At 58.7% G+C, this 43,531-nt stretch carries 33 protein-coding genes, 1 tRNA gene and 1 rRNA gene (1 of these 35 only partly in view); 4 read left to right on the forward strand and 31 right to left on the reverse strand.

Annotation, left to right across the window (positions count from 1 at the left end; genetic code table 11):
* The 27 genes from AAAX34_RS06240 to uvrA all read right to left on the reverse strand — a co-directional run.
* On the reverse strand, positions 1 to 1,080 hold the 5' portion of the coding sequence (locus AAAX34_RS06240; RefSeq protein WP_349110453.1) for a SpoIIE family protein phosphatase. Its footprint begins 1,266 nt before the window's first position; the window shows 1,080 of its 2,346 coding nt (coding positions 1–1,080); it begins with the start codon at positions 1,078 to 1,080; its stop codon lies beyond the left edge, outside the window.
* Between the two features lie 59 nt (positions 1,081 to 1,139).
* Positions 1,140 to 1,229: transfer RNA gene (locus AAAX34_RS06245), tRNA-Leu, on the reverse strand.
* Between the two features lie 590 nt (positions 1,230 to 1,819).
* The gene (locus AAAX34_RS06250) at positions 1,820 to 2,848 is read right to left on the reverse strand and encodes a dipeptide ABC transporter ATP-binding protein (protein ID WP_022094888.1); all 1,029 of its coding nucleotides are present in this window, start codon (positions 2,846 to 2,848) and stop codon (positions 1,820 to 1,822) included.
* Positions 2,848 to 3,939, reverse strand: a complete 1,092-nt coding sequence (locus AAAX34_RS06255) for an ABC transporter ATP-binding protein (protein WP_055310514.1) — start codon at positions 3,937 to 3,939, stop codon at positions 2,848 to 2,850. The genes AAAX34_RS06250 and AAAX34_RS06255 overlap by 1 nt, the downstream gene beginning before the upstream one ends.
* 2 nt (positions 3,940 to 3,941) lie before the next feature.
* On the reverse strand, positions 3,942 to 4,877 hold the full coding sequence (locus AAAX34_RS06260; protein ID WP_055310513.1) for an ABC transporter permease: 936 nt from the start codon (positions 4,875 to 4,877) through the stop codon (positions 3,942 to 3,944).
* Between the two features lie 14 nt (positions 4,878 to 4,891).
* A complete protein-coding gene (locus tag AAAX34_RS06265; RefSeq protein WP_349110454.1) occupies positions 4,892 to 5,929 on the reverse strand; it encodes an ABC transporter permease in 1,038 nt (345 codons plus the stop codon).
* Between the two features lie 156 nt (positions 5,930 to 6,085).
* Complete coding sequence (locus tag AAAX34_RS06270) at positions 6,086 to 7,762, reverse strand: ABC transporter substrate-binding protein (RefSeq protein WP_349110455.1); 1,677 nt, start codon at positions 7,760 to 7,762, stop codon at positions 6,086 to 6,088.
* Positions 7,763 to 8,055: 293 nt separating this feature from the next.
* Complete coding sequence (gene secG, locus AAAX34_RS06275) at positions 8,056 to 8,310, reverse strand: preprotein translocase subunit SecG (protein WP_006236144.1); 255 nt, start codon at positions 8,308 to 8,310, stop codon at positions 8,056 to 8,058.
* A 164-nt stretch (positions 8,311 to 8,474) separates the two neighbouring features.
* Positions 8,475 to 10,028, reverse strand: coding sequence for a 2,3-bisphosphoglycerate-independent phosphoglycerate mutase (gene gpmI / locus AAAX34_RS06280; RefSeq protein WP_148332797.1), 1,554 nt, complete (start codon positions 10,026 to 10,028; stop codon positions 8,475 to 8,477).
* Between the two features lie 5 nt (positions 10,029 to 10,033).
* Positions 10,034 to 10,801, reverse strand: coding sequence for a triose-phosphate isomerase (tpiA, locus tag AAAX34_RS06285; protein WP_022094882.1), 768 nt, complete (start codon positions 10,799 to 10,801; stop codon positions 10,034 to 10,036).
* The gene (locus AAAX34_RS06290) at positions 10,794 to 11,984 is read right to left on the reverse strand and encodes a phosphoglycerate kinase (RefSeq protein WP_349110457.1); all 1,191 of its coding nucleotides are present in this window, start codon (positions 11,982 to 11,984) and stop codon (positions 10,794 to 10,796) included. Before AAAX34_RS06290 ends, tpiA begins: the two co-directional genes overlap by 8 nt.
* A 140-nt stretch (positions 11,985 to 12,124) precedes the next feature.
* Positions 12,125 to 13,150, reverse strand: coding sequence for a type I glyceraldehyde-3-phosphate dehydrogenase (gene gap, locus AAAX34_RS06295; protein ID WP_055310510.1), 1,026 nt, complete (start codon positions 13,148 to 13,150; stop codon positions 12,125 to 12,127).
* Positions 13,151 to 13,343: 193 nt separating this feature from the next.
* Positions 13,344 to 14,273: a DNA-binding protein WhiA gene (gene whiA, locus AAAX34_RS06300; RefSeq protein ID WP_022094879.1), complete on the reverse strand. Its 930-nt coding sequence runs from the start codon at positions 14,271 to 14,273 to the stop codon at positions 13,344 to 13,346.
* Positions 14,274 to 14,279: 6 nt separating this feature from the next.
* On the reverse strand, positions 14,280 to 15,200 hold the full coding sequence (rapZ, locus tag AAAX34_RS06305; protein WP_022094878.1) for an RNase adapter RapZ: 921 nt from the start codon (positions 15,198 to 15,200) through the stop codon (positions 14,280 to 14,282).
* Between the two features lie 101 nt (positions 15,201 to 15,301).
* A complete protein-coding gene (locus AAAX34_RS06310) occupies positions 15,302 to 15,988 on the reverse strand; it encodes an N-acetylmannosamine-6-phosphate 2-epimerase (RefSeq protein ID WP_022094877.1) in 687 nt (228 codons plus the stop codon).
* A gap of 70 nt (positions 15,989 to 16,058) precedes the next feature.
* Entirely contained in the window at positions 16,059 to 17,024 is a 966-nt protein-coding gene (locus AAAX34_RS06315; RefSeq protein WP_349110459.1) for an ROK family protein, read from the reverse strand.
* 170 nt (positions 17,025 to 17,194) lie between these two features.
* Positions 17,195 to 18,115, reverse strand: coding sequence for a dihydrodipicolinate synthase family protein (locus AAAX34_RS06320; RefSeq protein ID WP_349110461.1), 921 nt, complete (start codon positions 18,113 to 18,115; stop codon positions 17,195 to 17,197).
* Between the two features lie 68 nt (positions 18,116 to 18,183).
* Positions 18,184 to 19,035 carry an acetylxylan esterase gene (locus AAAX34_RS06325; protein WP_349110462.1) on the reverse strand — a complete coding sequence of 284 codons (852 nt, stop codon included), beginning with the start codon at positions 19,033 to 19,035 and terminating at the stop codon, positions 18,184 to 18,186.
* Positions 19,028 to 20,005 carry an acetylxylan esterase gene (locus AAAX34_RS06330; RefSeq protein ID WP_195246822.1) on the reverse strand — a complete coding sequence of 326 codons (978 nt, stop codon included), beginning with the start codon at positions 20,003 to 20,005 and terminating at the stop codon, positions 19,028 to 19,030. The genes AAAX34_RS06325 and AAAX34_RS06330 overlap by 8 nt, the downstream gene beginning before the upstream one ends.
* Before the next feature lie 80 nt (positions 20,006 to 20,085).
* The gene (locus AAAX34_RS06335) at positions 20,086 to 20,913 is read right to left on the reverse strand and encodes an ATP-binding cassette domain-containing protein (RefSeq protein WP_349110464.1); all 828 of its coding nucleotides are present in this window, start codon (positions 20,911 to 20,913) and stop codon (positions 20,086 to 20,088) included.
* Positions 20,914 to 22,929, reverse strand: a complete 2,016-nt coding sequence (locus tag AAAX34_RS06340) for a dipeptide/oligopeptide/nickel ABC transporter permease/ATP-binding protein (protein WP_035138893.1) — start codon at positions 22,927 to 22,929, stop codon at positions 20,914 to 20,916. It lies immediately after the preceding gene.
* A 3-nt stretch (positions 22,930 to 22,932) separates the two neighbouring features.
* Complete coding sequence (locus AAAX34_RS06345) at positions 22,933 to 23,889, reverse strand: ABC transporter permease (protein ID WP_035138896.1); 957 nt, start codon at positions 23,887 to 23,889, stop codon at positions 22,933 to 22,935.
* A 157-nt stretch (positions 23,890 to 24,046) separates the two neighbouring features.
* Positions 24,047 to 25,660: an ABC transporter substrate-binding protein gene (locus AAAX34_RS06350; protein WP_349110465.1), complete on the reverse strand. Its 1,614-nt coding sequence runs from the start codon at positions 25,658 to 25,660 to the stop codon at positions 24,047 to 24,049.
* 364 nt (positions 25,661 to 26,024) lie between these two features.
* Positions 26,025 to 27,965, reverse strand: a complete 1,941-nt coding sequence (uvrC, locus tag AAAX34_RS06355) for an excinuclease ABC subunit UvrC (RefSeq protein WP_349110466.1) — start codon at positions 27,963 to 27,965, stop codon at positions 26,025 to 26,027.
* A 6-nt stretch (positions 27,966 to 27,971) separates the two neighbouring features.
* Positions 27,972 to 29,552, reverse strand: a complete 1,581-nt coding sequence (gene murJ / locus AAAX34_RS06360) for a murein biosynthesis integral membrane protein MurJ (RefSeq protein WP_349110467.1) — start codon at positions 29,550 to 29,552, stop codon at positions 27,972 to 27,974.
* Between the two features lie 105 nt (positions 29,553 to 29,657).
* Positions 29,658 to 30,158, reverse strand: coding sequence for a Cys-tRNA(Pro) deacylase (ybaK, locus tag AAAX34_RS06365; RefSeq protein WP_349110469.1), 501 nt, complete (start codon positions 30,156 to 30,158; stop codon positions 29,658 to 29,660).
* A gap of 132 nt (positions 30,159 to 30,290) precedes the next feature.
* The gene (gene uvrA, locus AAAX34_RS06370) at positions 30,291 to 33,170 is read right to left on the reverse strand and encodes an excinuclease ABC subunit UvrA (RefSeq protein WP_349110470.1); all 2,880 of its coding nucleotides are present in this window, start codon (positions 33,168 to 33,170) and stop codon (positions 30,291 to 30,293) included.
* Positions 33,171 to 33,363: 193 nt separating this feature from the next.
* Between uvrA and AAAX34_RS06375 the strand changes: the two genes are divergently transcribed.
* From AAAX34_RS06375 to AAAX34_RS06390, 4 genes are all read left to right on the forward strand, one after another.
* Complete coding sequence (locus AAAX34_RS06375; protein WP_349110471.1) at positions 33,364 to 35,517, forward strand: LTA synthase family protein; 2,154 nt, start codon at positions 33,364 to 33,366, stop codon at positions 35,515 to 35,517.
* A 145-nt stretch (positions 35,518 to 35,662) separates the two neighbouring features.
* Positions 35,663 to 36,493 (forward strand): Mrp/NBP35 family ATP-binding protein, encoded by an 831-nt coding sequence (locus tag AAAX34_RS06380; RefSeq protein ID WP_349110473.1) that lies wholly within the window; start codon positions 35,663 to 35,665, stop codon positions 36,491 to 36,493.
* Positions 36,494 to 37,765, forward strand: coding sequence for an NAD(P)/FAD-dependent oxidoreductase (locus AAAX34_RS06385; protein ID WP_349110474.1), 1,272 nt, complete (start codon positions 36,494 to 36,496; stop codon positions 37,763 to 37,765).
* Positions 37,766 to 37,845: 80 nt separating this feature from the next.
* Positions 37,846 to 39,486: an FAD-dependent protein gene (locus tag AAAX34_RS06390; RefSeq protein ID WP_349110475.1), complete on the forward strand. Its 1,641-nt coding sequence runs from the start codon at positions 37,846 to 37,848 to the stop codon at positions 39,484 to 39,486.
* A 65-nt stretch (positions 39,487 to 39,551) separates the two neighbouring features.
* Here the strand turns inward: AAAX34_RS06390 and uvrB are convergent, their stop codons facing one another.
* The 4 genes from uvrB to rrf form a co-directional block, all read right to left on the reverse strand.
* Positions 39,552 to 41,792 carry an excinuclease ABC subunit UvrB gene (gene uvrB / locus AAAX34_RS06395; RefSeq protein WP_349110477.1) on the reverse strand — a complete coding sequence of 747 codons (2,241 nt, stop codon included), beginning with the start codon at positions 41,790 to 41,792 and terminating at the stop codon, positions 39,552 to 39,554.
* Between the two features lie 51 nt (positions 41,793 to 41,843).
* Positions 41,844 to 42,425 (reverse strand): lytic transglycosylase domain-containing protein, encoded by a 582-nt coding sequence (locus AAAX34_RS06400; protein ID WP_349110478.1) that lies wholly within the window; start codon positions 42,423 to 42,425, stop codon positions 41,844 to 41,846.
* Positions 42,418 to 43,059 (reverse strand): dephospho-CoA kinase, encoded by a 642-nt coding sequence (gene coaE, locus AAAX34_RS06405; protein ID WP_349110479.1) that lies wholly within the window; start codon positions 43,057 to 43,059, stop codon positions 42,418 to 42,420. The genes AAAX34_RS06400 and coaE overlap by 8 nt, the downstream gene beginning before the upstream one ends.
* Before the next feature lie 189 nt (positions 43,060 to 43,248).
* A 5S ribosomal RNA gene (gene rrf, locus AAAX34_RS06410) occupies positions 43,249 to 43,364 on the reverse strand.
* Positions 43,365 to 43,531: the final 167 nt, after the last annotated feature.

Here is a 43,531-nt window from a genome sequence, read left to right on the forward strand (position 1 = left end):
GTTAAGCATATTGCAGATCTCGGACGATACCGCCTGGGTAGCCGCGGCGGAATCGTCTAGAAAGGTAAACAACTCATCACGCAAGACATTGAGCGAGCGGCCAAGCTCGGCCGTGCGACGGGAGCGAAGGCTCGATGCCATGCCGACCAGCTGGATAGACAGGTAATCGCAAATGACCTCGAGCACATTAACGTCATAGGCGAGCGGTGCCTGAGGGCGTTTCCAACCAACTTCCAGCACGCCAAGGATCTGCGTACCGTAAAAAACAGGAAGACAGATCTCGCTGCGGTACGGAGGCATATCCTGCATGCGCAACAGGTGCTTAGAACGATTGTCCAGGTCCATGAACATACCGGAGGCGGCCTTATCACCCTCAAGGTCCTGTTGAATCGACAAGCGACAGGCACGCGACTCACGAAGAACATACGTCGGAATGCCAGCGCCATACGGCAAAAACTCAGGCAGGTAGCTGTCGTACAGTTCCTTGGAAACACCGCGAAGTTTAAAACCGCCGCTCTCAGAAAAATAGATAGCGGCACCCGAAGCATCGAGCGTTCCTACAAGCTGGTTCAAAACGGTATCAAGTAGGCTGGGCAGCTCATCGGAGCCCACGGTACTCATAATGACCGAGAGCGTGCCAGAGAGGCGCTTGTTAGCCACTCTAAGCTCCGAAAGAGCACGCTTGAGCTGACGGTCGTGAGAATACTGTTCCTCGATACTATGAAGCGCCACAAGGACACGTGGTGCGCGGCGCCCAAAGATGCGTGGAGGCGTTACGGAGCCCGCACGAACCAAGACGGGGATAAAGGAGCCGTCACTCAGCTTGAGCATCAATTCGTTCTCGGAGCCATCAGTTTCAAATGGCAGACGATGTTCCGTCGCACGTTCAAAAGCGGATGAGTACAGGACGTCTTTAACATCTCCACCGATGACGTCGGCGCGTTCCTCGCACATCAAACCAAGTAAGCGATTATTCACATGCAGAATTGTTCCGTCAAGCTCGCAGATGATGACAGCATCGCTCGTGATCTCGACTAGTTGGGCAACGTCTGCCCACTCGTTGCGTTCAAGCGTTTCCATCGTGGACCCCACCGTCTATCGGTAACAAAAAAGCCTCCGAAGAGGCTTCTCAAATGCGATGGTGTCGGAGGCGGGACTTGAACCCGCATGACCAAAAAGCGGTCACTAGCACCTCAAGCTAGCGCGTCTGCCAATTCCGCCACTCCGACATGCTATGTTGTTTCGCGGTTCATTTTGTTGGACCCGCGCGTTCAACGAGGAAGATAATAACCTATGATTCGAGAACTGTGCAAGCACTTTTTTCAAAAAAGTTTACGAATTTGTAAATACGCAGGTAGACGGACCTGTTCGGGCCGGAATGAGGTTGCTTTCCAACGCGTCCTCGGGCATGCGGCATTATTTTGCTCCGCGCTTCGCGCTACAAAATAATGCCACCCCATGCGGAATGCGTTGGAAAGCAACCTCATTCCGGCCCTAGGAGTATGTACTCCGGACACAGTTCTCAAACATGTTCTGGGGGCTGATGCAAATTTGGTGGCTCGGCTTTGCCGAGCCCTTATATAAGGAGGCCGGAGCTAAAGCTCCGGCCTCACTAACTTTCCTATTAGATAAAGTGAGCGATCGAGGAATCGCACTCCCCCTGCCGAGTTGCCGCAGGGCCCGCCCTGAAGTTATTTTTCAGAACACTCCGCAGGACGCAAGAAACCCCCGCCGCACGAAGTGCGCAGCGGGGGTTTCTTGCATGTCCGAGGACGTTCTGAAAAGTAACTTCAGGGCGGGCCCGGACGAGAACAACCGACTACAGGTCGATGTGCGATTCCTTGATCGGGAACGGCTCCGCGAAGTGGCAGGCGCAGCAGTGACCCGGTGCGACTTCCTTAAACTCGGGAAGCTTCTCAGAGCAGATACCCTGCGCGATCGGGCAGCGAGTGTGGAAACGGCAGCCGGTCGGCGGATCCAGCGGTGACGGCGGATCGCCGGCGAGGATGATGCGCTTACGGGTCTTCTGGATATCCGGATCGGGAACCGGCACGGCAGACAGCAGCGACTGCGTGTACGGATGGTGAGGCTCGCTATAGAGCGTCTTCCAGTCCGAAACCTCGACCATCTTACCCAGATACATAACGGCAACGCGATCGGAAATGTGCTGCACGACGGACAGGTCGTGAGCGATAAACAGATACGCGGTACCGAACTTGTCCTGCAGTTCCTTGAGCAGGTTCAGAACCTGGGCCTGAATGGACACATCCAGAGCGGAAACCGGCTCGTCGCAGATAATCAGCTTGGGCTTCAGAGCAAACGCGCGGGCAATGCCGACACGCTGACGCTGACCGCCGGAGAACTCATGAGGATAGCGGTTGATGTGCTCGGGGTTCAGTCCGACAACGTCGAGAAGCTCGCGGACACGCTCAATGCGCTCCTCCTTGGTGCCCACGCCGTGAATGGTCATGGGTTCGGAGACGATCTCGCCGATGGTCATGCGGGGATTCAGCGAAGCATAAGGATCCTGGAAGATAAACTGCATCTCGCGACGCATGTCCTTGATCTCGTGTTTGCTCATCTCGGCAACATCTTTGCCCTGGAAGAACACCTTACCGGCGGTCGGCTTGGTCAGACGCATGATGGTGCGGCCCGTGGTGGACTTACCGCAACCAGACTCGCCAACCAGACCAAAGGTCTCGCCCGGATAAATCTCAAAAGAGATGTCGTTTACAGCAGAGACGACACGCTTGGAGAAGCGCTTGGCGAACATGCCGGACTCAGCGGGGAACTCCTTAGAGAGGTGCTCGACCTTCAGCAGCGGAGTACGCTCGTTGGTATCTGCCATTACGCCTCGCCTCCCTTCTTGGAATCCTTGCGCGTACGGGACGTCACAGGAGCGTTCTTGAGGAACTCGGGGTCGCCAGCGTAGTGGCACGCAGAATAGTGACCAGACTCGGTAACAAAACGCTCGGGGCGCTGCTTGCGGCACTTATCCGTCGCATAGGGGCAGCGAGGAGAGAAGACACAGCCCTCGGGCAGGTTCATGAGCGAAGGCGGGTTGCCATGAATCGGCGTAAGCGGCTTCTTCTCATCGATGGCCTGCTCCGGGATGGAGCGGATAAGGCCCCAGGTGTAGGGGTGGCGGCTCTCGTAGAAGATTTCCTCAGCAGTACCGAACTCGACGGGACGGCCGGCGTACATAACCATGATCTTGTCGGCCATATCAGCGACAACGCCCAGGTCATGGGTGATCATGATGATGGCGTTGCCGTTCTTCTCCTGCATTTCCTGCATAAGCTCAATAATCTGAGCCTGAATGGTAACATCCAGGGCAGTCGTGGGCTCGTCGGCAATTAGGATATCGGGATCGCAGGCAAGAGCCATAGCGATCATGACACGCTGACGCATACCGCCGGAGAACTGGTGCGGATACTCATTGACGCGCTTCTCGGGCTCGGGGATACCCACGAGGTCCAAAAGCTCGGTAGCGCGCTTGAGCGCCTCCTGCTTGGAGTAGCCACGGTGCAGACGAAGGCCCTCGCCTACCTGCTTGCCGATCTTATAGACCGGGTTCAAGGAGGTCATAGGATCCTGGAAGATCATCGCGATATCGTTACCGCGAATGTGCTGCATCTCTTCCTCGGTCATCTCGAGGATAGAACGACCGCGATAGCGAACGTCGCCGCCCTCAATCTTTCCCGGAGGCATCGAGATAAGGCCCATGATGGTCATGGCGGTCACGGACTTACCGGAGCCGGACTCGCCGACGACACCGAGGGTCTCGCCGCGATCGAGCGTGTAGGAGACACCGTCGACAGCGCGAACGACGCCATCCTCGGTGTGGAAATACATCTTTAGGTCATCGACCTCGAGCAGATGCTGGCCCTCGGGAACCGGCTGGTCCTTCAGGTCCACATAGTTCTTGTTCTTCTTCATCCTTATGCGTCCTTCATCTTGACGTCGAGGGCGTCGCGCAGACCGTCACCCAGCAGGGTGAAGGCGAGCACCGTCGAGAGAATTGCCAGACCGGGCATGATCATCATCCAGGGAGCAGTCAGAAGATACTGCTGACCGTCCTGAATCATGGAGCCCCACGAAGGCGTAGGCGGAATAACGCCCATGCCGAGGAAGGACAGAGCGGACTCGGTCAGGATGGCGCCACCAATGTTCATGGTCGCGTAGACCACGATGGAGGCGACGGAGTTCGGGAAGATGTGACGCACGACGATACGAGCATCAGATGCACCCATCGCGCGCGCAGCATCAACATAGTCGTTTTCCTTGACCGTCAAGATTGCAGAGCGGAAGACGCGCGCAATCGAAGGCCATCCGAGAATGCCGATGGCGATAAAGACGTTCTGAAGACCACGACCGATAACGGCGATCATGGCGACAACGAACAGCACGTACGGGAACGCTAGGAAGATATCCGCACAGCGCATGATGATCGTATCCCAGATCCCGCCGTAGAAACCTGCCAGAGCGCCCATGACCAGACCGATCACCGTGGAGATCGCGGTGGCCATAATGCCGACGGACAGCGAAACGCGTGCACCGTAGATAACGCGGACGAGAATGTCGCGACCAAGGGCGTCGGTGCCAAACGGGTGCTCTGCACACGGAGCCAACAGCGACGTCTCGGCCATGGTGGTCGAGTCGGAAGCCGTCGGCGAACCGAGCCAGGGCTTAGCCCACAGATCTGCGGTCAGGGCAACCAAAACGACGATAATGATCCAGCAGACACCGATAACGGCGAGCTTGTTCTTGCGAAGACGCTTAAAAGCGTCGCCCCACAGCGTGCGGGACTTGGCGGGAGCAGATGCGGCCTTGGTGGCGGTAGCCTGCTCCTGAGACTGAGAATCAGTTTCCTGCATGAGACGTACCTCCCTTAGGCCTTATCCGACGGACCGCCAAGGCGGATGCGCGGGTCGAGGAATGCATAGCTAATGTCGACGAGCAGGTTAATCACCATGACGACGACGACGATGAGCGTAACGCCGCCCATAACGATGGGCCAGTCACGCATGCTAATGGCGCGATAGACCTCATAGCCGATACCGGGCCAGTTAAAAACCGTCTCGGTCAGGATGGCGCCCGAAAGCATGCCACCAAAGTCGACACCAATATAGGTAACGACGGGGATGAGTGCATTCTTAAGCGCATGCTTGACGATGATCGCGCGATTGGAGAGACCCTTGGCCTTTGCCGTACGGATGTAATCCTGGTTCATGACGTCAAGCAGCTGCGAGCGCATAATGCGGGCGGCATAAGCGGTCGAAACCGAAGCCAGCGTAATGGTCGGAAGCACATAGTGCATCCAATCCTGATACTGAGAGCTGGAACCGCCGGCACCCGAGATCGGCATGGAGATTGCACCGCCCGTAGCGTCCTTGAGGATGACGCCAAAGAACAACTGCAGCAACATACCGAGCCAGAAGGCCGGGACCGCAACGAGGATCGACGTGGTGAGCGTTACCAAAATATCCCAGAAGGAATAACGCTTTACCGCCGAAATGATACCCGCACCGATACCCATGATTGCCTCGAGCACGATGGCGCACGCGGCAAGTTTGACCGTATACGGATACTTCTGGGCAAAGATTTCCGTAACCGGCAGCTTGCGCTGATACGAATTGCCCAGATCGCCATGAAGCAGGCCGTTCATGTAATACAAGTAACGGTCCACGAGCGACGTTTGAACGGGGTCGCCGTTCTCGTCAAGGATCGCGTTGCCGTCCTCGTCCGACTGGACCAGGTGATAGCGGACGCGAAGCTGAAGCTCCACCTCGGGGGACAGAGCTTTGTCTCCACCGATCAGCTTGATCGGATCTCCCGGCACGATATTCTGGAGGGCGAACAGAATCAGCGTAACGCCCAAAAATACCGGGATGAACTGAAGCACACGTTTAATGATGTACTTACCCATAGCACTCCCCTATCTAGGTATTAACCTAAATGGGATGCCGATCGCCAGACCGGCATCCCAAAATTACCATCAGCCAGTTTACCCCAGGTTAGGGAGAACTGTATGTTTCCCATGAGGTCTACGTAAATACTTGACCCTCACGGAAGCTGCAAACTCTTAGGCGAGCTCAGCAGTACCCAGCTCGGCGTGCTTCTGCGGATCGACATAGAGGTGCTTGATGCGATCGGAGCCGACGATGGTGTGCGTGTAGAACATCACCGGGATGACCGGGCAGTCGGCAGCGACCATTGCGTCGGCCTCCTGCATCTTAGCGACGCGCTCGTCGTCGTCAACCGTGGTACGAGCCTCGTCGACCTTGGCGTCGAACTCGGGGTTGTTGTAACCGGAACGGTTGTCGCCACCGAGGGAGTCGGAGTGGAACAGCGGATACAGGAAGTTGTCCATGATCGGGTAGTCGGCAATCCAACCCAGACGACCGAACTGATAGTTAAAGTTCTGATACTGCTCGAGCAGGGCAGACCACTCAGGGGTATCGGAGACAGCAGTAACGCCAACCTTGGCGAGGTCGCCGATGATGGACTCCATGATCTCCTTGTGGCCACCGTCCTGGTTGTAGGAAAGGGTCACGTTAATGCCACGATCGCCGTTAGCGTCAGCGGGAGCAACCTTGTCGAGGTACTCGTTAGCCTTGTCGACGTCGTAGGCGCAGAACTCCCATGCGCCCTCCTTGTAGCCATCGATGCCCGGAGGAACAATGCCGTCGGCGGGGGTACGGGTACCCTTGAAGATAGTCTTGCAGATGGCCTCACGGTTGATGGCCAGGGAGATACCCCTGCGCAGGTCGGCGTTGTTGAACGGCTCGGCCGTGTTGTTGCAGGTCAGGTAGTAGGTGGAAGGCTCGGAGCCGAGCAGCATGCGCTCGCCGTCACCCATGGTGTAGCCGTCCTTGGACACGCCGCGATCCTTCTTGGCGGCGTCGATCTGAGCAACGGGAACGTCGCAGACATCGAGGTTACCGGCCTGGAACTCCTTGTAAGCGGTCTCCATGTCCTTGATGACCTGGAAGTGGATGCCATCGATCTTGGCCTTGTCGCCATAGTAATCGTCGAACTTCTTGAGGTTGATCTCCTGACCATCCTCCCACTTGCCGTCCATCATGAACGGGCCGTTACCGACCGGTGCAAGGTAGAAGCTCTTGGCATCGGACTCGGCGCACTCGGGAACCGGGGCCAGAGCCGGGTGAGAGGCGACGAAGGGGAAGTCGGCGTAAGCGGAAGACAGCTTGACGACGAGGGTCTCATCGTCGGGGCAGGTAACACCGCTGAGTTCAGTAGCGTTACCGGCAAGCAGATCGTCATAGCCCTCGACCATGGAAAGGTGATAGGAGACCTCGGAAGGGCCATACTCGGTAGCGATGGCCGACTTGGTGTTGACCAGACGCTCCCAACCGAGCTTGAAGGACTTGGAGGTAACGTCGTCACCGTTGTGGAACTTGGCCTTCTTGATCTTGAAGGTGAACTCGGTGGCGTCGTCGTTGGCCTCGAAGGACTCGCAAGCCAGCGGAACGATCTCGCCCTTCTCGGCGTCATAAGAGGTCAGAGCGTCAAAGAGCTGGTACTCGACCTGAGTGCCCTGGTCCTCCTGGACATTGTAGGGGTCGATGCAGACCGGGTTGTTGATGTAGAAGTTCAGCGTCGAACCGGACTCAGAACTGGAAGTGTCGCCGCCCTTCTTGCCGCATGCGGCAAGAAAAGCCATGGAGCTCGCAGCGAGGGTGCCGCCAACAAAGGCGCGACGACCCATAACGGGCTGGTGGAACATAGAATCAGCCATGCCATCCTCCTTATGATATAGGACAAAGAAATGTTCAGTCGGACATATGTCGAGACAATCCGATCCGAACCATCAAAACGCCGCCCGCTGCTATGGCTGGTTATGCACAACGAACCAACGTTTCGTAATACAGTAGCGCATTTTATGCACGATTTGGGGCTAATTCCGGTTAACGGTCGAGAATTTCTTTAGTTGGGCGAAGTATGTGGGGATATTTTGACTCTGTTACAAATATGTAAACAAAAAGGGTCCCGCACATGCGAGACCCATTGCAAACGTATATACGCCGATGCTTAGTAGCCCACGATGCCCTGCGGGAAGAAGAACATGCACAGGACGACGCACACGGCAAAAACAACGGCCATAATTACCGTCAGGCGATCGAGGTTCTGCTCCATGACGCCCGTGGCAGAGCTGGAGTTATACAGCGAGCTAGCGATCATATCCGAAACGCCGGTGCCCTTACCGGAATGCATCAGGACGAGAATCGTCAGCGCCACGGCAGAGACAGCCCAAACGACAAACAGAAGAATCTGGAACGGACCCATAGATAAGCTCCTTAATAGAACAGTTCAAACTCCAGTACTGTACCACAATCCCCCGCTCTCCCCTACCTGCCACTCAAGGACGGGGTGGAAATGGCAGAAATACCAAAAAGGGGGTTGTCCGGTTGTGGACAACCCCCTTACTAGAAAACGGTATTTGTTTTCTCTTAGGCCTCGGTGGCGAGCACGCGGCCCGTCATCTCGGCGGAAGGCTCAATACCAGCCATGGTGAGCATGGTCGGAGCGATATCGGAAAGACGGCCGTCCTCGATACCGGTGAGCTGTGCCTTCTCATCAACGATGATGAACGGCACGCGGTTGGTGGTGTGAGCCGTAAACGGATGCTTGGAACCGTCGGAAGCAACGTCAAACATGTGATCGGCGTTGCCGTGGTCGGCGGTAATCAGTGCAAAGCCGCCCTTGGCGAGAATCGCCGGGACAACCTTGGACAGGGCATCGTCAACAGCCTCGACAGCCTTAACGGCAGCGTCGAAGACACCGGTGTGACCAACCATGTCGCAGTTCGCGAAGTTCACGATGTAGAAATCAGCGCGATCCTCGTTGATGGCGGCGACGAGCTTCTCGGTAACCTCGGGAGCGCTCATCTCGGGCTGCAGATCGTAGGTAGCAACCTTTGGGGAAGCGACGAGCACGCGCTCCTCGCCCTCCTTGGGCTCCTCGATGCCACCGTTGAGGAAGAACGTCACGTGGGCGTACTTCTCGGTCTCGGCAGTGTGCAGCTGCTTCAGGCCATTGGCGGCGATAACGTCGGCCAGGACGTTCTCGGGGAACGTCTTGGGGAAGGCGACCTCGACGTCAAACGTCGGATCGTACTCGGTCATCGTCACAAAGTGCGAAAGCTTGATCTGCTCGCGCTCAAAGCCGTCGAACTCCTTGTCCGTGAACACGCGGGTCATCTGACGAGCGCGGTCGGGACGGAAGTTGAAGAAGATGGCCGCGTCGCCCTCGTGAATGCCCTCGTTGTGGGCAGCGAAGGGCTCGACGAACTCGTCGCCGCGCGGGTCCTTCTCGTAGTAGGCCTTGATACCGGCAACGGGGTCGACATCGGCATCGGACGCGTTGACCATGACGTCGTAGGCGCGCTGGATGCGCTCCCAACGGTTGTCGCGGTCCATCGCCCAATAACGACCCGAGACGGTGGCAACGCGAGCGTCGCAACCGGTCTCCTCGGAAATCTTGGCCAGGAAGGCGCAGAACTCGCTCATGTAGCCAGCACCGGACTGCGGGTCGACGTCGCGGCCATCCATGAAGGCGTGGACACGAACGGTCTTGACGCCATGCTCGGCAGCCATCTTGACCAGAGCCTCAACGTGGTTCATATGAGAATGAACACCGCCAGGGCTCATAAGGCCCATGAGGTGGAGAGTCTTGCCGTCAGCCTTGACATCGTCCATAGCCTTGACAAAAACCTCGTTCTTGGCGATGGAGCCGTCCTTGATGGCATTGTTGATGCGCGAAAGCTCCTGGAACACGATGCGGCCGGCACCGATGTTGAGGTGACCCACCTCGGAGTTGCCCATCTGGCCGTCGGGAAGGCCCACGTCCTCGCCCGAAGCGCCGAGCGTGGTGTGGGGGTACTTCTCGTACAGGCTATCAAGGAAGGGCGTCTTGGCAGCGGCGACGGCGTTCTCGCCATCGGCCGGAGCAAGGCCGCAACCATCCATGATGATCAGGAGTGCAGGAAGATGACGTTGTGCCATATGTCCTACTCGCCTGCCTTGACGACCATAGAGGCGAAGTCGGCAGCCTTGAGCGAAGCGCCGCCCACGAGGGCGCCGTCAACGTCGGGCTTGGCGACGAGCTCGGCGATGTTGCCGGGCTTGGCGGAACCGCCATACAGCACGCGGATGCCGTTGGCGAGCTCCTCGCCGAACATCTCCTTGAGGGTCTCACGGATAGCGCCGCAGACCTCCTGAGCGTCCTCGGCGGTAGCGGTCTTGCCTGTGCCGATGGCCCAGATGGGCTCGTAGGCGACGACGACCTGCTTGGGGCAGGTGATCTCAAGACCAGCAAGGCCAGCCTTGACCTGGTTCACGACGTGCTCGACATAGGTGCCAGCCTCGCGGACCTCGAGGGACTCGCCGCAGCAGAAGACGGGAACAAGGCCGGCGGCAACGAGAGCCTTAGCCTTCTTGTTCTGGTCCTCGTCGGTCTCGTGGAAGTAGTCGCGACGCTCGGAGTGACCGATGATGCAGTAGGTGCAGCCAGCGGACTTGAGCATGTCGCAAGAGGACTCACCGGTGAAGGCACCCTTGGCCTCCCAGTACACGTTCTGTGCACCGAGGGCGATGGGGGCAGCCTGAATGCGGTCATGAACCGTGGTGATGTCGATGGTCGGAGGGCAGACGAGCACCTCGACGCCAGCCGGAACCTCGGGCAGAGCCTGAGCCAGCTCGTCGGCGAGCTTGGCGGCCTCGGCAACGTCGTTGTTCATCTTCCAGTTACCAGCGATAAGAAGGGTGCGATTAGGCATCGAGAAGCGCCTCCACTCCGGGCAGGGCCTTACCCTCGACGAGTTCCATGGAAGCGCCACCACCGGTGGAGATCCAGCTCATCTTGTCGGCCAGGTTGAACTTGTTGACAGCTGCGACAGAGTCGCCACCGCCGATGATCGAGGTGCAGTCGGCCTCGGCGACAGCCTCGGCGATAGCCTGGGTGCCGTGAGCGAAGTTGTCGAACTCGAAGACGCCCATGGGGCCGTTCCAGAACACGGTCTTGGCGCCCTTGACAGCCTCGGCGTAAAGCTCCTCGGTCTTGGGGCCGATATCCATACCCTCACGATCGTCGGGGATAGCGTCGGAAGCGACAACCTCGGCGACAGCGTCCTCGCCAAAGTGATCGGCAACGCGGTTGTCGATGGGGAGCAGGATCTTGACGCCCTTCTCCTCGGCCTTCTTGAGCATCTCGCCGGCGCGCTCGACCCAGTCCTCTTCCTTGAGGGACTGACCAACGGACAGGCCCTGAGCCAGGAAGAAGGTGTAGGCCATGCCGCCACCGATGATCAGGGTGTCAGCGGAGTCGATGAGGTGATCGAGAACGCCGATCTTGGAGGAAACCTTGGAACCGCCGACGATGGCGACGAAGGGGCGCTCGGGCTCGGCGAAGATGCCGGTCAGCGTGTCGACCTCCTTCTCGAGCAAGAAGCCGGCGACGGCAGGCAGGTAAGCGGCGGGACCCACGACGGAACCCTGGGCGCGGTGAGCGGTGCCGAAGGCATCGAGAACGAAGACGTCACCATAGGAAGCGAGCTTCTTGGCGATCTCGGGATCGTTCTTCTTCTCACGCTTGTCAAAACGGACGTTCTCGAGAACGAGGACCTTACCCGGCTCGACGGCGGCGACAGCCTCAGCAGCCTTCTCGCCGTAGGTGTCAGCGACAAAGGCAACGTCGAGACCAGAGAGCTCAGCGAGCTTCTTGGCGACGGGCTCGAGGGACAGCTCGGGCTGGAAGCCGGTGCCCTCGGGACGGCCGAGGTGGCTCATGAGGATGACGCGAGCGTTGTGCTCAACGAGGTAGTTGATGGTGGGCAGGGCAGCCTTGATACGGGTGGTGTCGCCAACGACGCCATCCTTGATAGGCACGTTAAAGTCAACGCGGACGAGAACGCGCTTTCCGTCGACATCGATGTCGCGGACGGTCTTCTTGGTAAAGGCCATGTTTGCTTCTACCTTTCGTACGTGTCTGCCTCCCATTACGGCAGACGATTTCTTATAAAAAGGGCGCGACCCTAGGGTGTAAGCCCTATAAGGCCGCGCCCTTCTTTAGACGCTCAACGAGCTATTCGCTAAAAGCTAAATTAAGCAACGAACTTCTCGAAGTACTTGATGGTGCGGACCATCTGAGAGGTGTAGGAGTTCTCGTTGTCGTACCAAGAGGTGACCTGAACGAGGGTCTGGCCGTTGCCGAGGTCAGAGCACATGGTCTGAGTGGCGTCGAAGATGGAGCCGTGGGTCTCGCCGACGATGTCGCGGGAGACGATCTGGTCCTCGTTGTAGGCGAAGGTCTCGGAGATGGTCTCGGCGTAGGCCTTCATGGCAGCGTTGACCTCGTCGACGGTGACCTTCTTGTCAACGACGGCGTAGAGGTTGGTCAGCGAGCCGGTCGGCGTCGGGACGCGCTGGGCGGCACCGATGAGCTTGCCGTTGAGCTCGGGGAGAACCAGGCCGATGGCCTTGGCAGCGCCCGTGGTGTTCGGGACGATGTTCTCGGAGCAGGCGCGGGAGCGACGGAAGTTGCCCTTGCGCTGCGGGCCGTCGAGCGGCATCTGGTCGCCGGTGAAGGCGTGGATGGTGGTCATGATGCCGGACACGATGGGAGCGAAGTCGTTCAGACCCTTGGCCATCGGGGCGAGGCAGTTGGTGGTGCAGGAAGCAGCGGAGATGATGTTGTCCTCAGCGGTCAGCGTCTCATGGTTGACGTTGTACACGATGGTGGGCAGATCGCTGCCGGCCGGAGCGGAGATGACGACCTTCTTGGCGCCAGCGTTGATGTGGGCCTGAGCCTTAGCCTTGCTGGTGTAGAAGCCGGTGCACTCGAGAACGACGTCGACGTCAAGGTCGCCCCAAGGCAGGTTGTTAGCGTCGGCCTCCTTGTAGATCTTGATCTCCTTGCCGTCAACGGTGATGGAATCCTCGCCAGCAACGACCTCGTGATCGCGAGCGTAGTTGCCCTGCGTGGAGTCGTACTTCAGCAGGTAAGCGAGCATATCGGGAGAGGTGAGGTCGTTGATAGCGACGATCTCGGAGCCCTCATGACCGAACATCTGACGGAAAGCCAGACGACCGATGCGACCGAAGCCGTTAATAGCAACCTTTACTGCCATTGTGTCTCCTTTCGTAAGGCCCCCGCGAGCTACAGCGCCCGCCGTTGAGGCCCACAAACTAACCACTCGCCTAATATACCTTTTTTTTGACTTGAATTTCACGAGAATGCTCGAAATTGAAAATCAAATTTACGTTAAAACGTTTTAAAGACTAAAATAGCAGCTAAATCCATATATAAGTCGTTACTTCAAACTACCTGTTTGCTTCAATGAGCTTTTCAAGCCGTAAAACACGATGGTAGAGGGCTGACTTCGACAAGGGAGGGTCAGCCATCTCCCCCAAATCACGCAGCGAAAGATCGGGATAGCGCTCGCGCAGGTCGCAAAAGACCGCCAAGGCATCCGGAAGCGCATCGCGAAGGCCACGCTGCTCGAGCTCATCGATAAGCGCAAGCTGATGTTGGGCAGCACCGGCGCTTCTGGTCTGGTTGGCGAGCTCGGCATTCACGCGACGGTTCACATCGTTCTTAACCAACTTGACCGCGCGCGCCTCCTCAATCTCGGCAACGCTGCGCTTGGCACCAATCAGCTTTAATAGATGCTCGATTTCCTCGGCGCTCTTAATGTACACGGCATATGACCCCCGCCGTGCATTAACACGAGCATGGACCCCAATCTGCTCCAACAAATCGCAGAGCCCCTTGGCATATTGCTCGCCCTGCACAGCGATCTCCAAATGAAAATCGCCGCGTGGATCGGCAACGAAGCCGCCCGCGATGAGCGCGCCGCGGATATAGGCAAGTCTACAGCAAGGACGGGCAACGATATGTCGGGGTACGCCGGCGACAAGTCCTCCCCTACGGTCGAGGATACCCAGCAGAACCAAGGCCTTATCCAGGTCTGGCTGATCAGGCAAGGTGATGAGGTAGTTTCGAACCTTATGCAAGACAGATTTGCGGACGGTGAACTCCGTTTTGAGCTTAAGGATACGATGCGTCAGCGTGATCATCGTGCGCGCGACGGCTCCCGTCTCAGTCGCAACCGTCAAACGATACCGCCCAGAGCCGGCAAGCGAGAGCGTACCGCTCACACGCGTGAGGGCGGCAAGCGTCGACAAGTCGCAGTATTCACATTCGGGTTCGCAGCGCGCAAGCTCGTCGCGCACCTCAGCGGTAAACGACATGCAGGCCTATGCCTTCGTGTTGGCGCGCGACAGGTCGCGGTGGGAGATGCTCACGTGGTACTGAGCGCCTTCCAGGTAACGGGCCGTGGCCTCGGCAATGGCAACGCTGCGGTGCTGGCCGCCCGTGCAGCCGATGGCGATAGAAAGCTGCGGCTTACCCTCCGCGATATAGCCCGGCATCACCGTATCGAGCAGCTGTGTCCAAGCCTTCCAAAACTCCTGCGTCTTGGGATGGTCCAGAACAAAATCGGAGACCTTTTTATCGAGACCGGTCATCGTGCGCATCTCGGGATCGTAGAACGGATTAGGCAGGAAGCGGACGTCGATCATAATGTCCGCCTCGACGGGCATGCCGTGCTTAAAGCCAAACGAGAACACGTGGACGTCCATGAGCTGCTGGTCGGACAGCTCGGAAAATGCCATACGTAGCTTGTTGCGCAGCGCAGAGGTGCGCAGACGGCTCGTGTCGATAATCATATCGGCTCGGTCGCGCACGCCCTGCAGCTGAAGGCGCTCGCGCTGAATGGCATCGGCCGTAGTCTCCCCCGGCTTGGCAATGGGATGACGGCGGCGATTTTCGCTGTAGCGACGAATCAGCACCTCGTCAGACGCCTCCAGGAACACAATGTCGCAGCTCATCTCGCGCTCCTCGAGTGCGGCAACGGCATCGAGCAGCTCGTCAAACAGTCCCTGGCTACGCAAATCGCAGGTGACGGCAAGATGCCTGCCCACGCCCGTATTGATGCCGACGAGCTCGGCAAGCTGGGCGATGAGACGCGGAGGCAGGTTATCGATGCAAAAATAGCCCATGTCCTCGAACACGTGCATGGCCTGTGTGCGGCCCGATCCGGACATTCCGGTGATGATGACGATATCGGGTATGCGCTCCGAGCGCTCCGCCGCATCCATGGCATCTCCCTTTTGCATGTGCTGCCTCCCGAAAACAAGCGCGGGACCCAGCAACCCGGATCCCGCGCGGTCAATTGCCTATATTGAGTATACCGCCCCGAGCGGATACGAGGCCTGTCTTACGCCTCAAGCGCAGCCTTGAACCAACTCGTAATACTCGTGGGGTGCGTGATGGCGGTGCCGACGACAACGGCCCAGGCGCCAGCATCGATCGCGGCGCGAGCCTCCTCGGGCGTGTGCACGCGGCCCTCGCAGATGATGGGAAGACCGGGGAATTCCTCGGTCGCCTGACGCAGGAGCGGCAGATCGGGGCCATCGGCCATGGTACAGTCGATGGCGGCGACGCCGTGAGAAAGCGTGGTGGATACCAGGTCGAAGCCCATATCAACCGCACGGCGAATGTCCTCGATGGTGGCGCAATCCGCCATCAGGAGCACACCCTCCTCGTGCAGCGGGCGGAAGGTATCCTCGACCGTCTTGCCATCGGGGCGCGGACGATCGGTGGCGTCGATCGCCACGATATCGGCACCGGCAGCAACGCAGGCGCGAGCGTGACGCAGCGTCGGCGTGATGTAAACGCCCTCGTGCCCATCCTTCCACAGGCCGATGACGGGAACCTCACAGCGACCCTTAATGGCGGCAATGTCGGCAAGGCCCTGGCAGCGAATGGCGGCGGCGCCGCCGAGCTCGCAAGCACGCGACATTTGAGCCATGGTCTCGGGCGTACGAAGCGGCTCGCCCATATACGCCTGAACGCTCACGACGAGCTTGCCCTTCAGGGATTGAATCAAAGGATCGACGGTCATAAGGCTGTAACCTTTCTCAGAACAGCCTCCCGAGGCGTGTTGTCTCGGGAGGCTCCTACAGAAGATACGTTTACTTCAACGAGGCAAGAAAATGCTCAGCGGCACCGATGAGCGGAGCATCGCCCTCCAGAGAACCGATGAGGATCGGCGTGTCCTGAAGCGGATCGAGCGCCTGGCTGGCATAGCCCTCGTGCACCGAATCCTTCCACGTCTGTGAACGCCAATCGGGGCCTTGGTGAATCACGCCACCCGAAAGCACGATGACCTCAGGGTCCAGGATGTTAGCGAGCGAGCCCAAGCTGGCACCCAGCGCAAAACCGGCGTCATGGATGACCTCGGTCGCCTTTGCGTCGCCCGCACGGCACAGGTCGTTCACATCGCGACCGACCGAAGGACGGCTGGGGTCGACGCGACCAAAGCGCTCATCGTACATACGACCAATGGAAGTGCCCGAAGCAACCGACTCAAGATGACCGGAACGCCCGCAGGCGCAGGGAATGCCGGCGGCAGCCGAGCACTCGATGTGGCCCATATGACCGGCAGCACCATGGAAGCCCTGCATCACGCGGCCGTTCTCGACATATGCGCCGCCGATGCCCGTGCCGATGCCCAGGCACAAGACGGAGAACTTGCCCTTGCCGACGCCCCAGTGGGCCTCGCCCAGAGCATGAGCCTGCACGTCGCCCACAACGGCAACGGGGAGACCAAGGTCCTCGCGCAGACGCGGCCCCAACTGAACGCCGGACCAGCCGGGCATAATCTCGTTGGCATACGCGATGGCGCCCGTCTTGGGATCGACGACGCCTGCGGCACCGATACCGACACCGAGGACCTCGACATCGGGATTCGCCTCAAGGGCAGCCTTGATGGACGCCTCGATACGTTGGAAGACGGCCTCGCCGCCCTCCTGGGCCTCGGTAGGAACCTCGGCCTCAAAAACGGGATGGGGCACGCTGCCGTCAGCCGGGTACTCCATAATGGCGGTCGCGATCTTAGTTCCGCCGATATCGACAGAGCAGACGTACTTGTTCTCCATGTCGTTCTCCTTAGGAGATAAAAACAACTACAGGAAATGAAGGCGGTGTTATCGCCGCAGCATGATAAAGGTTTCCCAGGTGCCCGAGGTTGGGGTGAAAGTGGTCGGGCGTTGACCTAATGGGTCACGCCCGGCCACTTGAGCCCCAAGATCGGGTGCCTGGGGAAGCTTTACAGGAGACCGTTGTCCTGGAGGACCTTCTTAATAGCCTCGACGTTCTCGCCGGTCATGGCCTTCACCGGGCGCGGCATGGTCGGGCTGTCGAAGATGCCCATGAGGTTCATAGCGGTCTTGAAGGCGCCGACACCACCGGCATAGCCCTGGACGCCCGAGGTGACATCCCAAATGTGGGAGATCTCGTTGAGGCGATCCTGCTCGGCCTTGACGGTAGCCCAGTCGCCGGCCTGAGCGGCCTTCCACTGGCGCACGTAGCCCTCGGGCTCAACGTTGGCGAGGCCCGGAACGGAGCCGTCGGCGCCGCCAAGGTAAGCACCGTCGACGACGACCTCGTGACCGGTGAGGATGCTCATCGGATGGCCATTCTTCTCGTTCTCCTGAACGAGGTAGCGGAACGAGATGTCATCGCCCGAGGAATCCTTGACGCCGGCAAGGACGCCCTCGGCGCCGAGCTTGGCAAGGAGCTTCCAGGGGAGCTTGGTGTGGACGCACACGGGGATGTCGTAGGCGAAGATGGGAAGGTCGAGTTCCTCGTGCAGGATGCGGAAGTGCTCCTCGACCTCGGTCATGCCCTGCAGGGCATAGAACGGGCAGGTGGCGACAAGCGCATCGGCGCCCAGCTCCTGGGCGACCTTACCATGCTCGATCATGCGCTCGGTCTCGGTGTCGATGATGCCAACCAGAACGGGAACGCGGTGGTCGACGATGCGCACGGCCTCGGCGACAATCTGGCGACGGCGCTCGTCGGTGGAGAAGACGACCTCGCCCGAGGAGCCCAGGAAGAACAGGCCATCGACGCCGGCATCGATCATGCGGTTGATGCTGCGGTCAAAGGATGCAACGTCGAGCTGGTGGTCTTCGGTATCGGGAACAACGACGGGAGGGATAACGCCGGTGAATTTCTGAGTTGCCACAAGAATCTCCTTAGTTGTCTGGCGGGCGGCCCTATGCCACCCACTCTTGTTGGCAGTGTCCAAGCCGTCTAGGCCAAAGAACACGGGTAGAACGTTTGGTTAAAGAAGTCGACGACTTCGTTTTCGAACGCATTGATGCGCTCGTGAGCGTATTTGGCATAAATGATATGCCTTCGGTCACACTCAAGACCGTTGAATACAGCAAACTGACCCTTGGGATCGCTCACGGCGTCCATAAGCGATGTGCCCATGAGCACCGATCCGCGCACCCGAGACGACAGCGCCTCGAGGCCACCGGGAATTGGATTGGCAACCGCCGTGCAGGCAAGACCCTGCTCGTCCAGAGCAGAAACCGCCAGCGCGACTCCGCCGCCAAGGCCCTCGCCCCATGCAAAGATGCGGTCGGGGTCCATGCCATCAAGATTGCGCGCGACCTTCGCCAACGCGCAGCCCCAACGGACGCGCTCGACAAAAGCGGGCGAAGCAATTCCCCGCTGCAGGTCGTCCGCACCAGCAACATCGTCATCCAGTGCAAGCACGGCATATCCCATGGCGGCAAATCTCGTCATGTGATGCCAGCCGCGCACAGGCCGATCGATGTCGTGGAACATCAGGCACAGCGGCACGCGCTCAGATACTCGGGCACGACCAACAGGCTCAATCAAACGAGCGTGGACCGCATGGTCACCGAGCTCAAAGGAAACCTCCGAGTAACGGGCGCAGGGGTTAACAAAGTCAATCGCCGTAATGGCCAGGCCTTGAATCTCAAGATTCGAAGCGCATGTCTCTAAATCAGAAACATCTGCTTGGACATCACCGCGCCAGTCCCGATATTCTGCGAGCCTTGACGAAACCGTTCCAGGAATTCCCACGAGCCCGGGGACAATCAGCTCGTCAACATTGCTCTCGCACTTAGACATGAGCCTCCCCTCCCTTGCAGAAAAACGGAATGATCAGATCGTCAAAATCCTGAATCTCCTCGTGGCCAAAGCCTTCAAAGAACTCATGACGCTTTTCGCAGGTCAGGTTGTTATAGACCGCAAACTGCGTCGCTGGCGGACAGACGATATCGGCTGTGCCGGTGCCAAACAGCACGGGGCATTTGACCATAGGGGCAAAGTTCTTGGAATCGAAGTACGCCAGCTTGGCATAGGCTTCGTCAATACGAGTCGAGTCCTCGTCAAACCAGCGAGACCAATAGCGCAGGCCCTCGTAGGCAATGTCGTCGGCATCCAAATCCCAGACCAGGCGGAAATCTGACAGGAAGGGATAGAGGATGGCAGCGCGATTGATAAGCTCGCTGTTAAGCGCACAGGTCGCAATGCCCAAACCGCCGCCCTGCGACGCGCCGTTCACAAACACACGCGCAAGATCGATGCCCTCGAGCTCGCGAACGATGCGGCACAGGATGCGAATATCTTGGTGCAAGCGGACATAGTAGAGGTTGGCAGGGTCGCCGTCGATACCGGCGACGATATGCCCGGCAACCGTTGTGCCCTCAAATCCACCAATGTCCTCGGAGGGACCTCCTTGGCCGGGGCAGTCGAGGGCGATGAGTGCCATGCCCATGCCCGCAAACGACGCCTGCTCAAACCAGCTGCGGCTTGCACCCGGATACCCATGGAACTGAAGTACCAATGGCACGGGCTCGTCCGAGACGGGTTTAAGGTACTTGGCATGCAGGCGCGCGCCACACATGCCGGTATACCAGAGGTCGAAAAGCTGGCAGGTCGCGGCATCGGTGACCGATGCCGTCTCGATCGCATAGTCAAGCCCGACGGCGTCGGCCTCGGCCATGCGATCCTTCCAAAAGAGATCGAAATCTGATGGACGGGGCATGGCGCCTCGATATTCACCAAATTGATGTTGTAGCTCCTGAGCACTTGGCATGGCTCGTGAACCCAACCTTTCGAAATCGCAACGGAGGTGCGCCCGGCAAGAGAACCGGGCGCACGGGAGGGAAAGCGAGGCTACTCGCCGAGCTTGGGATGCAGCAGCGACGGCGCAGCGCCGAGCAGCATCTTGGTGTAGGGGTCCTGGGGGTGCTGGAAGACCTGCTTGGCCTCGCCCTGCTCGACGATCCTGCCGCCATTCATAACGATGATGTCGTCAGAGATATAGCGGACCGTCTGGATGTCATGGCTGATGAACACCATGGCCAGGCCGAGCTCCTTCTTAAGGTCGGTCAACAGGTTCAGAATCTGTGCGCGGACCGAAACGTCCAGAGCCGAGGTGGGCTCGTCGGCGATGATGGCATCGGGGTTCAGCGACAGGGCACGGGCAATTGCGACGCGCTGACGCTGGCCGCCCGAAAGCTGACCGGGAAGAACCTCGGCGGCGGAGCTGGGCAGACCGGTGAGCTCCAGGAGCTCCTTGACGCGCTTCTCCTGCTCGGCCTCGGTACCCAGGCTGTGGACGCGCATGGGGTCGAGCAGCTGCTCGCGAACGACCATGCGGGGATTGAGCGCCGTGGCCGGGTTCTGGAACACGACCGAGATGACGCGACCCATGTGGCGACGGTCCTCGGCGGTACGTTTGGTAACGTCCTTGCCCTTAAAGTAGACCTTGCCGCTCGTGGGGGCCTGCAGGCCGCACATGACGTTGGCGGTGGTGGACTTACCGCAACCGGACTCGCCGACGATGCCGATCGTCTGACCGGGCATGAGCTTAATCGTTACACCCTGGACGGCGTGAACCAGGTTGGGGTGCAGAATCGAGCCGGTACGGGTCCTAAAGGTGACGTGGACGTCATCAAGGAAGATGATCGGCTCGACGCCGTTTACTGCGGTCTCGCTCATCTACATCACCTCCGCGTGAGGGGTCAAACCATTTGCCTTGAGCACCTCGTCGGGGAGCTCGGAATAGAAGTGCTCGGTGCCGGGCACGCGCTTGAAGACCGGACGGGTGTCCAGGCCAATACGCGGGTGGCTCGAGCGGGGCGCGAAGCGATCGCCCTTGGGGAAATCGCGCGGGCTCGGAACGGCACCGGGCACCTGGTGCAGGCGGCCCGAACCGCTCTCGATGGACAGAACGGAACCCAGAAGACCGCGGGTGTACTCGTGGATCGGGTTAGTGAGCAGCTCCTTGGTGGGCGCCTGCTCGATAACCTGGCCAGCGTACATAACCGTGATGTTATGGGCAACCTCGGCGACCAGAGCCAGGTCATGCGAAACGAAGATCATGGCAAAGCCGAGCTTGGCCTGAAGATCGTTGAGCAGCTTGATGACCTGCTTCTGGACGGTAACGTCCAGAGCGGTCGTGGGCTCGTCGCAGATGACCAGCTTGGGATCGCGGGTAAGGGCCATAGCGATCAGGACACGCTGACGCTGGCCGCCGGAAAGCTCGTGCGGATAGCTCTCGAGCGTGCGCTTGGGATCGAGGCCGACGAGCTCCAGGAGCTCCTCGGCGCTGCGGGTTCCGCCGCGCTTGGTGAGCTGCTTCATCTGGGCAGAGATGAGCATGGAGGGATTAAGCGAGGACAGGGCGTCCTGATAGACCATAGCGATATCGGTACCGCGCAGGCCGAACCACTCCTTCTTGCTCATCTTGAGCAGGTCGCGACCCTCCCAGAGAACCTCGCCGGAAAGATGCTCGTCATCGTCGGTCAGGCCCATGATGGCCAGCGTGGTGATGGACTTACCGCAACCGGACTCGCCCACCAGGCCCATGGTCTGACCAGGACGAACGTCAAAGTTGACATGGTCGACGACGTTGATATCACCGTGATGCTCAAACTGGATGCAGAAGTCACGGACCGAGAGAATCGGCTCAACGGACTCGTCGGGCACGTGGCGATCGTCACGCTTGAGCTCGACATCGCGCAGGGCGCCAAGGCGAGCGGAGAGGGACTGGGCCTGCTCCTTGTAGGCGCGAACGGGGTCGGAGACCAGCAGGTCGGCCTCGCGACGCTTGGAGGAATCGGTCGGATCCAGGGCGGCGGAGGGGGCAGCGGCCATAGCGTCGGTAATGCCCTCGGAGAGGATGTTGAGCGCCAGGCAGGTGATCATGATGGCCAGGCCCGGGAACAGCGCCTGCCACCAACGGCCAGCGAGCACGCCGCCGCGGGCGTCGGCGAGGATGTTGCCCCAGGTAGCAGTGGGCTCCTGGATACCAGCGCCGATGAAGGTCAGCGAGGCCTCGAAGATGATGGCGTCGGCGACCAGGGTAACGGTGAAGACCATGATCGGGGCGATGCAGTTACGCAGAACATGCTTGATCAAAATCCACGGAGCCTTGGCACCGGAAACGATGACCGCGCGAACATAGTCCTCGCCGTACTCGGACACGATGTTGGCGCGCACGATACGGGCAATCTGCGGAGTGTACATAAAGCCGATGGCGAAGATGATCGACGGCACGGAGTTGCCCAGGATGGAGACGAAGACGGCCGCGAGGGCGATGCCCGGGATGGACATGATGATGTCCAAGATACGCATGATCGTCTCGGAGACGGCCTTGCGCGAAACCGCTGCAAGGGCGCCCACGACCGAGCCGCAGACCAGAGCCATGGCGGTGGCACCAAAGCCGATGATCAGCGAGTAACGACCACCGTAGAGCATACGCGACAGAATGTCGCGACCCTTATCGTCGGTACCGAAGATAAATCCGTTGCCGGGAGCCTGGCGAGCCGTAAAAATCTCGACCGGGCTATAGGGGGCAAGAAGGGGCGCCAGGATCGCAGTCAGGGCGACCAGCACCAGCACGACGGCGGCAATCTTAGAAGATAGCGTCATCTTCTTCCAGCCACCGAGCTTGAGCCCCTTGGAGGCAGCCTTCTCGAGCTGCTCGGTTTGCTTCTCTCGAATCTTTACCATAATCTACACCGTCCTGATGCGCGGGTTGATGAGCAGGTAGAGCATGTCAACCACGATGTTGATGATGATGAAGGCGAGAGCAACGACGATGACGACGCCCTGAACCAGGTTCGCCTCGTTGCCCTGAACGCCCTGCAGAATCGCGGTGCCCATGCCGGGGAGGTTGAAGATAACCTCGATGACGACGGCGCCGCCCATGAGGTAACCGATCTTAAGACCGAGGGTGGTGACCGGGGTGATCAGCGCATTGCGAAGAACGTTGATGCCGACGACGACCTTCTCGGGAACGCCGGCGCCACGAGCCATACGGACATAGTCCTTGTCGAGCTCCTCGACCATGGCGGTACGCACGATACGAGTCATCTGGCCCGTCAGCGGAAATGCCAAGGCGATAGCGGGCATGATCATACGTCCCAGATAGCCAACCGGATTCGTGGTGAAGTGAGGCAGAGCACCCGATGCCGGGAGCACCTTAAGGTAGGAAGAGAACAGCAGGATCAACAGAACGGCAAGCCAGAACGACGGGGTTGCCAAGCCGGCGATGGAAAAGACGCGGATCACTTGGTCCGGCCATTTGTCGCGATACAGTGCCGCGATGACGCCGAGCAAAAACGAAACGACCGCACCGATGGCAAGACCGATGAAGGTCAGCTGCATCGTGACGGGCAGGGCCGTGGAGATGCGCTTGGCAACGGAGTTGCGAGCAGCACCATAGGTGCCCATGTCGCCATGGATCAAATCGCCCATATAGCGCACGTAGCGCACGGGCCAGGGGTCGTCCAGACCATACTTCTCATGGTACTCGGCAACCGCCTCGGGCGAGGCACCGTCACCCAACGCCGTGTAGGCGGGGTCGGTCTTGGAGAACGACATAAGGAAGAACACCAGGACGGTGACGCCCAATGCCATGATCGGCAGCGCCACAAGACGCCTTCCAATCAAACGTAGCAAGTTGTTCACGTTCTCTCCCCTTTCTTTTGTCGGTAGGACCAACTGGTATATGAGTACGGATACTCATTACAAGACCCGAGCGACATCGTTGCCGCCCGGGTCTTTGTTTCAACTATGAGGATACGGTCACAACGACCGACATCCTGCATACAGACTCAAGCGAGTCTTACGCCTTGACGGTCGCAACGCCCCTGAAGGACATGCTCGTCGTGCCGATGCCCTTGAAGCCATCGAGGGCCTCGCCGTTGGGCGCAGTGGACGGATCGTCCCAAGAAGCGGAGACGGTCTTGACGTGGACAACGGGGTACAGAACGGCGTTGTCGGCAATGATGTCGAAGCACTCGTTCCACTTCTTCTGCTGCTCGTCGCCCTCGGCGGCAAGAGCCTCGTCCATAAGACCGTGGAGCTTCTGCCACTCAGCGGACTCCTTCCACGGGCAACGGGTCTGCATCCAGACATTGTCGCCGTACCACCAGTTGAGCAGCAGGTCGGGGTCGGCGCCGAAGCAGGAAGGATCGCCAGGGGCAAGGAGGATATCGTAGGCCTCGCCGCCGTCGATGGCAGCGTAGGTGGCCGGCGAGGTATCGGTCTGGATGGTCACATCGAAGCCGAGAGCGTCGAGGTCGTTCTTGACCTGGGCGGCCATGCCCTTAATCTGCTCGTTGTCGGTGGTGCGCAGGGTGATGGCACCCGGGGTGATGCCAGACTCCTCGATGAGCTTCTTAGCCTTCTTGGCGTCGGTCTTGTACACCGTGGAAGCCTCATGATAGTTGGTGAAGCTCTTGGGCAGGTAGCAGCTGGCAGCGGTGGCAAGGCCGGCGAAGGTGTTGCTGACCATCTTCTCGGTGTCGAGCGCATACATGACAGCCTGACGGACCTTGACGTTGTTCCAAGGCTCCTTGGCGACGTTGAACATGATGAAGCGGGTGCCGAAACCCTGAACGTTATCGATCTTGCAGCCGGCGCTCTCGAGCTGGTCGACGGCGTCAGCGGTAACGAGCTCCATAACGAGCGTGGAGCCCTCCTGCTGAGCGGTAACGCGAGCGGTGGGGTCGGTCAGGATGCTGTACTGGATCTTCTTATCCTCGGCAGCATACTCACCGTTGTACTCGGGGTTGGGAACCAGGGTGATCTCGGTATCGGAGATAGAGTCGTACATCCAGGGGCCGGAGCCGATCGGCTGCTTGGCGCGATCCTCCTCGGTCTGGGTGGCCGGGGTAACGCGGACGATGGCCAGACGATCCTTGAGCAGGGAGAAGTTGGGGACCTTGGTCTTGACCGTCACGGTGCTGGCGTCCTTGGCCTCGAGGGACTCGAAGGGCTGGAAGAACGGAGCGTAGGTAGCGGAAGCGGCGCAAGCGGTGTAGGAGGCAACGACATCGTCAGCGGTGACCTCGGTGCCATCGGAGAACTTGGCGCCCTTGCGGATGGTGACCTCGAAAGTGGTGTCGTCCACAGACTTGGGATCGTCGGTGGCGAGCTCGTTGAAGGTGCTGTAGTCGTGGTAATCGATGCCGTAGAGGCCCTCGACGACGTGCCAGTTAGCACCCAGGCCCACAGCGGAGCCGGTGCTGGCGGGATCGAAACTGGACGGAGCGTAAGCGGAACCAGCGGTGATCACGCCGCCGCCACGGTTGGCGGAATCGGTGGAACCGGAAGCGGAACCCTCGTCGCTAGAGCTGCCACCGCAGCCGGTGAGACCAAGCCCTGCGACAGCAGCGACGCTGCCGGTGAGGCCGAGGAACGAACGCCTGGACATACCCTTGTTGATGATGGCCATGTCTTCTCCTATCAATAGAGAATCTTACTCGGGAGCACCTAGACTTGCCCCCGCGCAACTTGCGGACGATATATACCTTACCTACCGACGAACCCAACTGAGGTGCCACGCTCGGCGACCGATACATACATACGCTTGAACGGTATTTACTACCGTTCACCGAATTCGTTGACAAACGATTCGCCAGACAGTATGTATCGGCGAGGTGAGATATCAGTCTTCGTCAACCCGCAGGATAGCAGGGTTTTCGCTTGGGTTAGTCAAACGTTTTAGCGTTAATAAAACCCGAAACCAGCAGGCAATCATGGCGAAATAAATGGTTGAAAATCGCGCAATCATGTATATCAGTTGTTTAGAAGCGCATTTAGTTTTCGGAGCGGTTGGCCGATGTCTGGGCGCGCTCGGCATTCCATGCAACGAGCGCCTCGTGGACCGCCTTGGCAACATCGGCAGGTATGCCGCGAACTTCCGCGATCTCTTGCTCGCTCGCCGCGCGCAAACGCTTCATCGAGCCAAAATGGCGCATAAGGGCACGTTTTCTGGTGGGTCCCACGCCTGGAACGTCATCGAGTACCGAAACCGTCATGGCTTTATCGCGCAATTCGCGATGGAACGTGATGGCAAAACGGTGCGATTCATCGCGCACCTGTTTAATTAGATAGAGCGACGCGGACCCGGTCGGCAGCACGACGGGAGTCTCGTCCCAAGGCACGAAAACTTCCTCATCGGCCTTTGCCAAGCCACAAACTGGTATATCGAGCCCAAGAGCCTCAAGTTGCTTGATCGCAGCGGTCAATTGCGGCTTGCCGCCATCGACAACGAGCAAATCGGGGCGCGAGCCAAAGCGCTCGTCGGCCATGCGCTCGGGAGCATAGCGTCGCCCCAAAACCTCGGACATCGACACGAAGTCGTTTGCCTCGTCCAATTCGGCCTGAATTTTAAAACGACGGTACTGGCTCTTGTCGGCGCGCCCGTTGGTAAACACCACCATCGAGGCGACGGTAAAGGTTCCGTGCAGCGTCGAAATATCGAAGCACTCGATACGCATCGGCGGCGCCGGCAGCGCCAGCGCGCTTTCGAGCTCCAGGAGCGCTTGATTGGTGCGGTCGTCAGCGTACCCCGTTCGCATCATGTAGCGCATGAGGGCATGGCGCGCATTTTTGGATGCCATATCGAGCAAACGGTGCTTTTCGCCACGCTGCGGCCTATGGAGATGGCAGGAACGCTCACGCTTGCCTGCAAGCCACTCCCCCAGTGCCTCCGCATCCTCAAGCTCGACAGAGAGGTTTATCTCAGCTGGAATATCAGCCGTCTCGTCGTAATAGCGCTTAAGAAAGCCCGACTGGAGCTCTTCCTCGTCAACATCAAGACCCTTGTCGAGAATGAACTCGCAGGTGCGAACTGTTCGGCCCTCGCGAACGACGAAGACGCAAGCGGCGGAGATGGTCTCCTCGCGATAGAACCCGATGACATCGATATCGACACTGGAGGGAAAAACGACTTGCTGACGATCGTCCAGACCCCTGATGACCTCCAAACGACGTTTGACGCGTGCCGCGCGCTCAAAGTCGAGTGCCTCGGCGGCATCCGCCATCTCGGAAGTCAGCTCGTCGACGACATCCTTGCGATGGCCCGACAAAAAGCGCTCGACACGCTTGACGTTCTTGGCATAGTCTGCCGGGGAAATCGCGCCGACACACGCACCCGGCCCGCGCCCGACATGGTAGTCGAAGCAGGGACGCCCGTTTTGTGCGCAAATCATATTGACGATGTCTTCCTCGCCCTTGTGGGACTCGATGATACGGCGACAACGACGCCACTCCGCACAGGATGCAGAGCAGATGGGGATAACCTTGCGCAGCGTATCTATCGTCTCACGTGCCGCACGGCTATCGGTATAGGGTCCAAAATAGCGCGTTCCCGGCTTATGACGCTCACGCGTGTATTTGATAGCGGGATACAGGTCGCCCTTTGTAATGGCGATAAAGGGGTAGCTCTTGTCATCCTTGAGGTCGACGTTAAAGTACGGATGGTACTGGCCGATCAGGTTGCGCTCGAGTACAAGCGCCTCATGCTCGGTTTCGACAACGATGTAGTCAAAGCTCGCCACCAGCTGCATCATCAGCGGGATCTTTTGACGCTCATCCTGCAGTGTCACGTATTGACGCATGCGGGCGCGCAGGTTTTTCGCCTTGCCCACGTAGATGACATCGCCCTTGGCATCCTTCCAAAGGTAGCATCCGGGCTGTGTGGGAACGCGCGAAACCTGCTCGGCAAGCGTTGGAATGTTGTCGTGACCGGCCACGCGCACCTACTTGCGACGAAGCAGCGCCGAGACCTCGGGCATCTTAAGGACGACGGCAAGGACAAAGGTAACAGCAAGCGAGACGACACCCGCAACGCAAACGTAGCCAAGAGTAATCAGAATCGAGCCGCCAAGTGCCCCGACAAAGTGTTCAAGCGCCCACATGACGCCGGCGCCTGCGGCAGCACCTAGGCCACCGAGCAAAAGGCCAAAGAAACCGCCATGTAGGATAGATTTGACCTGAAGGCCACGCAGGCGACGACGCAGCCACCACAGCGAACAGCCGACCAAGATCACGTAGTCGACGACATACGAAAGCGCGATTGCCGGCATACCGAAGCCCAGCACAACGCCAAACAGCAGAACCGAGCCGGCCTGGCCGATGGCGGAATACAGGCAATAGCGACTATAGGGCTTCATGTCGAGCAAGGCAGAGAAGCTCTTCTGCATCAACACGACCACGCCGTAGAGCGGCAGCGAGAGCGCCAGGTAGACAAGGTACTCGGACACCAGCGTCACGCCGGATTCATCGAACTTGCCAGCACAGTAGATCATGTTGAGCGGACGTGCGAAGACAATCAGGTACAGCGCGAACGGAATCAGGAAGAACAGCATCTGGGCGACGCCACGCGAAATGCCCGTGCGAACGCTGTCGTAATCCTTCTCCTGTGCGTCGTGAGAGAGCTCGGTATAGAGCGCCGTCGAAAGCGAGGCGGCAATCAGCGCGTAGGGCAGCGTGTACCACAGGCGCGCATAGGCGATGACGGAAGGGCCAGTCTCGGGCTGGACCACCAGCGCGGCAGCGTTGGTGATAGAAGTCGAGACAAACATGCACACCGTGGCGAGCAGCGTCGGGATACCGAGCGCAATCGTCTGGCGCAGTGCGGGGTCCTTAAAGTCGATATGGATATGGGGATGCACGCCGTGCTTGCCAAGCGCGGGAATCTGACATGCCATCTGAACAAAGACACCGAGGGTCGTACCGGCCGCAATCAAGATGATGCCGGCACGTTCGCCAAACTGTGCGGACACGGGCGCAAAACCCATAAAGCTCGCAATGACGATCACATTGTTGAGGACCGGGGCAAACGTCGACCAGAAGTAGTCGCGGTGTGCGTTGAGAACGCCCGAGAACACCGAGCCCAAACCATAAAACAGAATCTGGATGGCAAAGAAACGGAACATGAACGCAGCGGTATCCATGCTGCCGCCGTCACCCGAAAGGAACGATTGCGTCCAGATAAAGCCCGGGGCGAACACGGTCCCCAGCAACGAAATGCCACCCAGCACTAAAAGCAGAATGCCGAGCAGGTTGCCCACGTACTCGTTCGAGGCCTCGCGACCCTGCTCACGCCTCACGCCCATGTACACGGGCAAAAACGCCGTCACGAGCATGCCGCCCATCACGAGTTCGTAGAGCATATTGGGCAGGTTGTTGGCGACCTGATAGGAGGACGAGAGTAGCGACATGCCAATAGCGGCCGCCATTGCCCACGTTCGGATAAAACCGGTAACGCGAGACACGATGGTCAGGATGGTCATAAGCCCGGCGGAACGACCAACCGTGGAGTAGTCCGACGAGCCCATGTCGTCAGTGTCATCTCGCGACGAAGAAGCTTCGGATGAGGGCGTCTGAGGCGCAGAATCTTTTGCAAAATGAGCTCCGCGCTTCAATTCTTCCTGCGGCATCGCTCAGTCCTCTCTCGTAATCGCGGCAACCGTCGCCCCGCAAAATGCAATTAAATCATCGGGTGCAAGCTCGAGCTGATAACCACGCTTGCCTCCCGAAATAAAAATGGTATCCCAAAGGACACACGTCTCATCAATGAGCGTCCGGTAGCGTTTTTTCATACCGACCGGGCTGCAGCCGCCGCGAACGTAGCCAGTCGCCGCAAGCAAATCCTTCACATGCATCATGGCCAAGGACTTCTCCCCCGCGGCACGCGCGGCGGACTTTAGATCGAGCTCGTCGGCAACAGGGATGCAGCACACGACATAGTCGTTGGACGGTGTCACGCAGACCAAAGTCTTAAATCCTTGACCGGGCTCCTCGCCAAGCTGCTCCGAAATCGCGACCCCCAGGCCCACCGACCCATCACCATCGTCTTCGTACGTATGTAGAACATAGGAAATGCCGGCGCTTTCCAGCTCGCGCATCGCATTGGTTTTTGGCGTCTTTACAGCCTTTGCCATGACATATCCTTTCCCTCGCATTCGGACGTAAAGATTAAGTATATGTCCAATTCGGCTGCATACGTCACTTCGGCACAGCAAGCGCCATCGAATCACAAGGAGTCGATGGCGCCCATAAACTGAATCGCCTATTTATTGAGCATCAAGTTGAGCCTGACGCTCCCGGTCACGCCTGAGCAACGGCGCCAAAAACTTGCCCGTATAACTCTGCGGACAGTCCGCAACCTGCTCCGGTGTGCCCGAAACCACAACGGTTCCGCCGCCGTTACCGCCCTCGGGACCCATATCGATCAGACGATCGGCAACCTTGATGACATCAAGGTTGTGCTCAATCACCAGCACCGTGTTGCCCGCATCGACCAAGCGCTGCAGCACATCGAGCAGCTGGCGGACGTCCTCAAAATGAAGGCCGGTCGTCGGCTCGTCCAAAATATAGAACGTCTTGCCCGTCTGGCGTCGATGAAGCTCCTTGGCGAGTTTCACACGCTGCGCCTCGCCGCCCGAAAGCGTCGTGGCGGGCTGGCCCAGGCTCACGTAGCCCAAGCCTACATCGTACAGCGTCTGGAGCTTGCGCTTAATCTGCGGGATATTCCCAAAGAAGGCCAGCGCCTCGGTGACGCTCATGTCGAGCACGTCCGAGATGGTCTTGCCACGGTAGGTGACCTCGAGTGTCTCGCGGTTGTAGCGTTTACCGCCGCAAACTTCGCAGGGAACGTAGATATCGGGAAGGAAGTGCATCTCGATCTTGATCTGCCCGTCGCCCTTGCACGCCTCACAGCGCCCGCCACTCACATTAAAGGAGAAACGACCCGGCGAGTAGCCGCGCGCCTTCGACTCCGGCGTACTCGCAAACAGCGCGCGAAGATCATCCCACAGGCCGATATAGGTAGCAGGGTTGGAACGCGGCGTGCGGCCAATCGGCGACTGGTCGATATCGATAACCTTATCGATACACTCGATGCCCTCGATTTTCTTATACGGACCCACAGGGCGCGTCGAACGGTGAATAGCATTCGTAAGGGCAGGCGCAATGGTGTCGGTAACCAGGGAGCTCTTGCCCGATCCCGACACGCCGGTAACAACCGTAAGCGTACCAAACTCGATCTTGGCAGTAACGTTTTTGAGGTTGTTGGCTCGAGCGCCCGTAATTTTAAGGCAGCCGCGACCGGGCTTGCGCCGTTCATCAGGCACCCGAATCATTCGTTTGCCGGTCAGGTAAGCGCCCGTCATCGACTCAGGACACGCCATGATATCAGCAGGCGTTCCCGCCGCGACTACGTGCCCGCCGTTGACACCGGCGCCGGGCCCCATGTCGATCACGTAGTCGGCGGCACGGATTGTATCCTCGTCGTGTTCGACAACGATAACGGTATTGCCGATATCGCGCAGGCGCTCGAGCGTCTTAATCAGGCGCTCGTTGTCACGCTGATGAAGACCGATCGAGGGCTCGTCCAGAATATAGAGCACGCCCATGAGACCCGCGCCGATCTGCGTTGCCAGTCGAATACGCTGCGCCTCGCCACCGGAAAGCGTCGCCGAGGCACGATCGAGCGTCAGATAGTCGAGTCCAACATCGACCAGAAAACGCAAGCGCTCCAGGATTTCCTTGACGATACGGCCGCCGATAAACTGTTGGCGCTCGGTGAGTTCCAGGCCCTCAAAAAACTCGAGCGATTCACGGCACGACAGGCAACAAACCTCGTAAATGGACTTGCCGCCCACGGTGACGGCAAGCATCTCGGGACGCAGGCGAGCACCGTGACAGCTCGAGCACGGCTCCTCGCGAATGTACTTCTCCAGGCGCGCCTTGGTGTTCTCGTTCGTCGTCTCGGTATAGCGTTCGTACAGGATGTTGCGAACGCCCGAAAACTTGGTATCCCACTGGCTGCGACGCCCATCGAGCTTTTGATAGTCGACCGAAATCTTCGTGTCGCCCATGCCATCCAAAAACGCACGACGCACGCGAGGGGGCAAGTCCCCCCACGGCGTATCGGCGCTCACCTTAAAGTGTTTGCAGACCGCAGCAAAAATCTGCGGATAGTAGTTCGAATTGCCAAACAGGCTACCAAAGACTCCGTCGGCAATGGACTTCGAGGGGTCCTCGATCAGCGCCTCGGCATCAACGGTTTTCTTAAAGCCCAGGCCGTCGCACTCAGGACATACGCCATAGGGAGCGTTGAACGAAAAGTCGCGGGGTTGTAGGTCGTCGATGGAGTGCCCGTGCTCCGGGCATGCCAGAGCCAACGAATACTCCAGTAGCTCGCCCTCGGTCCCCTCGGGAGCATCGCGATCGGGCAGCATGTACACGTTTACATTGCCGTGAGCCAGCGCGGTCGCCTGCTCAACAGACTCGGCGATACGGCCCAGAGAGTTCTCACGGATCACGATGCGATCGACTACGACCTCGATATCGTGCTTGAACTTCTTGTCCAGATCGATCGGATCGTCGAGCGAGCGCACTTCACCGTCGACACGCACGCGGCTAAAGCCCTCGGCGCGAAGGTCCTCAAACAGTTTGGTGTACTCGCCTTTTCGCCCGCGCACCACCGGTGCCAGCACAAACGCGCGGCGGCCCTCCCCCGCCGCCAAGACCTTGTCGGCAACCTGGTCGGTCGTCTGACGCTCAATGACGCGGCCGCATTCGGGACAGTGCGGGGTGCCCACACGGGCGAACAGCAGGCGCAGATAGTCATAAATCTCGGTTACGGTGCCAACCGTCGAGCGAGGGTTTTTAGACGTCGTCTTTTGGTCGATCGACACCGCCGGCGAAAGGCCGTCGATTGAATCCAAGTCGGGTTTGTCCATCTGGCCCAAGAACTGGCGCGCATAGCTCGAAAGGCTCTCGACGTATCGACGCTGGCCCTCGGCATAGATAGTGTCAAATGCCAGCGAACTCTTGCCCGAGCCAGAAAGACCGGTAATGACCACGAGTTGGTCACGCGGAATGGAAACATCGATATCACGGAGGTTGTGCTCACGAGCGCCGCGAATAACGATAGAAGAATCAGACATGGAAGCTCCTTGCCTCCTATTGCATCGAATCATACTGTCGATGAGTTTAGCGCACTCGACGCGCACAGATGTTCGTAATACAAGATTCGCAGACCTTTAGCTTTGCGTATCGGGTGCTTTGTTTCTCGAAATGCCGTGGAAAGGTTACAGTAATCTACTACTGAACTTAATTTGCTGTAACAGAGGAACGTCCATGACCGAAGATATCCCCCTTGAAATCACTTCGAGCGACATGGCTAATCTGCCCATATTCATCGCCGTCCTTATCGTGGCCACCGTCGTCGTGCGCGTGTATTTTTCAATCAAACACAATGAAAAGCCGCCCATTGCCCGCGTCTTTTGGTGCGCGACGCTCCTCATCCCGCTCGGCATGGTAGCTGCATGGATTACGAATCAATTGCTCGTAAATGAGGACAATTCCCTATGGGTCCTTTCTTATTCGGCGCTCGGTGCTACCGCCGTCATACTTCTTGTCGAGCCCTTGGTTTCGGGACTTATCGACCAAACCGATCTTGCGACGGGAACGGTTGCCTGTATTTGCCGTGACATCCTTGTCATCGCCGCTGTTTCAGCGCTCTCGTTCGTTTCGCTCGAAATTGCCTGTAACGAAACGTTCTATCGCATTCCCGCCAACTCATTCGGGTTTTCCGTCGGGCTGCTCGCGACGGTTCTGCTCTCCCTTTATTTGCTGGGACAGCGTCATGGAGGCGTCATGGCCCTCGTGCCCGTCGCCTGTTGCATCCTTGGCATTGCCGAGCACTTCGTCATAACGTTTAAAGGCGAAGCCATCCTGCCAAGCGATATCTTGGCCCTTGGCACCGCAATGGAAGTGAGCGAGGGATACGAGTTTACCTTTACCGCCGGAATCGTAACCTCTCTCGCCCTGCTGGAGATTTCCCTGGGGCTTCTTTCGCTTATCCGACCGCGAAAGCTCCGTACGCCCACCCATGTCTTCCCCGCAATCGCCGCTAACCTCTGCGCTTTTCTGCTAGTGACCGTTGTGGGGCTCTCAGGCTTTTCCAGCATCGACTTGGAGCAGGCGCTGGATTTTGGATTTGACCGTTGGCAGCCCATCACCACATATACGTCTCAGGGTTTTATCACTTCGTTCACCGAAATGGTCAACGAGTTGCCCATTGAGAAGCCCGAAGGCTATACGCCCGATGAGGCGCAGAGCATCGAGCAGGAGCTCGCCGCCGCCTACGACAGCACGTATGGCTCGAGCGAGCAGCGCGCGGCTGCCGTTGCCCAGTTCAATGAAATCAAGCCGACGATTGTTGCCGTCATGAACGAGAGTTTTAGCGACCTTTCGTGCTTTGAGCAGCTCCAGGCGGCCGGGTACACCGGCCCCGCATTCTACAACTCGCTTCCCGACACACTTGTTCGCGGCACCATGCTCGCTTCGGTCACCGGTGGCGGAACGGCAAACTCCGAATTCGAATTTTTGACCGGAGCGACAACGGCCTTTGTCGGATTAGGCAAGATCCCCTATCAGCTGTATCAGATGAATGGCGTCAACAGCCTGGCAAAGGACCTTAAAGAGCTTGGGTATACCGCTACCGCTATGCACCCGCAAAACCCCGTCAACTACCATCGAGATAAGATCTATCAGCAGCTGGGCTTTGGAGACTTTCTTTCAATCGGCGATTTCGAAGGTGCGCCCTGTTACCATGCCGGCGTATGCGACTACGCCACCTACGACAAGATACTCGACCTGCTTAGAACCGACGAAGCGCCGCAGTTCATCTTTGACGTCACGATGCAAAATCACGGCGGCTACGACTATGGCACCGTTCCCGCCGAAGAGCTGACAAACTATTGGGTCGAGGGAGCCAGCGAGGGCGCCAATAGCGCGCTCAACACCTATCTCACCTGCATCAACGCATCCGACCGGGACCTCGAGTACTTTATCAACGAGCTCCGCAATATCGGCAGACCGGTTGTTCTTGTCTTTTTTGGCGACCATCAGCCGAGCGCCGCAACGACTCTCAACGACGAGCTGTACCCTCAGGAAGATACGGCAAGCCACGCTTTCCGTGTCTATCAGTCAACCTATTTCGTCTGGGCTAACTATGAAATCGCCGGCAATACCGAGCTCAACGTCTACGACACCGTCGGGGCAAACGAGATTGCAGCCATTACCCTTAATAAGATCGGCGCCCCGCTCACCGACTATCAAAAGGCCCTGCTTGCAACAAGGTCAGATGTGCCCACCATCAATGTCGCCGGCTACCTTGGTGCCGACGGGCTGCGCTACGACTTGGAATCTGAAGACAGCCCATACGCCTCGACGATCGACAAGCTGCAGCGCATGCAATACCTCGAGTTTGCCAGCAAAGTTCAGTAAGCCCGGCCATTCGCTTGGACCCATCGTATTGCAAGCACGCTCGGCCCAAATGCATCGCAAATGACTCCCGCTCGCAAACGAGGGTACAATGACGCTCGTGTCACATCACGGGGCCCCGGCCCCAACATATACAAAGGAGTCATACATGGGTTGCGAGCACGCACAGGCCGCCGGCGGACAAACGTCGCCGTCGCAATTTGAGGAGAACACGCTGTCCGAGGTCAAACGCGTCATCGCCGTGCTTTCCGGCAAGGGCGGTGTCGGCAAGTCGTTTGTCACCGGTGCCATCGCCACCGAGCTTGCCCGTCACGGCCACAAGGTCGGCGTCCTCGATGCCGACATCACCGGTCCCTCCATCCCCAAGATGTTCGGTATGAGCGGACGCCACGTCCATGCCCTTGGCAACCTTATGCTGCCCGAAATCTCCGAGCACGGCGTCAAGGTCATGAGCTCCAACCTGCTGCTCCAAAACGAGACCGACCCTGTCCTTTGGCGCGGTCCGGTCATCGCAGGCGCCATTAGGCAGTTCTGGAGCGAGACCTCGTGGGGCCCCATCGACTACCTGCTGGTCGACATGCCTCCGGGAACAGGCGACGTCGCGCTCACCGTCTTCCAGTCGTTGCCCGTCGACGGCATCGTCATCGTCACGAGCCCGCAGGATCTGGTCTCGATGATCGTCGCCAAGGCGGTCAACATGGCCGAGAAGATGAACGTCCCCATTCTGGGCATTGTCGAGAACATGAGCTATATTGAGTGCCCCGACTGCGGCAAGAAGATTGAGGTCTTTGGCAAGAGCAAGCTCCCCGAGGTCGCAGATCGCTATAACCTCGACATCTTGGGCCAGCTTCCCATTAATCCGGCACTCGCCGAGGCCTGCGATAAGGGCGAGGTCGAGACCGCGCTGCCCGATGGCATGTTGCCCAAGGCAGTCTCTGCCGTCGAGGCCGTTACCCCGCACGAGACCGACGAGGCCTAAGTGAACGCGAGCGCCTTCTATGACGTCCTGGTAATCGGCGGCGGGGCTTCAGGCCTCGCCGCTGCCATTACGGCCGCACGCGCTGGCAAAAGCGTCTGCATCGTTGAGCGCGATGTCGCCTGTGGCCTTAAGCTCCTTGCGACCGGTAACGGCCGCTGCAACCTCTCCAACGAATCGATTGATCCTCAGCGGTATAACCACCCCGCATTCGTCGAATCCGTCATGGGCCCCCAGCCCGAACAAGAGCTTATGGGTTTCTTCTCCTCGCTGGGCATCATGACAACCTCCGAGGAAGGCCGGCTGTACCCGCGCTCCCTTCGCGCAGAATCGGTGCGCGACGCGCTTCTCAACGTTTGCGACCGCCTAGGTATCACCTTAATCTGCGGAGCCAACGTTGCCTCGGCGCACAAAGTTTCCGAAGGCTGGGCACTCCAAATAGACCGTCCAGCGCGGGCGCTCAAGGCAAAAAAGCACGACGACCGAAAATCGGAGCTCCGCTCGCTTCGGAAGGCACTCGCCGATGTCCCTCGCAAGAACGAGGCCCTGCAGGCGCATGCCGTAATTATCGCCACGGGCGGCAACCCCACCGGTATCGCCGATACGTTTAGCCTCCCCCTCACTTCGCTACGCCCCATCCTCTGCCCCGTATCGGCAACGGTCGTTGGCGATCGGGCAGCACTCAAGACGTTGGATGGTCTGCGCGTCCGCGCCCGCTTGACGCTCACCCGCAACCATAGTGAGCTCTGGCACGAAGACGGTGAAGTACTGTTTCGAACCTTCGGCATCTCGGGCGTCGCTGTCTTCAACCTCTCCCGTCGTATCCAGCGCGGCGATACGATCCTGCTCGACGTTTTCCCCGACCTCTCCAAAGACGAGCTGCTCGATATGCTCAACCGGCGCGTTGAGCTGCTCGGCGGCTTTTCGCCCCGCGATCCCCGTTGGCTCGACGGCATGCTCGCCCCGCAACTCTCCCGCGTCGTCTGCACGGCGTTCGAGCAGTGCCATCCAGGCTCCAACGATGTCATCCACCTGGTCTCGATCCTCAAGCACTTTAAGTTGCTCGTCGAGGGAACAGCCGAGGAGCGCTCGGCGCAGGTCACGCGTGGTGGCGTATCTGTCGAGAGCATCTCAACACCCAGTCTACGCGCGCGCAGCGCTGTCGACGCCCCGCTTTACGTCTGCGGCGAAGCGCTCGACATCGACGCCGATTGCGGAGGCTTTAACCTTGCGTGGGCCTGGCTCTCGGGCATTCGCGCTGCAAGCAGCTTGTAGCCGCGCAGTCTATAATCAAAAACGCATTCGGGCCGTCTGGGATACCGGACGGCCTCTTTCTTGCCTCTAAGGAGACCTCGATGATCGAAATCACCCAAGTCAACGCGTCGCTCGATGAAGCCGGCGATGAAAATGCCTGCCTCATTGTTGGCAAGCGAGTCGCCAAGCGCATCCTACGTTGCAAGGACTCCGAGATCAAGTCCATCGAACTCCACCGCAAGTCAATCGACGCTCGCAAAAAACGAGACGTCCATTTTATCCTGAGCTTTCGTGTTGAGCTGACTAGTCCCCACCTCGAGCGAGAAGCGGTCGACAGCGTTGCCGTGCGTGACCGCTCGCGCGTACGCGCGATAGAAGACGATGAGCCTTCATTCCCCTCCCCCGTCTCCGACGCACCTCAAGAACACCCTATCGTTGTCGGCGCCGGATGCGCCGGCCTTTTCGCTGCGCTCACGCTCGCCGAAGCAGGTCTTAAGCCCTTGCTTATCGAGCGCGGCGACCCGGCATTTCGCCGCTCGCATGCGATCGACCTCTTTCTAAAGGAGCGCATCCTCGACCCCGAGAGCAATATTCAGTTTGGTCTGGGCGGCGCGGGGACCTTCTCGGACGGCAAGCTCAATACGGGAACAAAAAATCCCGCCCATCGCCTTATCCTCGAAACCTTCGTCGAGGCGGGTGCGCCCCGCGATATTCTGTGGGATGCCAAGCCGCACATTGGCTCCGACATCCTTCCCAAGGTTGTCACCGCTATATCCCAGCGCATCGAGCAGCTCGGAGGTGTCGTCCGTTATCGAACGAAGCTCGTCGACATTCGCATCGACGCGTCTGGCGCCATCACCGGTATTGATGTCCAATCGTCCCAAGACGCCGCTTACGAGCCGATCGAGACAAAGCACCTCATCCTCGCCTGCGGGCATTCTGCTCGCGATATTTTTGAGCTCCTTAAGGACCACAACGTGGCCCTCGCACAAAAGACCTTTGCCATGGGCGTTCGCATCGAGCATCCGCAACGCGACATCGACCGAGCCCAATATGGAGCCTCGGCGGGACATCCAGCGCTCGGGGCGGCCCCCTACAAACTTGTTGCCCATCTTCCCAACGGCCGCAGCGTGTTCTCGTTTTGCATGTGCCCCGGCGGACAGGTTGTTGCCGCCTCTTCAGAACCGTGCCATCTGTGCGTCAACGGGGCCAGTCTCAATGCCCGCGACGGACGCAACGCAAATGCCGCCCTGCTCGTTAACGTCACGCCTGAGGACCTTCCCAACGATGACCCGCTCGCCGGCATCGAGCTCCAGCGTGCCTGCGAGGCGGCCGCTTATCGCCTGGGCGGTTCCAACTGGAACGCACCGGCACAACTCGTCGGAGATTTCCTCGCAGGACGCGCCAGCAAGGCGCCCGGAAAGGTAAAGCCCACCTATCCGCTCGGTGTGACCTGGACGGCAATTGACGAAGCCCTACCGCAGCATATCGTCGAGTCGCTCCGCCTGGGACTTCCCCTACTCGGAAAAAAGCTACGAGGCTACGACCGTCCCGATGCCGTTCTTACCGGCGTGGAGACTCGTTCGAGCTCACCGGTCACTGTCACCCGAGACCGAACGTGCCATGCCGTGTCGACCCCGGGCCTCTACCCTTGTGGTGAGGGAGCTGGATATGCCGGCGGCATCATGAGCGCGGCCACCGACGGCATCCGTTGTGCTGAAGCCCTGATCGCAGACCTCTAACGCACAAATTCCAGCGCGCAAAAGACATAGGCCCCGAGCTCCACAGGGAACTCGGGGCCTGTTCGCTATTTCTTAAACCGTGCACCCTGGCGTTTTCTGCCCGATGCGAACGTGGAACCCTTGCGGGCCTGCGAGCGTAAGCGCTCGATCGTCTCGTCCTCAGACGCACCCTCGAGCATCGCCCGAATCTGAACGACAGCATCGCGCAGGCGCGCCGCCTCCTCAAAGTCCATAGCGGCGGAAGCGTTACGCATATCCTCTTCCATGGTTTCGACGATCCGCACAAGCTCGTCATGCGGCAGTTCTTCCAACTGCTCCGCAAGTGTCTGCTCGGGCGCCACCGTTTCCGGCACACCGCCCTCGCCCGACTCATCGGGCGTATAGAATGCGCCATGGCCAAGAGAGTCGCCCTTCGAGCGTCCCTTGGAGCCCACAGTTTTTTCGGCCTCGGCAATAAAACTTGAGATGTCGTTGATGGCCTTGCGCACTGTCTTGGGCACAATGCCATGTTCTTCGTTATATGCCATCTGAATCTCGCGACGGCGCTGTGTCTCCTCGATGGCCTCTTTCATCGAATCGGTCACAACGTCTGCATACATGATGACTTCGCCATCGGCGTTACGGGCCGCACGGCCAATCGTCTGAATCAGCGAACGACGGTTGCGCAAGAAGCCTTCCTTATCGGCATCGAGAATTGCCACCAGTGAGACCTCGGGAAGATCCAAGCCCTCGCGAAGCAGGTTGATGCCAACGAGAACATCGATCTTGCCCTCGCGCAGCGTTCGCAGGATCTCGACACGGTCCATTGTCGCCGTATCAGAGTGCATGTAATTGACCTTAATGCCCGCATCAAGTAGATGGTCGGTCAGGTCCTCGGCCATGCGCTTGGTCAACGTGGTCACCAGCACGCGCTCCTTGCGGGCAACGCGCTCGCGAATCTCGTCCTCAAGATCGTCAATCTGGCCGCGAACTGGACGCACGTCAATCTTGGGGTCGAGAAGGCCGGTCGGACGAATAATCTGCTCCACGTCGTTTTGGCTCACCCGCAGCTCGTAGTCGCCCGGCGTGGCCGAAACATAGATAAACTGGGGTATCCTTGCTTCAAACTCATCGAAACGAAGCGGGCGGTTATCGAGCGCCGAGGGCAGGCGAAAACCATGTTCCACCAGCGTCACCTTGCGCGAGCGGTCACCTTCGTGCATGCCGCGAATCTGCGGCACCGTCACATGGCTCTCATCGATGATGCAGAGCATATCCTTGGGAAAGTAATCGATTAGGGTAAACGGCGGCTCACCCGGCTTGCGACCGTCCAGATGACGCGAGTAGTTCTCGATGCCGTTGCAAAAGCCCATCGTCTCGAGCATCTCAAGATCATAATCGGTACGCTGCTGTAGACGCTGCGCCTCGAGCAACTTGTCGGTCGCCTTGAGCTCCGCCACGCGCTTCTCGCACTCTTCGCTGATCGATTTCAGAGACGCCTTGACCTTCGGCTTCTCGGTCACGTAGTGCGATGCCGGCCATACGGGAATGGCCTCGTACTCACGGAGCATCTCACCGGTGACCTCATCGATCTCGGCAATCAGCTCGACCTCGTCGCCAAAGAACTCAAACCGCAACGGATGCTCGGCATAAGGCGGATACACGTCGACAACATCGCCGCGCACGCGGAACGTGCCACGCGCCAGGTCATAGTCATTGCGATCATATTGAATGTCGATAAGCGCATGGATAAAGTCATCGCGCTCGAGCGGCACCTTCTTGTCGACGTTTGGAGCCAGACCCGCATAGTCCTCAGGAGAGCCAATGCCATAGATACACGAGACCGATGCGACAACGATCACATCGCGTCGAGAGAGCAGTGACGCGGTCGCCTGATGGCGCAGCATCTCGACCTCTTCGTTAATCGAGGAGTCTTTCTCGATATATGTATCGCTTTGCGGCACATACGCCTCGGGCTGATAGTAGTCGTAGTACGAGACGAAGTAGACCACAGCGTTGTTGGGAAAGAACTCTTTGAGCTCGCTCGCAAGCTGAGCAGCGAGCGTTTTATTGGGGGCCATGACCAGCGTCGGCTTTCCCAGGGCCTCAATAGTCTTTGCCATCGTGAAGGTCTTGCCCGAACCAGTCACGCCCAGCAAAACCTGATAGCGGTCTCCGTCCCTCACGCCCCGCACAAGTGACTCAATGGCCTTAGGCTGGGAACCAGCGGGCTCGTATGGAGACACGACCTTAAACGGCACATCAGCGCCCTCAACGCCAAAGCGCTTAAGTTCACCACCAACGCGTTCTACTTCAAATTCCGCCATGGATACTCCTAACTCATACATCTGCAGTATACGCAGGCGGTGGGCTTAGTCCTATACGAACCGATCGGGATAGAGAGTCTTATATCGAACCCAGGCATTATTGACGCGAATCAGATAAGCCTGAGTTTCAGGGAAGGTAATCGCATTATGGAGTGACGTGTTCTGCTGCGCCCATCCGTCGACATTGCCCATACCGGCGTTATAGGCGGCGATGGCACTATCCGTCGACCCGTTGAAATAGGCAAGAAGATACGAGAGGTATGCGCAGCCAAACTCGATATTCGTAGCCGGATCGTTAAGATTGTCGGCCGAATACTCCCCTCCGTCGACAAGGCCCTTGGCGATCATATCCTGGGCAGTCTCGGGCATCAGCTGCATCAATCCCTGAGCACCCTGATTCAACTCGGCCTCGGGATCCCAATTCGATTCCGACTTAATGACAGCGCACACCAGATACGGATCCAGATTATGCGAAATACTGGATTGCTTTACATACGCCTCGTAGTCAATCGGATACAGCGGTTTAAAGAAAGCGGCAGGAGCACACGAGTAGACGAGCGAAATAAGGCCGAAGACGAACACAACGGCAAGTGGCGCCACGCGATACCACATAATGAAACGTGTCTTAGGCATCGGCCTCCTCCTTATCCGGAGTATCTATAAACCCGTGGCATGCAAGCCATGAGTCAAGCTGCTCAAAGAGCGAATTATCGCCTGCGGCATTATCAATCACCGTTGTAGCGAGATTGCACAGCGCAGACTCATCGGGCTGGCAAGCAGAACGGGCATCGAAATCAGATGGCTCCATGCCACGTTGAATAGCGCGCTCGCGACGAACTGACAAAGGGGCGCTAATGACCAGAATTTCATCAGCCAAGCCAAATGCATCCTCAAAACCAGTCGGAGCAGAAACCTCAACCACCGCAAAGGGGTAACGGGGAGATGAAACCGTACAACAAACCGGATCGAGAATCCTAAGCGAAAGCTGTTCAATCAGAACGGGATGCACGATGCCATTGAGCCGTGCGACCGAATCAGGAGAAGCGAAAACTCGAGAGGCGAGGATGCTGCGGCGAATGCCGCCTTCCTCATCCAAAATGTCCCAACCGAATTCATCCGCGAGAGCATTGACGATATCAGAGCCCGGCACATACAGCGATTTTGCAAGCTCATCCAGATCGATAAGCATAGCGCCACGAGATTCGAAATAGCGGCAGGCAGTCGACTTACCCGAAGCGATATTGCCCAAGACAAATACGGTAAACATCAAGCCCTCCCTAACGCCAATGCGAGTAATTATCGCTCAAATACACTAGAAGGACTCAAAATACAGCCAAACAGTAAGAGCGCATACGGGGGGGCTAGGTCCCAAAGTACAACGTGTATACAACGCAAAAAGGGGGAGGCCGCGAGGCCTCCCCCTTCCAAGTTCGATGACGGCTCGGTGCCGTCCACCGGTCAGCGGCGCCCTGGCCTCCCACGGGCTGACCCCGCAGTACTCTCGGCGCGATGGGGCTTAGCTTCCGGGTTCGGAACGGGACCGGGCGTGCCCCCCATGCTCTGGCCGCTGACCGGTGGGCGGCGCCCACCGTTCACGGTGATCCGGTGTCTACTCACGTGCCCTGGGGGCCGCATGGCGCATAGGGGAGGTGACTCGGGGGCATCCTCGTGCCCGGACCGCGCATGAGCGCTCAGTCCCGCGGGCCGCGAGGTGCGGTTCCGGAAGAGCTCGGGCGATT

It is taken from the genome of Collinsella sp. CLA-ER-H4, from assembly GCF_040092395.1.
In the GTDB taxonomy this organism is placed as follows: domain Bacteria; phylum Actinomycetota; class Coriobacteriia; order Coriobacteriales; family Coriobacteriaceae; genus Collinsella.

Coding starts and splice junctions, on each gene's coding strand:
- AAAX34_RS06250 (WP_022094888.1), bottom strand. CDS start 2,848: ATGGCAGATACCAACGAGCGTACTCCGCTGCTGAAGGTCGAGCACCTC.
- AAAX34_RS06255 (WP_055310514.1), bottom strand. CDS start 3,939: ATGAAGAAGAACAAGAACTATGTGGACCTGAAGGACCAGCCGGTTCCC.
- AAAX34_RS06260 (WP_055310513.1), bottom strand. CDS start 4,877: ATGCAGGAAACTGATTCTCAGTCTCAGGAGCAGGCTACCGCCACCAAG.
- AAAX34_RS06265 (WP_349110454.1), bottom strand. CDS start 5,929: ATGGGTAAGTACATCATTAAACGTGTGCTTCAGTTCATCCCGGTATTT.
- AAAX34_RS06270 (WP_349110455.1), bottom strand. CDS start 7,762: ATGGCTGATTCTATGTTCCACCAGCCCGTTATGGGTCGTCGCGCCTTT.
- secG (WP_006236144.1), bottom strand. CDS start 8,310: ATGGGTCCGTTCCAGATTCTTCTGTTTGTCGTTTGGGCTGTCTCTGCC.
- gpmI (WP_148332797.1), bottom strand. CDS start 10,028: ATGGCACAACGTCATCTTCCTGCACTCCTGATCATCATGGATGGTTGC.
- tpiA (WP_022094882.1), bottom strand. CDS start 10,801: ATGCCTAATCGCACCCTTCTTATCGCTGGTAACTGGAAGATGAACAAC.
- AAAX34_RS06290 (WP_349110457.1), bottom strand. CDS start 11,984: ATGGCCTTTACCAAGAAGACCGTCCGCGACATCGATGTCGACGGAAAG.
- gap (WP_055310510.1), bottom strand. CDS start 13,150: ATGGCAGTAAAGGTTGCTATTAACGGCTTCGGTCGCATCGGTCGTCTG.
- whiA (WP_022094879.1), bottom strand. CDS start 14,273: ATGTCGTTTACCGCTGAGGTGCGCGACGAGCTTGCGCGCTGCGAACCC.
- rapZ (WP_022094878.1), bottom strand. CDS start 15,200: ATGCAAAAGGGAGATGCCATGGATGCGGCGGAGCGCTCGGAGCGCATA.
- AAAX34_RS06310 (WP_022094877.1), bottom strand. CDS start 15,988: ATGACCGTCGATCCTTTGATTCAATCCCTGAAGGGCAAGCTCGTCGTG.
- AAAX34_RS06315 (WP_349110459.1), bottom strand. CDS start 17,024: ATGGAGAACAAGTACGTCTGCTCTGTCGATATCGGCGGAACTAAGATC.
- AAAX34_RS06325 (WP_349110462.1), bottom strand. CDS start 19,035: ATGTCTAAGTGCGAGAGCAATGTTGACGAGCTGATTGTCCCCGGGCTC.
- AAAX34_RS06330 (WP_195246822.1), bottom strand. CDS start 20,005: ATGCCAAGTGCTCAGGAGCTACAACATCAATTTGGTGAATATCGAGGC.
- AAAX34_RS06335 (WP_349110464.1), bottom strand. CDS start 20,913: ATGAGCGAGACCGCAGTAAACGGCGTCGAGCCGATCATCTTCCTTGAT.
- AAAX34_RS06340 (WP_035138893.1), bottom strand. CDS start 22,929: ATGGTAAAGATTCGAGAGAAGCAAACCGAGCAGCTCGAGAAGGCTGCC.
- AAAX34_RS06350 (WP_349110465.1), bottom strand. CDS start 25,660: ATGGCCATCATCAACAAGGGTATGTCCAGGCGTTCGTTCCTCGGCCTC.
- murJ (WP_349110467.1), bottom strand. CDS start 29,552: ATGGGCTCGTCGGACTACTCCACGGTTGGTCGTTCCGCCGGGCTTATG.
- ybaK (WP_349110469.1), bottom strand. CDS start 30,158: ATGGCAAAGGCTGTAAAGACGCCAAAAACCAATGCGATGCGCGAGCTG.
- uvrA (WP_349110470.1), bottom strand. CDS start 33,170: ATGTCTGATTCTTCTATCGTTATTCGCGGCGCTCGTGAGCACAACCTC.
- AAAX34_RS06375 (WP_349110471.1), top strand. CDS start 33,364: ATGACCGAAGATATCCCCCTTGAAATCACTTCGAGCGACATGGCTAAT.
- AAAX34_RS06380 (WP_349110473.1), top strand. CDS start 35,663: ATGGGTTGCGAGCACGCACAGGCCGCCGGCGGACAAACGTCGCCGTCG.
- AAAX34_RS06390 (WP_349110475.1), top strand. CDS start 37,846: ATGATCGAAATCACCCAAGTCAACGCGTCGCTCGATGAAGCCGGCGAT.
- uvrB (WP_349110477.1), bottom strand. CDS start 41,792: ATGGCGGAATTTGAAGTAGAACGCGTTGGTGGTGAACTTAAGCGCTTT.
- AAAX34_RS06400 (WP_349110478.1), bottom strand. CDS start 42,425: ATGCCTAAGACACGTTTCATTATGTGGTATCGCGTGGCGCCACTTGCC.
- coaE (WP_349110479.1), bottom strand. CDS start 43,059: ATGTTTACCGTATTTGTCTTGGGCAATATCGCTTCGGGTAAGTCGACT.